This is a genomic window from Streptomyces sp. NPDC043812 (genome assembly GCF_056436245.1).
Genome location: NZ_JBWKCY010000037.1, coordinates 1 through 55,539, shown reverse-complemented (window position 1 = coordinate 55,539; position 55,539 = coordinate 1). Strand labels below are relative to the sequence as shown.

The 55,539-nt window shown below is 68.0% G+C and carries 51 protein-coding genes and 2 pseudogenes; 12 read left to right on the top strand and 41 right to left on the bottom strand.

Annotated features, from left to right (window positions below; translation table 11 throughout):
* Window positions 1-541: 541 nt before the first annotated feature.
* The 6 genes from AC067Z_RS35190 to AC067Z_RS35165 form a co-directional block, all read right to left on the bottom strand.
* Window positions 542-1,414, bottom strand: a complete 873-nt coding sequence (locus AC067Z_RS35190; RefSeq protein ID WP_478793705.1) for a GNAT family N-acetyltransferase — start codon at window positions 1,412-1,414, stop codon at window positions 542-544.
* Between the two features lie 83 nt (window positions 1,415-1,497).
* Window positions 1,498-2,832: an asparagine synthase-related protein gene (locus AC067Z_RS35185; RefSeq protein ID WP_478793704.1), complete on the bottom strand. Its 1,335-nt coding sequence runs from the start codon at window positions 2,830-2,832 to the stop codon at window positions 1,498-1,500.
* Entirely contained in the window at window positions 2,829-2,966 is a 138-nt protein-coding gene (locus AC067Z_RS35180) for a hypothetical protein (RefSeq protein ID WP_478793703.1), read from the bottom strand. Before AC067Z_RS35180 ends, AC067Z_RS35185 begins: the two co-directional genes overlap by 4 nt.
* A gap of 934 nt (window positions 2,967-3,900) precedes the next feature.
* Window positions 3,901-4,167 carry a hypothetical protein gene (locus tag AC067Z_RS35175; RefSeq protein WP_478793702.1) on the bottom strand — a complete coding sequence of 89 codons (267 nt, stop codon included), beginning with the start codon at window positions 4,165-4,167 and terminating at the stop codon, window positions 3,901-3,903.
* 345 nt (window positions 4,168-4,512) lie between these two features.
* Window positions 4,513-4,779 carry a hypothetical protein gene (locus AC067Z_RS35170; protein ID WP_478793701.1) on the bottom strand — a complete coding sequence of 89 codons (267 nt, stop codon included), beginning with the start codon at window positions 4,777-4,779 and terminating at the stop codon, window positions 4,513-4,515.
* A 473-nt stretch (window positions 4,780-5,252) separates the two neighbouring features.
* Window positions 5,253-5,927, bottom strand: coding sequence for a hypothetical protein (locus AC067Z_RS35165; protein ID WP_478793700.1), 675 nt, complete (start codon window positions 5,925-5,927; stop codon window positions 5,253-5,255).
* A gap of 229 nt (window positions 5,928-6,156) precedes the next feature.
* Between AC067Z_RS35165 and AC067Z_RS35160 the strand changes: the two genes are divergently transcribed.
* From AC067Z_RS35160 to AC067Z_RS35150, 3 genes are read left to right on the top strand one after another with little or no spacing between them, the layout of a single operon-like run.
* Window positions 6,157-6,864 (top strand): hypothetical protein, encoded by a 708-nt coding sequence (locus tag AC067Z_RS35160; RefSeq protein WP_478793699.1) that lies wholly within the window; start codon window positions 6,157-6,159, stop codon window positions 6,862-6,864.
* Window positions 6,857-8,830, top strand: coding sequence for a hypothetical protein (locus tag AC067Z_RS35155; RefSeq protein ID WP_478793698.1), 1,974 nt, complete (start codon window positions 6,857-6,859; stop codon window positions 8,828-8,830). Before AC067Z_RS35160 ends, AC067Z_RS35155 begins: the two co-directional genes overlap by 8 nt.
* A 27-nt stretch (window positions 8,831-8,857) precedes the next feature.
* The gene (locus tag AC067Z_RS35150) at window positions 8,858-10,933 is read left to right on the top strand and encodes a hypothetical protein (RefSeq protein ID WP_478793697.1); all 2,076 of its coding nucleotides are present in this window, start codon (window positions 8,858-8,860) and stop codon (window positions 10,931-10,933) included.
* 345 nt (window positions 10,934-11,278) lie between these two features.
* Here the strand turns inward: AC067Z_RS35150 and AC067Z_RS35145 are convergent, their stop codons facing one another.
* Entirely contained in the window at window positions 11,279-12,571 is a 1,293-nt protein-coding gene (locus AC067Z_RS35145) for a DNA polymerase III subunit beta family protein (RefSeq protein ID WP_478793696.1), read from the bottom strand.
* A 573-nt stretch (window positions 12,572-13,144) separates the two neighbouring features.
* Here AC067Z_RS35145 and AC067Z_RS35140 point away from each other — a divergent pair.
* Window positions 13,145-13,561, top strand: coding sequence for a zinc finger domain-containing protein (locus AC067Z_RS35140; RefSeq protein ID WP_478793695.1), 417 nt, complete (start codon window positions 13,145-13,147; stop codon window positions 13,559-13,561).
* Between the two features lie 35 nt (window positions 13,562-13,596).
* Here the strand turns inward: AC067Z_RS35140 and AC067Z_RS35135 are convergent, their stop codons facing one another.
* Window positions 13,597-13,974: a hypothetical protein gene (locus AC067Z_RS35135; RefSeq protein WP_366076775.1), complete on the bottom strand. Its 378-nt coding sequence runs from the start codon at window positions 13,972-13,974 to the stop codon at window positions 13,597-13,599.
* Window positions 13,975-14,646: 672 nt separating this feature from the next.
* Window positions 14,647-14,829, bottom strand: a complete 183-nt coding sequence (locus tag AC067Z_RS35130; RefSeq protein ID WP_366076776.1) for a hypothetical protein — start codon at window positions 14,827-14,829, stop codon at window positions 14,647-14,649.
* A 358-nt stretch (window positions 14,830-15,187) separates the two neighbouring features.
* Here AC067Z_RS35130 and AC067Z_RS35125 point away from each other — a divergent pair, with 358 nt between their 5' ends.
* Window positions 15,188-16,171, top strand: a complete 984-nt coding sequence (locus AC067Z_RS35125; protein ID WP_478793694.1) for a hypothetical protein — start codon at window positions 15,188-15,190, stop codon at window positions 16,169-16,171.
* A 187-nt stretch (window positions 16,172-16,358) separates the two neighbouring features.
* On the opposite strand, the gene AC067Z_RS35120 is transcribed toward AC067Z_RS35125, so the two are convergent.
* Window positions 16,359-16,904: an HNH endonuclease gene (locus AC067Z_RS35120; protein ID WP_478793693.1), complete on the bottom strand. Its 546-nt coding sequence runs from the start codon at window positions 16,902-16,904 to the stop codon at window positions 16,359-16,361.
* Between the two features lie 208 nt (window positions 16,905-17,112).
* Entirely contained in the window at window positions 17,113-18,519 is a 1,407-nt protein-coding gene (locus tag AC067Z_RS35115) for a hypothetical protein (RefSeq protein WP_478793692.1), read from the bottom strand.
* 702 nt (window positions 18,520-19,221) lie between these two features.
* Here AC067Z_RS35115 and AC067Z_RS35110 point away from each other — a divergent pair.
* Both AC067Z_RS35110 and AC067Z_RS35105 read left to right on the top strand, forming a co-directional pair.
* The gene (locus AC067Z_RS35110) at window positions 19,222-20,880 is read left to right on the top strand and encodes an ATP-binding protein (protein ID WP_478793691.1); all 1,659 of its coding nucleotides are present in this window, start codon (window positions 19,222-19,224) and stop codon (window positions 20,878-20,880) included.
* Window positions 20,881-20,933: 53 nt separating this feature from the next.
* A complete protein-coding gene (locus AC067Z_RS35105; protein ID WP_478793690.1) occupies window positions 20,934-21,722 on the top strand; it encodes an HNH endonuclease in 789 nt (262 codons plus the stop codon).
* A 109-nt stretch (window positions 21,723-21,831) separates the two neighbouring features.
* Here the strand turns inward: AC067Z_RS35105 and AC067Z_RS35100 are convergent, their stop codons facing one another.
* The 16 genes from AC067Z_RS35100 to AC067Z_RS35025 all read right to left on the bottom strand — a co-directional run bounded on the left by AC067Z_RS35100 (window position 21,832) and on the right by AC067Z_RS35025 (window position 39,011).
* Window positions 21,832-25,512, bottom strand: coding sequence for a LysM peptidoglycan-binding domain-containing protein (locus AC067Z_RS35100; protein WP_478793689.1), 3,681 nt, complete (start codon window positions 25,510-25,512; stop codon window positions 21,832-21,834).
* A 6-nt stretch (window positions 25,513-25,518) separates the two neighbouring features.
* Window positions 25,519-25,983 carry a TadE/TadG family type IV pilus assembly protein gene (locus tag AC067Z_RS35095; protein WP_478793688.1) on the bottom strand — a complete coding sequence of 155 codons (465 nt, stop codon included), beginning with the start codon at window positions 25,981-25,983 and terminating at the stop codon, window positions 25,519-25,521.
* Entirely contained in the window at window positions 25,980-26,438 is a 459-nt protein-coding gene (locus tag AC067Z_RS35090) for a TadE/TadG family type IV pilus assembly protein (RefSeq protein ID WP_478793687.1), read from the bottom strand. The genes AC067Z_RS35095 and AC067Z_RS35090 overlap by 4 nt, the downstream gene beginning before the upstream one ends.
* On the bottom strand, window positions 26,435-26,833 hold the full coding sequence (locus AC067Z_RS35085; RefSeq protein ID WP_478793686.1) for a TadE/TadG family type IV pilus assembly protein: 399 nt from the start codon (window positions 26,831-26,833) through the stop codon (window positions 26,435-26,437). Before AC067Z_RS35085 ends, AC067Z_RS35090 begins: the two co-directional genes overlap by 4 nt.
* A gap of 62 nt (window positions 26,834-26,895) precedes the next feature.
* On the bottom strand, window positions 26,896-27,084 hold the full coding sequence (locus AC067Z_RS35080; RefSeq protein ID WP_366076797.1) for a hypothetical protein: 189 nt from the start codon (window positions 27,082-27,084) through the stop codon (window positions 26,896-26,898).
* A gap of 19 nt (window positions 27,085-27,103) precedes the next feature.
* Window positions 27,104-28,000 carry a type II secretion system F family protein gene (locus AC067Z_RS35075; RefSeq protein ID WP_478793685.1) on the bottom strand — a complete coding sequence of 299 codons (897 nt, stop codon included), beginning with the start codon at window positions 27,998-28,000 and terminating at the stop codon, window positions 27,104-27,106.
* Window positions 27,997-28,917 (bottom strand): type II secretion system F family protein, encoded by a 921-nt coding sequence (locus AC067Z_RS35070; RefSeq protein WP_478793684.1) that lies wholly within the window; start codon window positions 28,915-28,917, stop codon window positions 27,997-27,999. Before AC067Z_RS35070 ends, AC067Z_RS35075 begins: the two co-directional genes overlap by 4 nt.
* Window positions 28,914-30,482, bottom strand: a complete 1,569-nt coding sequence (locus tag AC067Z_RS35065) for a CpaF family protein (RefSeq protein WP_478793683.1) — start codon at window positions 30,480-30,482, stop codon at window positions 28,914-28,916. The genes AC067Z_RS35070 and AC067Z_RS35065 overlap by 4 nt, the downstream gene beginning before the upstream one ends.
* Window positions 30,475-31,344: a hypothetical protein gene (locus AC067Z_RS35060; RefSeq protein WP_478793682.1), complete on the bottom strand. Its 870-nt coding sequence runs from the start codon at window positions 31,342-31,344 to the stop codon at window positions 30,475-30,477. The genes AC067Z_RS35065 and AC067Z_RS35060 overlap by 8 nt, the downstream gene beginning before the upstream one ends.
* A 2-nt stretch (window positions 31,345-31,346) precedes the next feature.
* Window positions 31,347-32,030 carry an SAF domain-containing protein gene (locus tag AC067Z_RS35055; protein ID WP_478793681.1) on the bottom strand — a complete coding sequence of 228 codons (684 nt, stop codon included), beginning with the start codon at window positions 32,028-32,030 and terminating at the stop codon, window positions 31,347-31,349.
* A 33-nt stretch (window positions 32,031-32,063) separates the two neighbouring features.
* Window positions 32,064-32,639 (bottom strand): ATP/GTP-binding protein, encoded by a 576-nt coding sequence (locus AC067Z_RS35050; RefSeq protein ID WP_478793680.1) that lies wholly within the window; start codon window positions 32,637-32,639, stop codon window positions 32,064-32,066.
* A 317-nt stretch (window positions 32,640-32,956) separates the two neighbouring features.
* Complete coding sequence (locus AC067Z_RS35045; RefSeq protein ID WP_478793679.1) at window positions 32,957-33,541, bottom strand: hypothetical protein; 585 nt, start codon at window positions 33,539-33,541, stop codon at window positions 32,957-32,959.
* A gap of 1,127 nt (window positions 33,542-34,668) precedes the next feature.
* Window positions 34,669-35,547, bottom strand: a complete 879-nt coding sequence (locus AC067Z_RS35040) for an SAM-dependent methyltransferase (protein ID WP_478793678.1) — start codon at window positions 35,545-35,547, stop codon at window positions 34,669-34,671.
* A complete protein-coding gene (locus tag AC067Z_RS35035; RefSeq protein WP_478793677.1) occupies window positions 35,544-35,888 on the bottom strand; it encodes an Os1348 family NHLP clan protein in 345 nt (114 codons plus the stop codon). The genes AC067Z_RS35040 and AC067Z_RS35035 overlap by 4 nt, the downstream gene beginning before the upstream one ends.
* 450 nt (window positions 35,889-36,338) lie before the next feature.
* Entirely contained in the window at window positions 36,339-37,976 is a 1,638-nt protein-coding gene (locus tag AC067Z_RS35030; protein ID WP_478793676.1) for a hemopexin repeat-containing protein, read from the bottom strand.
* Between the two features lie 321 nt (window positions 37,977-38,297).
* Entirely contained in the window at window positions 38,298-39,011 is a 714-nt protein-coding gene (locus AC067Z_RS35025) for an AfsR/SARP family transcriptional regulator (protein ID WP_478793675.1), read from the bottom strand.
* A gap of 623 nt (window positions 39,012-39,634) precedes the next feature.
* Between AC067Z_RS35025 and AC067Z_RS35020 the strand changes: the two genes are divergently transcribed.
* Complete coding sequence (locus AC067Z_RS35020; RefSeq protein ID WP_478793674.1) at window positions 39,635-39,781, top strand: hypothetical protein; 147 nt, start codon at window positions 39,635-39,637, stop codon at window positions 39,779-39,781.
* Window positions 39,782-40,370: 589 nt separating this feature from the next.
* On the opposite strand, the gene AC067Z_RS35015 is transcribed toward AC067Z_RS35020, so the two are convergent.
* The 7 genes from AC067Z_RS35015 to AC067Z_RS34985 all read right to left on the bottom strand — a co-directional run bounded on the left by AC067Z_RS35015 (window position 40,371) and on the right by AC067Z_RS34985 (window position 44,362).
* A complete protein-coding gene (locus AC067Z_RS35015; protein WP_478793673.1) occupies window positions 40,371-40,604 on the bottom strand; it encodes a hypothetical protein in 234 nt (77 codons plus the stop codon).
* A 106-nt stretch (window positions 40,605-40,710) separates the two neighbouring features.
* Window positions 40,711-40,926, bottom strand: coding sequence for a hypothetical protein (locus AC067Z_RS35010; RefSeq protein WP_478793672.1), 216 nt, complete (start codon window positions 40,924-40,926; stop codon window positions 40,711-40,713).
* Between the two features lie 18 nt (window positions 40,927-40,944).
* Entirely contained in the window at window positions 40,945-41,124 is a 180-nt protein-coding gene (locus AC067Z_RS35005) for a hypothetical protein (protein ID WP_478793671.1), read from the bottom strand.
* Between the two features lie 60 nt (window positions 41,125-41,184).
* Entirely contained in the window at window positions 41,185-41,361 is a 177-nt protein-coding gene (locus tag AC067Z_RS35000; protein ID WP_478793670.1) for a hypothetical protein, read from the bottom strand.
* A gap of 86 nt (window positions 41,362-41,447) precedes the next feature.
* On the bottom strand, window positions 41,448-41,648 hold the full coding sequence (locus AC067Z_RS34995) for a hypothetical protein (protein ID WP_478793669.1): 201 nt from the start codon (window positions 41,646-41,648) through the stop codon (window positions 41,448-41,450).
* Between the two features lie 64 nt (window positions 41,649-41,712).
* Window positions 41,713-41,904, bottom strand: a complete 192-nt coding sequence (locus AC067Z_RS34990; RefSeq protein ID WP_478793668.1) for a hypothetical protein — start codon at window positions 41,902-41,904, stop codon at window positions 41,713-41,715.
* Window positions 41,905-41,926: 22 nt separating this feature from the next.
* A complete protein-coding gene (locus tag AC067Z_RS34985) occupies window positions 41,927-44,362 on the bottom strand; it encodes a cyanobactin maturation protease PatG family protein (protein ID WP_478793667.1) in 2,436 nt (811 codons plus the stop codon).
* 204 nt (window positions 44,363-44,566) lie between these two features.
* Here AC067Z_RS34985 and AC067Z_RS34980 point away from each other — a divergent pair, with 204 nt between their 5' ends.
* The 3 genes and pseudogenes from AC067Z_RS34980 to AC067Z_RS34970 all read left to right on the top strand — a co-directional run.
* Entirely contained in the window at window positions 44,567-45,280 is a 714-nt protein-coding gene (locus AC067Z_RS34980) for an AfsR/SARP family transcriptional regulator (protein WP_478793666.1), read from the top strand.
* 61 nt (window positions 45,281-45,341) lie between these two features.
* On the top strand, window positions 45,342-46,271 hold the full coding sequence (locus tag AC067Z_RS34975) for a peptidoglycan-binding domain-containing protein (RefSeq protein WP_478793665.1): 930 nt from the start codon (window positions 45,342-45,344) through the stop codon (window positions 46,269-46,271).
* 90 nt (window positions 46,272-46,361) lie between these two features.
* A pseudogene (locus tag AC067Z_RS34970) lies at window positions 46,362-47,014 on the top strand (transposase); the annotation flags it as partial.
* Between the two features lie 122 nt (window positions 47,015-47,136).
* Here the strand turns inward: AC067Z_RS34970 and AC067Z_RS34965 are convergent.
* The 5 genes and pseudogenes from AC067Z_RS34965 to AC067Z_RS34945 all read right to left on the bottom strand — a co-directional run bounded on the left by AC067Z_RS34965 (window position 47,137) and on the right by AC067Z_RS34945 (window position 53,250).
* Window positions 47,137-48,401 (bottom strand): annotated as a pseudogene (locus AC067Z_RS34965) (IS701 family transposase).
* 64 nt (window positions 48,402-48,465) lie between these two features.
* Window positions 48,466-50,760 carry a tetratricopeptide repeat protein gene (locus AC067Z_RS34960; RefSeq protein ID WP_478793707.1) on the bottom strand — a complete coding sequence of 765 codons (2,295 nt, stop codon included), beginning with the start codon at window positions 50,758-50,760 and terminating at the stop codon, window positions 48,466-48,468.
* Between the two features lie 848 nt (window positions 50,761-51,608).
* Complete coding sequence (locus tag AC067Z_RS34955; RefSeq protein WP_478793664.1) at window positions 51,609-52,463, bottom strand: helix-turn-helix domain-containing protein; 855 nt, start codon at window positions 52,461-52,463, stop codon at window positions 51,609-51,611.
* Between the two features lie 27 nt (window positions 52,464-52,490).
* Window positions 52,491-53,018 carry a DUF6879 family protein gene (locus AC067Z_RS34950; protein WP_478793663.1) on the bottom strand — a complete coding sequence of 176 codons (528 nt, stop codon included), beginning with the start codon at window positions 53,016-53,018 and terminating at the stop codon, window positions 52,491-52,493.
* Complete coding sequence (locus AC067Z_RS34945; RefSeq protein WP_478793662.1) at window positions 52,990-53,250, bottom strand: hypothetical protein; 261 nt, start codon at window positions 53,248-53,250, stop codon at window positions 52,990-52,992. The genes AC067Z_RS34950 and AC067Z_RS34945 overlap by 29 nt, the downstream gene beginning before the upstream one ends.
* A gap of 163 nt (window positions 53,251-53,413) precedes the next feature.
* Between AC067Z_RS34945 and AC067Z_RS34940 the strand changes: the two genes are divergently transcribed.
* Window positions 53,414-53,593 (top strand): hypothetical protein, encoded by a 180-nt coding sequence (locus AC067Z_RS34940; RefSeq protein WP_478793661.1) that lies wholly within the window; start codon window positions 53,414-53,416, stop codon window positions 53,591-53,593.
* A gap of 265 nt (window positions 53,594-53,858) precedes the next feature.
* Here AC067Z_RS34940 and AC067Z_RS34935 read toward each other — a convergent pair whose 3' ends face one another.
* Together AC067Z_RS34935 and AC067Z_RS34930 are read right to left on the bottom strand one after the other, a co-directional pair.
* Entirely contained in the window at window positions 53,859-54,329 is a 471-nt protein-coding gene (locus AC067Z_RS34935; RefSeq protein WP_478793660.1) for a hypothetical protein, read from the bottom strand.
* An 817-nt stretch (window positions 54,330-55,146) separates the two neighbouring features.
* Window positions 55,147-55,527 (bottom strand): DUF6009 family protein, encoded by a 381-nt coding sequence (locus AC067Z_RS34930; protein WP_478793706.1) that lies wholly within the window; start codon window positions 55,525-55,527, stop codon window positions 55,147-55,149.
* Window positions 55,528-55,539 lie beyond the last annotated feature (12 nt).

The window sequence follows — 55,539 nt, the reverse complement described above, 5'->3', positions numbered from 1 at the left end:
GGGGGTGCGGGGGTGTTTCGTAGTGGTGGCGTGGCTAGAGTCTGGGTTCTGTCCCCATGTCCCCTGCCTGTTGGGCGGGGTGATGGGGTGTCGGGTGGTGTGGTGGGGCCCCTGTCGGGGCCGAGGGGGACGGGGTGGGGTGACGGTACCGGTACGGCGGTACGTGCCAGGGAGCCGCCGCCCCGTTCCGGGGCGCGGGTGCGGAGTGCTTGTCTGCTGCCCTGACGGGCAGGCCACTCCCCTATTTCCGGCACGCACCGGAATTCCCCCGCACAGACACGCCGGCCCCGAAATTCACACACGGCCTTACGGCCGAAAACCGGGACCCAGAAAAACCCGCCGAGGGGGCGCAGCGTCCACCCGAACAATTCCCCACACCACCACCTGACGCCCCCTCAACCAAACCTCAGACCTGACGGCACATCAGAGGAAATTCAAAGGGATCGGAGCGCCACAAGAAAGGCAAAGCGAAGGGGCGCAAGAAAGGGGGCAGGTAAAGGAAAAGGCCCCTTTCGGGGCCTTGGCTTTCAACTCCAGTGGGCTACACAGAGTGTGACAGGGTGTAGGAATACAGTCGGTCGATCTCGGTGAATCCGGATTTCTCGTAGAGAGAGTTGGCGGCGGAGCGGTCGCGTTCGTCTCCGGGTGGTGCGTCGTCGTCGACGTAGAGGATCACCTCTTTGGCACCGAGGCCGGTGAGCATGTCGAGGGCCGAGCCGAGCATGGCCTGACCGAGGCCTCGTCCCCTTGTCTCGGGCTCTACCTCGATCCACCACAGGACGCCGATCCCCTGGTAGGGGAGACCGACGACCGCCTCTGCGACGACACGGCCCTCCTCCCGCAGCTCCAGGCGGCGGGCTTCCTTGCCCCCGGTGTCCGGGCTCACATGAACGTGTGTCAGGTGGGGCAAGTCGTGGGCAGGCAGATCAGCCCGCATGTACCGCCACAGCCGCTCGCCGGTGAACCCTGCCCGTTCGAGGGCGTGGACGGTGGCGGTCCGGTGGTGGACCGGCAGGGCTTCCAGCCCCAGGGACAGGGCCGAGGCGAACTGGAACGCTTCCACACGGCGGGGAGCGAGCGCAGCGACGGCGTGACGGATCAGAATGTCGGCGGTCGCCTCGTCTTCCCGGCAGTGCAGCCACAGCAGTTGGCCGGTGTCGTCCTTGGGGCGGATCACGTACGAGACAACACCCACGACGGCCCCGGTCGTGTCGACGGCTACCTGTGCAGCCGGCCTTTTCAGATCGGCCCACCAGCCTGCGTCGATCGGGGACCGGCCCCGCAGAGCGTCGCTCAGCATCGCGCCGGTCGGCTCCGGCTGGCCGGGCAGCCGGTCCGCGCTCACCAAGCGCAGCACGTCGGATTCGTCGGCAGGGGTGTAGTGGCGCAGCGTCACGCCGAGTGCGGGGCTCACGGTTACGACCATGGCCGGGTGATTCCTTTCTGTCCAGCAGCCCGTAGGGCGGCGCGGGAGCCGCCCCACGGGCCTTTGATGGGTTAGATGACCGCTCCCCGATCGACGGCTCCCAGAAGCCACTGCTCGACGGCGGACAGGGCCAGGAGGAAGGCCGTGTCCTTCTCCCGGATCAGCGCAGCCCGGTCGATCAGGCCACACTCCACCGAAAGGAGCGGGGCACGGGCATCAAGCGCAGCCGCTTCACCTGCCAGGGCGGTGGTGAAGTAGGACTTCCGGCGGGGCAGTGCAGCAAGCGCATGCCGGGGCATGAGCGACAGCACCAGCCACTTGCACCGCCAGTAGGCCGTGGGCGCGTCGGGCCGGTAGCGGGCCGCGACGGGCACCGCGAACGCGGCGGAAAGGAACCCTTCCGTCAGGAACGGCGACGCCTCCGGTACCGGGCCCGCCGCACCGATCACCTCGTGCGGCCAGAACGCGTCAACCGCGTCAGCATGCGCCCACGAACGCCCCCTGACCGCGTGATCGCTGATCCTCCCCTCCACCCACGCCCGGCCCCACGCAGTGGCGTGCCGCCGGTACGGCTCCGCCAGAGCAGGACTGGCCGTGGGCGCTGTCCACTCCGGCCAGTTGACCGCCCAGTACGCACGTGCACTGACACCACCGGGCGCGCATCGGGCCAGAACAGCAGCCGCCTCCCCGGCCGTACCGGGCCCGGACCGGCCCACGTCCCGCAGATACCGCCACGCCGCCCGCGCGCCGTACCGCCGCGCGATCTCGGCCGTCGCGTAGCGCGGCACACCCAGCAGCTCGTCCGAACCCACTCCCGACAGGAGCACACCCACACCGAGACGCTCCGCCGCCTCCGAAAGCGCGGCGTTCACCTCGGGCAACGCGTCCAGCCTCGGCCCCGTGGGAGACCACACCGGCTCCGCGCGGTGGCGGCCGGGGTCGATCACTACCGACTCGACACGGCCTGAGAGCCCGAGATCCGACAGGAGCCGCTTCACGACCGGGACGCACGATCGGCCCTGGTCGTCCTTGTGGTCGCCGGTGAAGGCGATCACGCGGCGGCCTTCTGCCACCTCGCAGACGTGCAGGAGCGTGGCCAGGGAATCCAGCCCACCGGACAGCGCCACACCGATGGTGTCGGCATCCGCCGTCAGCGACCGGACAGACTCGGCGAACGCGGCCCGCAGACCCCCAGGATGGAGAGCGGGCACGATGGGGCGCATAGGGAGCCGCTCGACTCCGCGCCACAGACTGACCGGGTAGAACTCCCCCGTCAGCGCGGGCGGGGCCAAAAGCAGCCCCACCGCATGCAGATCGACCCCCGGGACGGGGCCGGACAGGTCCAGCGGGTTCGCCGCTGTCCGTCCGTCCCCGCCCCGGAAGCCCCTTACCAGGGGCGAGATCACCGCTGCCGGAGCGCCATCAGGTTGCGGACAAGGGCACGAGCAGCCGCCGCGAGGCCACGGCGCGGCTCGTCGTACAGGGCCCCCTTCGAACCCTTCGCGTACTGACCATCACCCGGATGCGACTTCGTGGACATGTACATCAACTCCTCTGTGAGTGTGGTGCTTCGGTTTCGCTGACCGACTGCCACCGCCGACCAACAAGACAACTATATCCCATGCGCATCATAGAAGCAAGGGGAAACGGCCCGCCGGACGAACAACTACCGCAAGCCACAACAGATTTGAGCAGCCAGAGGCGGGGCACGGCCGGGGCGGTGCCGCCGCCCCCAGGTGCGCAGCACCGAAAGGCAAAGGGGACCGGCAGCACGAAGCAACGGAGCGAGGCGCGCAGCGCCCCCGCCGACCGGCCGACCGGCCTCCGCAGCGCGTGAGAGCGCACAGCGCTCGGACCGGACCGCAGCCACCGGGCGCGCAGCCCGGCGAGGCGGGAAGCGAGGAACCGGAGCGCGGAGCGCTCCGGGACCGCGCAGCGGTCTGCCGCCCTCCGGGCGCGCAGCGCCCCGGCACCCGCACCGCGGGGAAAACAAAAGACCCCTACGCCCGGTCGGCGGCGCAGCGGGCCGGGAAGGATCAAAAAAGGGAGCCGCGTCCACTGAAGCCCACACCACCCACAGCGCAGCGGCACCACACACTCATCAACACCCCGCCCCGAAAGCAGGCGCAGCACCAAACGCACCCACACCACCAACCGCGGGGCCGGCCGTTGGCCGGCTGGGGGAAGCCCCCTGACGGGGGCATCGCGGGTGGCCGGGGACGGGCCCCTGACGGGTCCCGCGAGCGCCAGAAAGGGGCGCAGTGGGGGTCGGGCTGCCCCCTGCCGGGGGCGGGACAGCCCGGCTGGACCCTTGACAGCCACAGCCCGCTCTGACGCGGGCCGGCCGTCGGCCGGCTGGGAGCTGCCCCCTGACGGGAGCAGCTTGGTGGTCAGGCCCGGGCCCCTGCCGGGGCCCGGAAAGACGGGTGCGGGCGAGCCGGGCCCCTTAGGCCCCATCTCCTGCCGTCCCGCCTCTACCTCGGTACGCCCGGCCCCGAGACGGGGGTCTGACACGCGGTTCCGGTTGTTCGAGTCACTTCTGCTTCCACGCAGGGAACTGGCGGCGGCGCGGTGGAGTTCTCCGCCTGCGCCCCCATAAGCAGGATCAGCAGTGTGACGACGACCGCGCCAACGGTGATGGGGCCAGCCAAGTCCTTCCACTTGTACGCGGCGTACGCCGCAAGAACGCCGACCAGGAGCAGCACAATGCCCTGGAGGCTGAAAAACGCGCTGTCGTTCAACGCAGTGCCCTTCGGCCGGGGCCTGCTCGCCGGGCATGAGAGTCGGGGCGAGCAGGCCACAACATCGCCCCTCGCCGAACGGCAAGGAGCCCTGCACCTCCTCAGACGAGGTGCAGGGCTCGAAAAACAAAAGGACCCAGACCTCTCCATTGAAGGAGCATCTGAGCCGTCGGGGGTTCGCTAAAAGATGTCTACATGATCGAGAACGGCCTCGCTACCCCGCGAGCCGGTTTGTCTTCCCCCCTCGGCCCTGCCCCCTCCTGGACCTGCACACACGGCCGATCCGCTCCCGCCACGGCAAAGCAATTCGTCACTGACGTTACGGGTTCCGCAGAGCCCGAACAGTCACTTCCCCGGAGTGGTGAAGCGAGCTCCCGCACGGCTTCGCCGGCCCGAGTAGAAAGTCCGAGGGCTGCGCATTGCGATCAGCAGGCTCAAGTGGTCCACGGCGGCAGCGAGCTCCGCCAGTTCCTCGTGCTGCTCGCGGTATGTATCGGAGGGCGCGGCCTTGAACATGTCCGCGAGGCGGTCTATCTCGCTGATGACCTCCTCGAGGGGCCGTGGCTCGTTCTTGGCCGACTCGCTCTCCATCCTCGTGCGCGCTCGGCGCATCTCGTACGCACGCTGCCGACAGACCGACGAACAATACACAGGCAGTCGCCCTCTGCCCTTGTACTCCAGTTGCCCCGCACACCAGGCGCACGCTCTCTGCCGAGAGCTCGGTGGCGTCGCTCGCGCACTGTCCTCCCGATCCACACCAACAGTGTGTCGGTCACAGCCCCCAGACGGGTCCCGAGCGCACAGACATGCCACTGCAGGCGCCAAAGAAAACCCTGAAATGCGTATCTCAGGCCGACTTCAAGGGTGCCGGGCCGGGGCCCGTGGGGCCCCCTTGACAGCCCACCGCCCGCTTGGAGCGGGCCCGCCGTCGGCCGACAGGGACTGCCCCCTGCCGGGAGCTTCGCGGGTGACCGGGGACGGGCCCCTGACGGGGCCCGCGAGCGCCAGGAAACGGGCACAGCGAGGGCGGCTCGGGCTGTCCCCTGCAAGGGGCACGTGGAGCTGGCCCCGCCGGTGAGGAACTGCTACCGGGTAAAGAATCCATCGATCACGACCGTGCGGCAGGCGACGTCGGCGCGTCGCCACCCGGTTGAGGGATCGAGGTGCAAGACCGCTGTCATGGGGGCCCGGTCCTCGGCGCGAACCTTGGACTTGTCCCAGCTCGTCTGCTCCAGCGTTTCCAGAGCGGGCGTGAACTGGTACCGATGGCCGTCATAGAGCAGCAGGCCGTCAACCAGCGGCTGTCCGTCCGCCGCCGGGTGGAGGATGCAGGCGAGGGCGATAGGCCTGTCCTTCCACCAGAAGACGCGCCGGTCGGCCGGACTATCTGCTTGGGTCTCCTTGTTCATGGCGATGCCCGTCCCCCACGCCTGGACCAGAGTGCCGCGGACGCCCAGGACGCCCGCAAATTGGTCCAGGGCGACGGTGATCGCGCGCTGAATCTCCGGCTGAAGCACGTCGACGCGGGGGCCTAGATCGCGCAGTGTCCGCCGGACGGCACCGTCGTGCAGGGCAGCGGTCCTCTCCACCTGAACCCATGTGGCCTCTGGGCCCGCGCCCTGGGCTGCCAGCAAAGTGACCGAGTTCTGGTGGTGCTCCACCAGCGTCCGGAAGAAGCGCCGGACCTCTCTGCTCGCGCCGGGCAACTCGGTGCTCAGCCGCGCGCCCGCATCCCCGCTCCGACGCCTGAAAAGTGCCAAGGCCCCTCCCCCTCGCGCCCAGGCCCTCCACCCGAACCCGACCGCGGAATTCTGTCAGGCAGGGAAGCCGTCTGCCGGCGAATCACGCAGGACACATCGATGGCAGCCAGAGCCTCACGGCGCATCTCCCCCACCACACGCTCATACGATCGTGACACTGCGGGCCCGAGGCGGAATCACTTCGTACGCGGACGGTACAGGTACGGCTACCGGGCGATACCTTGGGGCGGTGGATCAAGGACTGCCCAATTCAGAGGCCGCTGAGCGGGTGACGAGCCGGGAGCAGGATGCCGTGCGGCTCCTGCTGCTCATCGACGGGGCATGCGACCCCGTGTCCGACGTCGAACGAGCTGACCCTGGGCTGAAAACTGCTGTGGGCGTTGTCCGCACTCAGGTGCGCTTGCAGAAACTGGACTTCTGGCTCCGCAACCCCGACTACCTCGCTGATGAACTGCTGACGAAGTACGAGGCGAGCGCCGAGGGCCGCCTGCTGGAGTTGGCCGGCCTGATTCTCGATTCTGAGGAACCAGAGGTGCGGTGCTATCCCATGCTGCGGCACCACTTCGGGGCATACGAACCATTGGACGACGCCCTGGCTGTGCTGCGTAGCGCTGGTCTGGTGGCTCGTCGCCGGCGTGGGACCGTCGACCGGGTACGGCAGCACGACTACTTCCTGCTGGAGGCGGGGCGGACCGTCGCACGTGAGGTGATTCAGCAAGCACCCGCCTTCCAGTACTACGTGGACCGGGTGGGGCTGGTGCTGGATCTGGCCGACGGACGTGGTGGCAGCCAACTTAAGAAGCAGCAGTACCTGCAGCGCGAGTACGCCGAGGCCGCCCGCGGTGATCGGATCGGTTCGGTGAGTGTGCGCGCACGGGCGCGGCTGGAGGAGCTGCGCAGGCAGGCAGGGGACGGGGAAGCGGGGGAGCATGGCTGACGAGACTGCGCTGGAGACGCGGATCGCCACGCGCGCGCGGGTGACAGTTGACGAGGTGCGGACGGTGTTCGAGTCCCAGGGAATCCCACTGGGCGCGCCTCCTGCCCGGCCGCGGCCTTTGCGGATTCACCGGCTGCGCGTGGCGGGGGTGCGGACCGGCGCCCTTGAACCCGGACCGTTCGACACCACGTTCAGGTTCGGCGATGGGCTGACGGCCCTGGTGGCGTCGAACTTGCGGGGGAAGTCGAGTGTGCTGGAACTGGTGACCTGGTGCCTGAGGGGTACTCCGCGGGAGAAGAGCGGTGCCATCCACTGGCTGCGCGAAGTGGACCTCGACGCCACGGTGGCGGGCCAGGCCATGGCCTTCCGCCTCGACCTGGACAACGAGGAAGTCACCTCGGCGGTCGCGATGACCGGGCCCGATCTGGCCGTGCTGGAGGCCCGTCGCTCCCCAGACCCAGCGCACCAAGTGCTGCCGCTGTTTCGTGCCGCGAGCTCGGAGAGCTACGCCGAGCAGGTGCAGGCGCTGATGATGCAGTGGATGGACCTGCATCCTCTGATCAGTGCCAATCAGGGGACGTCCGCCGTCGCGCACGGGTGGCCCGCGTACTTCGGGGCCCTGTACCTGCCGGCGGCCCGCTCTTCGGCGCTGCTCGGGGATGTCGTGATGGCCGGTCTGCCGGGCCGCCTCCTGCAGGTGTTCCTGGACTTGCCGGCTGCCGGTGTGCTGACCAAGGTCAAAACGCAGGCGGAACTGATGACCGCCGCCCGCAAACGCCGTCAGACCGCGGCGCAAGCGGCGCAGGATGAGCGTGCCACGCAGCGACGGCAGACCGAGGAGGACCTGGCGACAGCCCGGGCTCGCCTGGAGCAGCGGGCGGAAGATGCACCTGGTTCGGATCAAGAGTCGTTGGCTGATCTGGCCGCGACCACGATGCGACAGGCGACCGTGGTGGCGGACCGCCAGCAGTCGTGGGATGACCTGATGCGGGTGCACCGGCAGGCCAAGAGCCAGCGGCAGCGCGACGAGAAGCTGCTCAACGATGTCCGCGAAAGCGCTATCGCACGCCGGCTGTTCCACGGACTCGACCCGACAACGTGTCCGCGGTGCGATCAGGACATCGCTGCGGACCGGCGCCGGCTGGAGGTCGAGGCGCATAGCTGCGCCGTATGCGCACGCCCCGTCGAGGGCGATGACGAGGCGCCCGAAGACGTCCTGGCCGAGGCCGAGGAACGTGTGCACCTCAGCGCCCAGGCCGAGCGGTTGGCAAAGGACGCCTTGGAGCAGTCGGAAGGTGAGCTCGATCAACTGTCACGCGACCTGCGCACGGCGCAGGAAAGGCTGCGGCGGGCGGATGCGGCCACGCGGGTGCCGGAGTACGCCCAGGCTCGAGAGGAAGTGCTGCGCCTGGAAGGCGCGTTGAGCGTTCTTCCCGAACTGCCTGCCGCTCCCGACGATCCGGCCGAGAACCTGGCGATCAAGGTACTGCGTGCCGGCGTGAAGATCCTTGAGGAGGACCACGCGAAGGAAGCGGACAAGCTGTTCGCGGACCTCAACACAGCGATCTCCGACCTCGGGCGCAAATTCGGTTTCGCCGCACTGGAGTCGGTGAGTATCGACCGTGCGGCGCGCCTGAAGGTGACGTCGGACGGTGGGCATGAGCGCAGCTTCACCGACCAGGTGCCCGGTGAACGGCTGCGCCTGCGGATCGCTGTGATCGTGGCACTGCTGCGCGTGGGCGCGGCACACCAGGTTTCCACACACCCGGGCCTCCTGTTGATCGACAGCCCCAAGGCAGAGGAGATCCAGAACGTCGACATCCACCTCCTGCTGAAGGAACTCAACGACGTGGCGAGGGCGAACCAGCTGCAGGTACTTGTCACGACCGCAGACTTCGGCCTGGCCCACGATGTTCTGCCGCCTGACAAGATCAAGGAAGCGGCAGACGGCAAGCCCCTGTGGTGACACGCACATGAAGGAGGGAGACGGGACATGACGCAGCTCGCCGACCGCCTCAGCGACCTGGCCACCACCGGTACCCGAGCGATCACGTTCCAGCACATCGGGCTGCCCGCGGATGCGGTGCGCGACCAGGTTCCGGACGTTGCAGCCGGCCCGCTCGCCCCCCTCCTGGCCGAGGCAATCGTCCATGCCTACGACGCCGCAGACGGTGCATGGAAGCAGGCGTCAGCCGCGTTCCCCGCAGGGTTCGCCCACCAGAGCAGCGTCCTGGCCCTGACCTCGTCGCTTGAGACCCTCCTGGGCAGCGCCGCCACCACCAAGGCGCTCGCCAAGCCCTTGAACGGAGCTCTCCTCGACGGGCTCACCGAACAGGTCGAGCAAGGCCCACTCCTTGCCGCCGCCCGCCTGGAGGGCGCTGTCAGGCTCGCCGCCTCCGAAGCAGTCCGCCCCTACCAGATCTGGGACATCCTCGAGGAACTGCCCGCCGACGGGCCGGAAGACTTCCTTGAGCGACTCCCCCGCGTCCTGGGCGTGGCCCTGGACTGCTGGGCGCAGCAGGAAAAACGCGTCTCAACCGCAGTGCGGAAGCTGCTGCAGCACCTGTCCGTCGACGAGGCTGCCGACGTCGACGCCATGTTCGAGCTCGGCTGTGACCGCCTTCGGACCGCCCTGTCCTCGACCGACCTGCCCGAGGTGAGCCGCCTCATCAGCGAGGCCCGCTCGCTCTTCGCCGCGGCCGAAGCGGCAGAAGAAGCCCGCGATGACGCTGCCGCCTATCTGGCCGTCTGTGACTCCATCCTCGGCTTCACCGCGAACAACGCTGCCCAGGTGGCATCGGCCGCCGACCGGATCGAACATGCCCTGGAACGCCGCCGGGCCTGGCTGCACGGCACTCACCAGCCCTCATGGCTCCAACCACGCCAGGCAGCCGAGGTCGCCTGGTCCCAACTCCTCATCCAGCTGCGGACCGCTGCGGGACTGCTCGAGGCGGACGTATGGATGGACTCCTGGCAGGCCGTTGACGCGGTCGTCACCGCATACCGAGCTGCCCGCACCATCAAGCCACTCGGCACCACCCAGGAGACTCCAGGGCTGGCCGCGCTGGTCGAACCGGCCGTCGAGGACGGCTTCCTACGCAAAGAGGCCTTCCTCAGCGCCCTGCGGCACGCCGCAGCCCACCCTGAGGGCTCCCCACGCTCCGGCTTCGACACTGCTGCCGCAGCCGCTGTCCTCGCCCGGATCGGCGCCCGCGACTCCCGCAGCCCAGTCAGCAGCGACCCAGACGGCTCAGACGACGAAGACCCCGACGCCGAGGCTGGCAGAGAGCGCCTGTATCGCATCGCGCCGACCGTCGTGCGCCAACTCGGCATGAAGGACGCTCTCCACCTCGCCGCGAACCTCGACGACACCGGTCTCGCGGCCGTCGAAAGCCTCGCCTACGACAATGACGTCGCACGCCTCAACGCCGATGACCCCCTGATCATGCCGCTGCTCGACAACTTCCTGGCGCAGATGTCCGAGCATGAGGCGTTCACAGGGGCCGTCCGGCGGACGTTCAGCGTGTTGGTCACCCAGACTTTGCTGTTCCTCAAAAGCCGATCCGACCTGACCCGCACCAGCCTGCTTGGTCCCGGCAAGAAGGACGACCCTCCCTTCGACTACCGCCGTAAACCTGAGAAGGGGCATCGCGACGCGAACGAGGGCGATCTCCAGCGCGACTTCCACCAGTGGCTGCTGGCCGGTCCCCTGCACAGCGTCGTCCAGGTCGAACCCATCAACATCGGCATGGGCCGCGCCGATGTCATGGTCCACTTCGGGCCCCTGCGCTACCTCACCGAGATGAAACAGGACAGCGACGACAACAGCCACGCTCACATCGAGGCCAAGTACCTCACCCAGGAAGCCGAGTACACCAACGCCAACGCTCCCTTCGGCCAGATCCTCGTCCTCGACCTCACTCCCAAAACCACCAGCAGCGGCACTCTACGCATCGACGAACTCGCCTGGCTGGCCACCCACCGCCCCCGCGGCGCCACCACCAACCGGCTCGTCCTCGCCGGAATCGTCACCGGCAACCGCCTCACCCCCTCCGCCTACTCACGCTGACCGAGGCACCCTCACAAGAGCCCGGGCCGTCCACGCTCCTGGAGGTCACCGCCGGGCGGCCTCCACGCGGGTCGCAGAACCAGCAGCGTCAGTCACCTGTCTGCCCCCGCTACGAACGGCCTGGCCACGGCCGACGGCGGAATCGACGCGAGTGATGGTGATCAAACCGGCTCACCATTCCTTTCGATCAACGGCGCTGATGTCGTAGCTCTGGGTGGCTTCGGCAACCTCGCGTGCACACCGGTACAACGGGGCCTTGACCCGCACGATGGCACTGAGTTCGAGCTCGAACACACACCCACCGCAGGGGCGGGGCGGGATTGTTGTCCCGCCCCGCTGGCGTGGCTACTTGCTCAGGTCGAGCCGGATGGGCATCAGTAGGTGCCGGTAATCCTGACCGACCATGTCGGGCCCCTCGGTGAGCAGCACCGGCTTGCTCGTGAATCCGTCCTTCATCTCGCGGATGTGCAAGGTGATGGTGTCGCTGGTGAACGTGCCGAGCGCGTCCAGGAGGAAGGCGGGGTTGAGGGCGAGCAGGTTGCCGAGCAGGGTGTCGGCGCTTCCATGGGTGATCGTGGACGGGATGGTCATGCCCTTGGTGCGGGCCTGGTCGTCAGCGGTCCCGATGCGCGGGGCGAGGGTGAGGGTTCCGTCGACGTCCCACGCGAAGCTGACGGGCATGCCGTTCTCGCCCTTGGCCTTGATGAGGGCCTGGCACTTCTTCGCGGCCCGCACGACCGTGGCGCGCTCCACGCGGACGGACGTGTCGCACTCGGTCGGGAACAGGCTGTCGTACTTGGGCAGGCTGCCCTCCAGCGGGCGCATCGTGATGGTGGTGTCCCCCATCGACAGGGTGGCCCGGGCGACGACGTCCTTGCCGCTCTCGATGATGCCGATGCCCACCGGGCCGTCGTACGACTTCAAGCGCTTGGCCAAAGGGGCGAGAATCCCAGCCGGGATGAGCGTGGTCAGCGGCTTCTCCAGCGGCTTGACCGTGGCGCTGGTGGGGACTTCGGCGACCGCGAAACGGTAGCGGTCGGTGGCCGCCATCGCGAGCGTCTCGCCCTCCAGGGTCATCTGGACACCGGTGAGCGTCGGCAGGGTCTCGTCGCGGCCCGCCGTGGGCAGCACGCGGTTCAGCTGAGCGAGGAACGTCTGCGCATCCATGGTGGCCATGGCGGGCACGGCCTCCGGCGGGTGCGTGAACTCGTGGATGTCGAGCGCGGTGATCGGCACGGTGATGTGCTCGGTGGCCAGCAGGTCCCCGGCGAGCGAGACCGGCGTGCGGGCAGCGACCGTCTTGGTCTCGCCCGCCACCATCGCGGCGAGCGCCTTCTTCAGCTCCACGAAATCGAGCAGCGAATATCCCTTCGCGGCGGGCGTGCCCACGGGCACCGTGACCGACACGGCGGTCCAGAAATCGAAGGTGCTGAGGGTGAGCCGGTTGCGGCTCGTCTGGATAAGCACGCCGCGCTGTGCGAGCGGTTGAGCCTGAGTCGGTACGCCGAATTCGGCGATGCTCAGCGCCTCGGTGATCTGCGCGTGCATTCCGGCGAAGTGCGCGGTCGGCTTGACGGGCTTCTTTTCGTTCTTCGCGGCAGTCTTCTCGGCGGTGACCTGAGTCTCGGGGTGGGACATAGCTCTCCCTCGGGTTGGGGTGTGCCTTCGGTTCGTTGGCCGACTGCCACCGCCGACCAACAAGACAACTATACCATTCACGAGTCACTAAAGGGGGGTGTTTCGCGGCGGTTTCTGGGGTCAATCTCCGCTGGTCGCCTGGCATATGGGTGACGGGGGCGGGGCACTGCGCGGCGGGCGTCGGCGGTGCCCCGTGGCGCGTAGCGCCGAGGGCAAGGAGGCGGGCAGTGCGGAGCAAGGGAGCGGGGCGCGCAGCGCCCTCAGCGACCGGCTGACCGGCCTCCGCGGTGCGTGAGAGCGCGCAGCGCTCGGTCCGGGCCGCAGCGCAGCGGAGCGCCCGGCACGCAGCAAGGGGCGAGGGCCGCGAAGCGGGCCAGCCCCGGCCGCCGTGGTCCGCCGCGCGGCGCCCCGCCCCCGTCAACGAAAGTGCTGCGCACATGCGTCACTCGCGGCGGTGACAGGACGGGCGAGCATTGACCGAGGGGCGGGTAGGCTCCGGGCATCCGCGAAGCGGCCACCTCAGCGGCCGGCGGATTGTCTCGGCGCCCGCGGCCCGGACTTCATGCTGAGCACATGAACGACTGGGACGGTCCCGATCCGCCGGACTGGCAGCTGTACGTCGTCGGCCGACTGGGGCCCGGCGAAGGGCCGGTCAGTGGTGAGAGCTATGTGGTCTACGTACGGCCGTGCTGGCAGTGCGGAGCGCCGGTCGGCGAGCTGTGCCTGCCACTTGCGCGGGCGCGGCGGTTGCGAGGTGCCCACGCAGCGCGGTACGCGAACCTGACGTCGTACGACATGGAGCGCAACCGGGAGGCTCTCCAGCGGCCGTGCCCGCGATGCGCTGCGGCCGCGGGGGCGATGTGCCGGATGGTACCGATGGACGGGAGCCGGCCGCGGGAGCTGCGGCAGACCGTGCACACGGCCCGCGAGGGACGGCGCCATGGGCTGACGGGACGGGCTGCGCCGCCGTCTGACCTGCGGCGGTTATAGAAATTCGACCGTGAATGAGGCGGCGCAGCAGAGGTCTAGGGCTGGGGCTCGGCAGCTTCCTTGTACGAGACGTGGCCGATCGCGCGGTACGCCTTGTCCAGGCCCTGCTCGACGGCCTGGACGGCTTCGCTGGCTTTGGCGAGGCCGGCGCGGAAGTCCTGCAGCTTCTCCGCCAGCGATGCGCCCCTGAAGTCTGTTTCCAGGCGGTCGCCGGCGCGCAGCCGGTCGATGCCGCCCTCCAGGAGCTCGAGCAGCTGGGGCAGTTCGTGCGCGCTGCGTGTCAGGCCGCTGAGGATCCGGTACGCCTCCAGGGGGTACTCCAGCGGCACGTCGACCAGCCGCCGGGCCAGCTCGGTGTGTGCCTGGGCGGCGTCCATCGCGTACTGCTCAACGCGCTTGTCGTCTTCGATCACGAACAGGCCCTTCTTCGCCTCGGCGAGATGGTGCCGAGTCTGGCATCGGGCGAGGTGTTCCGGGCCGGAACGGCGTATCGCGCGGCAGCGATCGCGGGCTGCCTCGTTCGGCCCAGACTGCGGCCGTGTTCACGGTGTCCCGGCCCGCGACAGGGCAGCGTGGGGAGCGGAGTCCGCCCGGGAGTCCTTCGCACGTCGACCGGGCGGACCACTCTTCGCGGTCCTCAGAGAGCGCGCAAGACAGCAACCACCTTGCCGGGGTCGGGTCATTCCCAAACGAGGCGCAGGGCGCGGGACGGGGACTGTCGCCCGGCCCTCCTGGGAAGCCCCACTGGATGCTGTCGAGGACGATCCGGTGACGTCGTCGAAGCTCCGGGGCGCGCTGGCAAGCCGGCTGGTGAGCCCACCACGTCCACCCGCTCGCAGCGGATCACGGAACGCATGAGGTCAGCCGCGCGTCGGAGTCAACGGGCAGGCTGACCGGGACGATGTCCGCCTCGGGGGTGATGAGCAGGGCGTCGGGCGTGCGGGTCATGGGTGACTCCATCTCTCGCAGAGGTGGGTTCTCGGTGTTGGCCGACTGCCACCGCCGACCAACAAGAGCAAGGGGCAACTGTCATTCCTGGTAGGCCGGACCACCGCCACGCAGCGCAGGATCCCCGTCCAGCTGGTTCATCGCCGAGGCCGCCGACGCAGCCGAAGGAGCGTCGCGGTCAGCTCCGGCAGAGCCTTGACCACAGCAACCGTGTCAGTGCGATGGGCCCGGATCAACGCGACGACACAGACAGCCGCCGCGCACAGGATGCCGAAGCAGACCACGAGGAGCGGCAGCAAGAACAACGGGTCGATGGGCATGACGGGCCTCCAGTCGGTTGAGAGAAGTCCGTCCCCTCACGGGCGGACGGAAGGACGATGGAAGCCGAGCGCCCCAGGCCCGCAAGGGCGGCGGTGTGCGTCTGGCATCCGAGCTCAGTCAGCCATGCAGCCATTGCGTGCTTTCCGGATGCTTCGCGGGGTTCTAAGGTCCCGGGTTGTGGTCAGAGGTGAGCCCAGTGGGGCGGATCGGGAGTTGGTCGCACGCCTGTCGGCGCTAGGGCTGACGGTGTCGGGGGCACAGTTGGAGCGGTGGCGGGCAGCCGGGTTGCTTCCGGCGCACGAGCGGCGGTGGCTGGGGCGCGGGCGGGGCTCAGTGTCAGTGCTGCGGGAGCCGGTGGTGGACGTCGCGTCCGCACTCGCGCGGCACGCGCGTCAGGGGCGCGATCTGCGATGGGCGGTGATCGGCTGGTACGCGCAAGCCGGGCGCCAGCCGTTCCCCGGTGGCCAAGCAGTGCCGGAGCCGCCGTGGCCGGCCGTACGGGAGGCCCTGCTGTGGGCCATGGAACGTTCCAGGATGCAGCGGCTTATGACGCAGGCCCGTACGGGCGGCGAGCGGCAACAGGACGCGTTCTATGCGGACGCCGAGCGGGCGCTCGCGCACGGGCCGGCCGGAATGCCGGACCCGGACCAGGTACGCCGGCAGCTGCAAGACGGCGCCGACCTGGTACCGATGGTGCGCGGCCTGGACGCGGCGCGGCGGCGTGCGGGCACGCACCTCATGGCGGCCAGCGCGATGGGGGCGGACGAGATCGGCAGCCAGGTGCTCGTCGAAACCCTCCGCGTGCTGATGCCCGACCTGAGCACCGAGGCGCTCGCCGCGGCCGCCGAACAGGCCGAGACCGACGGCACGCTCGGCACATGGGCCATCGCTGGCGCGTACGATCCGCTCGCCCTCCTGGCCACCGCCGGCGAACAGGACATGGCCCGCGCCCGCCAGCGGGCGCAGCAGCTCGCCGGCATCGCAGGGCTGCTGTTCTTCCACGGGCTGCTCATGCCGGACACCCCCGCCCTCGCAGCCCTCCGGGCCGCGTTCACCGCCACCGGCCTGGCGCCGCTCCTCCAGCTGATGATGCCCCAGATGCTCAACCCCACCGGTGTGCCCCACGCCCTCGCCACCTGCCTTACCCCCGCCGGCGCCCAGCTCGCCGATCTCGTCGAGGCCCTCCTGCTTCAGCACGCCGAGCACGGGCTGCTCACCGGTCCCGGAAGCCAGCACCCCACCGCAGAGGCCTACATGGCCGCCTGGCTCGACGCACTCGACGACGCCCTCGCACGTACCAGGACCGCCAGCCCGGAGCACGGCGGGCCAGCGGGCGCCTGACGCCCGCCGCCGGTCCTGCGGCGTCGCAGGCGGGGAGCCACTGGCGACGTCGATGCGGCGCCCCGCACGTCCTGTGACCGCTGCGGCAGCGCGCCCAAGGCAGCCTCATAGACGGCTGCCTCGCCGCCTGACGATCAACCCCTGACCACAAGAGACGACGTCACGAGTTCAAGCTCAGTAGTTTGTGCTACAGATCGAATGTTGAGGTGTCTATTCCGCGACCGGCAAGGAGTTCCTTCACTTCGACGTTCAGATCCGGATACCCCTTCTCCTTGCCTTTCTTCACCCGCTTCTCTGCCGCCGCCCGTGCCCTTGGCACGCCATACGAGGCAGACGGATAGCCATATGACTTGTACCTGTCGTTGAACCAGGCAATGCGCTTCTCGTCGGTGATCTCGGCAAGAACCTCATCGATCTGGTCAAGAACATCCAGGACATCGGTATGCGCCGACAGGTACAGGTCCCGCAGGCTGCTGTCCTTGTACATGGCACCGTCCCGCGGGGTCCCTTTCCCGTCCCAACGGATACAGAGGTCCATGGACACAAGCCAGACGACGGGGTTCTTGTCACTCTTGGCCCGATTGCACTTGTGGCAGATCGGCAACAAGTTCGGAAGGTCGTCCAGGCCACCATCCGAGAACGGTATGACGTGATCCATTGTCTGGGACGGGTTGCTGCACCAGAAGCACTGACCGTCATTCGCGAAGAGCACGGCCAGCCATTCCCAGATCATGAAGCGTCGCCGCTTTCTCCCCACCCTTCAGTCCTTCCATGTTTCGTCATTCAATTTCCGTATCCTGCCCGAACGAAGCCGGCGGGCAAGCGGCCCGGCGTCGGGCTGTGCCCCTCGGCCGACCGCCCTGGATCGTCCTTCACTGAAGCTGGCGCGTCGTCGACGGCGACGCGGTAGCAAACCCGGTCGGGTGCTGCGCCGGTCCGGGTCAGTAGCGGGGGCCGTAGGGGCTCAAACCGCCGAGGAAGGGCTTGAGATCTTCAGCCCGTGGTTCCGGGATATCCGGGAGTCGGAGCCCTCGAGCCAGAGGGTTGCCTCGTGCCACATGCCGCATGGCCCACTCCACCCACTCCTCAGCCTGGGTCCTTGTGGAACCGGGTGGGAGGGACGCCACGTGTGCTCGGGCGGCCTCCAGATAGTCGCCCAGCCGGGTTGCGTGGCGCCAATCGGCATGCTGTGATTCCAGCTGCTTAACGCGGTATGCCTCGGCGTACCGGTCGCGGGCCTCTGCCATCGCAGCTTCCCAGCGCAGACGCTGTTGCCGAGCTGCTTCAAGGTCGGCCTGGCGTTTGCGCTCGGCGGCCTGTCCGCGCAGTCCGATCTCCTGCACAATCTCGGCGAGCTGGTCTTCCAAGCTGCGTCCGGAGCTATCGGCCCACTCGGACGCGCGGTGTGGCTGGCCACCGCTGAGGACGAGGCGCAGCCGCTCCGAGGGCGTGTAGTCGAAACGCGGAATCCGCGCCCATGAGTACTTCTTCGCTTCGGCGCGCTCCTTGTCCGTCGGGATGTGCTCGCTTCTGTCCTTCTCCTGAAGGACACGGAACTCCACCGTCTGCCCCTGGGCAGTGATCGTGAAGTGCGGCCGAGCGCTGAGCCGGCGGTAAGGAAGTGGTGCGGCGTCCACCACGCCGGGTCTGCAGGTGTGGCCATCCGCTTCCACGGTTGTAAGGAGGGCGTGGAGAAGGCGGAGTGTGCGTTGCTGGACGGGCTTGGTCAGGCCGAGCGGGTGGCGCACCTTCTGTATGGCCTGGACGACAGGGTGCGGACGGGTCAACCGTGCCGACACGACCACCTGTTCCAGCACGGCCAGACGCCAGGCTGGAATGTCCACGAGCTTGATCTCGACGCCTTCCCGGCACCGGTACCAATGCAGCTCCTTTGTCTTCGGGATCCGTTCGGACCTGCTCGCCAAGGAGGCACGTCTGTACCAGGCGTCTGTGTCTGGTCCGGACTTCACGATCCTGCCGCCGGCTGCTTCCAGTTCCTCCAGGAGCTGTTGGGTGAAGGTCTTGCGCGGCTGCGACGGCCCACATGGCGGCGAAGTCGTGGCCGGTCCCGAACTCGTCGGCGCGGGGACGCGAGGCAACCGGGGCATGGGCAGTTTTCTCGCCGGCGCATTCTGGTCTGGGTAGGTGCCGTGGGCCAAGTAGTAGCGCCCGGTGTCTGTCAGCACCGCGTTCCACTGACCGCCGCGTCTGGACACCTTAACCAGCCCGCGGTTCTGCAAGGCCTGGCAGCTGGTCTTGTGGGTATTGGAGTCCCAGATTCCGTCCGGACAGCCCTTACCGACCCACCGCAGCACTGCCAGCTGCCGTTCGTTGAGCTTGTGCCTCATGCCCTGCCTTCGACCGGTGAACAAGCGCCTGGCCTGGATGCTGTCAGAGGCGGGGCCTCTCGCATCGCCGTTTGCGGCGGGATTAGCCCTACGAGGTGGATCGGTTGCCGACTCCACGCGGCCGGAACTCGGACAATGCGGGCCGGGTGTCGTTGGCACCTGGAATGGGGCGGGCGGAGTGATCTGACAGGTGCAGTGGGAACGGCTGCGGCCGTGCCTGCCGGTCAGCAACGGTCGTTGTGGCCGGTGGCGGGGCCGCAGGTAATCAACGGAATTCTGCACCTGGTGCGGGCCGGAGTGCAGTGGCGTGATCTGCCCGAACGGTTCGGCCGTGGATCAAAGCGGTCGTCCGATCTCGGCGCTGCCGTGTTGGGAGCGCTGGTCGGTGCGGCCGCCCCAACATCTTCATGACCGTCGCCCCATTGTCGTTCTCAGAATGCGTCGACAACCGCTCCTGCTTGTGACCTACGCAGCTAAGCAGGACCTCTCTGCGGGCCCACGGGCCTCGTGATCTCGTCGTGGCTGACATGCACCAGGTGCTCGTGTGCGAGGTGGGCCACCCTGCGGCGTACGACGACGTACAGGTGCAGGGCGGGCACCGACCTGCCTGGCCATGCCCGCGCACTCCCATTCCGGCACAGTCCGTCGACTTGTTCCGGGCGACGGGTGGGTGCTTCAGTGAGCTGTTTCGAGGAGGGATGCGTGCGCTTCATTGTGCTGGGTGCGAAGGAACGGCCACGGAGCAGGCGCAGGCGTCGGGCTTGTCTCCTGGAGCCCGTTCCCTGGCCTGACGACGACTATCTGACGCTGTACCGGCTGTGGTTCGCCGACGGCTTCGGTTCGGTCGACGAACTGGGGCCGGTCAAGATTGGCTATGCCGACCTGGTGCGGGATGAGAGGCCGCTCGAGAAGGGGGAGTTCCGTCAGCTGACGGGGCTGGACCGGCGGCTGTACTGGTTCTCGGTGGGGCAGGACACCGCCTACTACGAGAACATCGTCAGGCTCGATCCCTCGGTGCGTATGGAGATCCTTGAGGGGTTGTGCGACATCGCCTTCGACCCCGCCGCTTTCGCAGAAGCCATGCTCTGGGACGTCACGCGGACATCGTTGCTGCGCAGCGTCGAGCCACAGACCGTCGAGGGTCAGTTTCGGCGTATCGCCCGGGGCGGGACCCGGCTGACGGCATATCACTTCAACTATGTCGCACCGACAGACACCGCACTCCAGGACACCACAACGCACGTAGGGCGGCTGTCTTTCTCGGTCACACCGCACTCTTGGCCCCCGACCAACATCCACGTGCTGATCGGCCGCAACGGCGTGGGTAAAACGACCCTGCTGGGCAATCTCGGCGAGGCGGTGGTGAACCAAGCTGCGGAGGCCAGCGACGTCGGTGAGATCGTCTGGGCCGGTGACGGAAGTGGATCGTTCACCAACGTCGTATCCGTCACGTTCAGCGCCTTCGACCCCGCTCAGGAAAGCGTTGAGGCAGAGGCAGGAGGCAACGGCGAGGATCGACACCCGCAGGTGAGGGGCTGGGATGGGGGCAAGGACGTTCCGGGCGACCAGACGCCGCCGGCTGACCCGGTCGAGACGCCCGTGTCGTACACGTATGTAGGCCTGGCCAAGGTCGATGTCTTCGGGCGTCCTACCAGGGAGCGCAAGTCGTACGACGACCTGAGCGCGGAGTTCAGCAAGAGCGTCGAGGAGGTTACTGCCGCCGGGCGGGTGGTCCGCTGGATAGCCGCGCTGGACGTGCTGAGCAGCGACCCGCACTTCTACGAGTCCCCCATCCATGCCTTCGCCCGGTCCATGCAGCGCCGCACGACCTTTCATGAGCGGGACGAGAAGAAGGCGCGGGAGATCTTCTCCGGCCTCAGTTCGGGGCACGCCATCGTGCTGCTGACCATCACGCGACTGGTGGAGACCGTTGCCGAGCAGTCCCTCGTACTCCTGGACGAGCCCGAGGCCCACCTGCATCCACCGCTGCTGGCGTCCTTTGTGCGGGCCCTGTCGGACTTGCTGACCGACCGCAACGGCGTCGCGTTGATCGGGACCCACTCCCCCGTGGTCTTGCAGGAGGTTCCTCGTTCGTGCGTGTGGAAGGTAAGCCGCTGGGACCGTCACCCGCCGCAGCGGCCCGATCTTGAGACCTACGGAGAAAACGTCGGGGTCCTCACCCACGAGATCTTCGGCCTGGAGGTCAGGGAGTCCGGATTCCATGCCGAGATCGCCAAAGCCGTTGACGAGCTGGGGTCTTACGAGCAGGTCCTTGACCGCTTCCGGGGGCAGCTAGGCGGGGAGGCGAAGGGACTGGTCCGGATCCTGCTGGCATACCGGGCCGCGGCCAGGTACCGCTGATGTGGCCCCTTGACCCGCCGGCGCTTTCGGCCAGGGACAGCTATGACGCGTGTGTGCGCGGCACCAGGAATCTGCAGCGGCGCAGTCTGCTGCAGGCTGCCAGTGACAGTGTCGAAGCCGCGGGCGAGCGTTTCCGGCAGGCGGCGCGGCACGGCAATCTGCACGAGCTGAACAGTGCGGAGTTCACTGTGCCGGGAATCTCAGCGAGCGATGCGGTGCGATGGGCCTATGAGAGCGGCATGGTCAAAACCCGGGACGGCCGAGCCGTCTACGACCAGATCATGGCCGCCCCCGCGGACGAGAGATGCCCTCTGTGCGGCCATGGCATGGTGCGCACCCTGGACCACTTCCTGCCCAAGAAGATGTTCCCCGCGCTGTGCGTTGATCCGCTGAACCTGGTACCGGCCTGTGCCGATTGCAACCACGCCAAAGGCGAAGGCCTGCCCTCGGGCGCCGAGACCACACCGCTGCACCCCTACCTGGACCGTATCGACCACGACCCCTGGCTCGATGCGAGGATCGTGGACAGCAGTCCCCTCTGGATCGACTTCTTCATCAGCCCACCGTCTGGATGGGAGCCGATCCTCATCGATCGGACCGCGCACCATTTCGAACTGTTCGGGCTGGCCAGACTCTTCGCTGTCCAGGCCAATCGCACCGTAAACAACATCCGCCAGCAGCTCACCATGATGCTGGACGCCGGCGGGAAGGACATGGTCCGCGCCTATCTGTCGGGCGAAGCAGCAACGCGCCTCGCTCACCGGCTCAACGGCTGGGAAGCAGTGACCTATCGGGCCCTGGCACGTGACGACATGTTCTGCAGCGGCGCCTTCACCTCATGACCAAGGGACAAGGGTGTCGCCGCCATCATCGGCGCGTGCGATCCGCCGTACGGGACGCAATCGGCAACGTGGGGACCGACGTCCCGAGAAGCTGGACTGACGACCCTTCTCAGCGGGCGCGGGTCACGGGGCGGGGCAGCAGGTTGCGGAGCAGTTCGGCGGTCTCGGCTTCCATATCGACGCCGCCGAGGAGCTGTTCGTTGATGCGGGCGAGGCGTGCGGCGGCGTCGCGCAGGGCGTCGATGTCGCCGGCAGCGTGGTGGGCGAGGAAGATCTGGCGGTGCAGCATTTCGCTCTCCTCGGCGGCGAGCAGGCCGCGCTTCGCTGCCCACAGGGCGCCGGGGATATCGTCGGCTTCCCTGCGGCGGGTGGACAGCTCGTACGCGACGTCCACGACCGCGGAGACCATCTCCTGGATGGCCGGCTCGGCCCAGGCGTAGCGCTGGGGGTCGATGCCGGTGAAGGGCCGGCCGCGGACCAGGGCGAGGGCGCGGCGCAGAGCGAGGTCGCCGTCTTCGTCGTGGCGGGCCAGGCCGGTGCGGGCGAAGCGCTGGAAGCGGGTCCAGTCGCAGATGACGGTGGGGCCGAGGCGGTACCGGCTGTCGCCGGTGTCCTGGACGCGCGGCAGGTGGGCGTTGCCGTCGGCGTCCTTGCCGAGCCATGAGCGGGTCCTGCTGATGACGGCGTTGCGCATTTGCTTGTTGACCAGGCGCCCGGGCCAGAGGGCGTCGTCGATGCCGTGGTGGTCAACGCCTGGGTTGAGGGCGAGGAAGGTGACCAGCTCGATGCCGGCGCTGCGGCGGCTGGAGTCGATCCGGCCGCTCGCGCCTTCGATGCTGAGGGGCCCGAGCAGCAGGACAGCCGGCCCTTCGTCGGCGGCTGCTTCAGCCACCGGCTCAGATAGCCCGGCGGCGGCTGTGTCTACTGCCACCGGTGTCGGCGGGGCGCTGTCGGCGGCGGGGGCGGTGTCGCCAGCGGGTGCTGGTGCGGGGATGGTGACGTGGACTGCTGGCGCGGCGGGCGTGGCGCATGGGCTGGTCAGGGCGAGTGCAACGTCCGCCGGTCCGGAGGCCGGTCCGGGGTCGTCGTCCTTCGTGCCGGTGGCTTTCGGGGCGGCAGGGACTGCCTCGCCCTCGTCGTCGGCGGCCAGGATCTCGGCGAGCGAAGGGCCAGCGGGGGCACCCTGCGGCCCGTCCTCGTCCTCATCCTGGCGCTTGACCAGGTCGGTCGAGAGGGCCGGGCCGGCGCCTTGTTCGGATCCGTCAGTACCGGGCAGCGGCTCGTCGTCCTCGGAGGCGGCATCCCGCTCGAGCTCGGCATACTCCGCAGGCAGTCCGTCCTCGTCGGCGACTTGATCGGCCTCTTCATCGGGCTCTGCTCCTGCGGCATCCGCGCCGCCGGCGGCGTCGTCGATGCGCCCGGGCCCGTCCTGCTCGTGCTCGTCGTCCTGGTCGTCCCCGGCGTGGGTCCAGTCGGGGGCCGGGACGTCGGCGTCGCTGGCCGCGACGATGAGCAGCTCGATGGCGTCAGCGAAGTGTTCATCGCTCAGGCCTTGCAGTTTGACGGCGAGGTTGGAGCCGGGCAGGGCGATGGTGTGATCCGGGCCCTGGCATTCGAGAGTCCACGCGGTGGCCGGCAGCTCGGCGGGGGCGCTGGCCGTGATCACCGCGCCTGCAGCGCGGGGTTCTTCCGTGAGCGAGTCGAAGAGCGCGGTGCGGTCGGTGCTGTCCGGCAGGGACTCCGCGAGCAGGATGTGCGGTGTCCAGGCGCCGGCGGCGTCGTCCGTGAGCCGTGCGGCGCGCAGACTGCCCGCGCCGACGGCGGCCAGGGCGCGGCGTTGGTCGTCCGTGTGGCCGGCCAGTTCGGCGGCCGCGTTGGCGATGTCGGCGATGCGCACGACCCGCTCGGGGGCGGCGGCATCCAGGCCCGGCGCAGTGTCGTTCAAGGCGGTGACTTCGAGGTGGCCGGGAAGCGGGGTGCTGGCCAGCTCGACCGCGATGGCCTGCAGGACGTGCCGGGCGAAGTCGTCGTCGCCGGCCAGGTTCAGGATGCCGACGTGCTCCAGGTCGACCAGGACCAGGTGGCCGGCGCCGTCCCAGCCGATCGAGACCAGCGCCGGGTACGGGGCATCGGCGTCCCTCAGCCGCTCTTCGTCGGCCAGGTCCGGGCTGGAGGCCGGGCAGACCCACAGGTCCTGGCGGCCGGCCGCCTGGGCGAAGGGCTTCATGGGCGCGGTGTCCTCGGCCAGGTGGAGCTCCACCTTCGCTTCGTGGAGTACGACCGCTTCGATGACGGGCAGTTCGCGGTCGGCAGCAGCGAGGTTGAGGGCGAGGGAGCGCAGAGCGGTACCGAGCAGGTCGAAGCCGGTGGGGTGCTGGGCAGCGCGCAGGCCCTGTTCGGTTGCGGCCGCGCGGCCGGCGGGCATGGGGATGCGGCGGCCGGGCCGGCGGCGGCGTTGCTGCAGGATCCGGCGGGTCGCCAGGGTGCCCACGAGCGCGGCCGCCAGGGCTCCGGCGCCGGCCCATACGGCAGCCGGTGCCAGGGCGGTGTCGCTGCTGGACTGTGCGGCGGGCGCCTGGGTGCGGTTGCTGTCCTCGCTGGGCGCGGGGGCGGCCGTGCTGGGGGCGGGCTGTGCGGTACGGGAGGGCGTGGGGGTCGCGGTCGGCGGGGTCGGCTTGCCAGCCTCCGCGTCCTTGTCGGCGTCCTTCTCCGGAGGCGCCGGCTTCTCGTCCTGCTTGTCCTTGGGACTCTCGGGGGTCTTCGGGTCGGCCGCGTTCTGGTCTGCGGGCGGCGCGTCCGTATCGACCTGGGGCAGGTCCAGCTCCTGGCCCGGGAAGATCAGGTTGGGGTTGTTGAAGCGGCCTCCGCCGGGGGTGGGTTCGCCCTTGTTGGCCTCGTAGATGGCCGGCCAGTCCTCCGGGTCTCCGTGCGCGTCGGCGATCGTCCAGAGGCTGTCGCCCTCGCGGACCGTGACGCTGTCCGGCCGCTCTGCTTCGTCCTCGCCGGCGGTGTAGTCGCTGTCGCTCTGGTCCTGGGCCTGGTCCTCGAGGTGCTGCTGCCGACCGTTCTGCTGCTCGGGGACTTTGGTCTGCGGACTGCTGATCGTCGCAGGGGCGGGGCTGGCGGCCGTGGCGACGGGGCGGGCGTCGGCGGGCAGCTTGATGACGGCGCCCTTGGGCAGGTACTGGTCGCCTGCCGCCACTTGCGGAATTTCGGGGTTCAGCGCGGCGATGTCCTTCCAGCGCTTGCCGTCGCCGAGGTACTCCTCCGCCAGGTCCCACGGCAGCTCGGTGGCGGAGGCGACGGTGTGCTGAGGCCAGTCGGCGTCGGCGGGTGCGGACCCCTTGGCGCTCGGCGTTGCGCTGGTACCGCTCTCCCCCGCGGTGTGCACGGTGGCGGCGATGGCCGGCGCCGTGGTGGCGGCTGACGCTGCGGTGGGGGCGAGGAGCACGATGCCGCCGATGAGGAAGCTGGCGAGCGACTGCAGGCTGCGCAGCCCCTTGATCCTGGGAGCGGAACGCCGGCGCAGCAGGGCGACGATCTCCACCAGGACGGAGAAGGTGAAGGCCGCCCAGCCGGTCCATCCGATGCAGGTGAGCACGACCAGGAACAGGCTGCCGTCGTCCTGCTCCAGGAGGTTGATGCCGCCGGCCAGTTCGGTCGGCTGGTGGCCCACCGTCAGCAGCAGGTACGGGACGCCGGCGACCAGGGCGGCCAGGATGGCGAGGCCGAGCAGGGCCCGCAGCAGCACGCCGATGGCGCGCAGCGGGGCGGGGGTGCGATGGGCCATGTCGGCTCAGCCTCCAGCGGCTTGGGTCTGCAGTTGTGCTTTCGCGGTGCCGGTCACGCTGATCGTTCCGGCACCGACGAACTGCGCGAAGTACGTGTCGTAGCTGTCGTTCACGGTGACGGTGAGACTCTGCCCGCCGTCGGTGATCTCCACGCTGCCCTGGACGTTAGCGGCGGCGAGGTAGTCCTGGGCAGCTCCGACGGCGGCGTCAGGGTCGATTGTGATGGCGGTGCCTTCGATCGCCTGGGCGGGGTCGAGCTGCTGGCCGGCGGTGCGGGCCGCCTCCTGCGCGACGGAGGTGGCCCGGTTGGCCGTGTTCAGTGCGCCTCCGCCGTCGACGAGCAGACCCATCACCATCAGGATCGCCAGCGACGACAGCGCGAAGAACAGCGACATGGAACCGCGGTCGCGGCGGTGTCCGGCCAAAGCCGCATGCCGCCGCGCCACGATGCGGTGAACGAGGGTGTTCACGAGCGGCCCCGGTAGGTGTCGATCGGGCTGGTCCACGACGCGGTGAGCGTCTTGGCGCCGGGCAGTCCCGGCAGCCCGATGTCGGACAGGTTCGCCGTGCACGCGATCGTCGCGGTCACGTTCGCCTCCACACCGATGTCGAGCGCGTAGCCGGAGGTGTCGACCACGACGCTGGAAGCCTGGCACGTGATGCCCTCGCCCTGCAGGCTGCGGTTGGCCGCGGCCTGCGCCTCGGCCTGGGCGCTGCCGGCGTCCCGTTCGAGCGAGGCGGCACGGGCTGCCGCGCGGGCCGCGGAGTCCACGGCACCGTCTGCGTCCGTCACCCGCCCGAACGCGATCATCAGCAGGAGCAGCCCGATCATCACCGGTGCGAGGATCGCCGTCTCCAGCGAGTAGGAGCCCCGGTCGCGGCGCATCCCCCGCGCGAGGCGCTGCAGGTAGGTTCGGGCCCTCATGGGTTGGTCCAGCGCTCGGTCGGAGCGTCGGCGTGCTGGACGACGTCCAGCGTCAGGCCGGGGACCAGGGTGGCGACGCTGCCGCGCACGGTGATGCGGATCTCCTCTGCGGTGCTGCCGGCCGACGACACGCTCGCCCCCTGAACGCTGCCGCCGAAGCGGGCGAGGAAGGTCTGGGCTTGAGCGACGCCGTCGCCTTCGCTGGCGCCGAACTGCCGCCCGGCCTCGACGCCCTGGCGGGCGGCGGACTGGGCGACCTTGCGTGCGTGGTAGTACAGGCCGACCTGGATGGCGGTGAAGATCAGCGCGAGGACGACGACGGCCAGGACCGCGAACTCCACGCTGCCGAAGCCACGGTCACCCCGCAGCTGGCGACGACGGATGAAGCGTCGCAAGCCCTTCAGCATTCGTGATCTCACGCCTGTGTCCTCCCCTCGCGGTCGTTGGCAGCGGCTGGTCAGCCGCCGTTGATGATGCCGATCTTCTCCATGAGCTTGGTGCGGATGGCGAGTACCAGCAGACCGGCGCCGACGAGCAGCGCGCCGGCGATGAGGGCCAGCTCGGTGGAGGTCTGTCCGGCGTCCTTGCCGGCCTTGAGCGCTTCGTAGCGGCCGCGGATCCACACGGTCAGGGTCTGGATGTCCATGGGTGATTCCCCCTTTGGTTCAGCTTCCGAGGATGGTGATCGTGATGGGGATCATCACGAAGACGAGCATGAGGATGACGCCGAAGGTGACCGGCAGGATCATCGCGGCGCTCGCCGCGTTGGCCTGAGCCTTGGCATCCGAGAGCAGCGCGATGCGCAGCTGGCGGGCCTGGGCCTGGAGGGTGGTGTAGACGGCCGCGCCGTCGCCGGCGAGGGCGAGGGTGTCGGCCGGGCGGGTCAGCTCGGGGATGTCGAGCTCTTCGCCGAGCTGCTTGAGCGCGTCCCACACGGTGACGCCGGCGAGGTCGGCCTGGTGGAAGACCTGCCGCATGCGCACGAAGATGAATCCGTCGCCGACCTCAGCGGTCTGGGTCAGGGCCTGCGCAGCGCCGGAGTTGGCGATGCGTGCGAGCGCGACGCGTTCCAGGTAGGACGCGGCGGCGTGCCGCACGATCAGGCGGGCCGCGGCCGCTTCCCGGGCGACTTCCTTGCCGGGCCAGAACCAGAACAGGCCGGCCAGGGCCAGGGAGACGAGCGTCGGAAGTGCGAACGGCAGTGGGCTGCCGGACAGGGCGAGCAGGGCCTGGAGCAGCTGCGGGAGCAGCAGTCCGTACAGGGCGAACAGGAACCTCTTGCCGAGGTGTTCGGCCGGGCTGATGCTCAGCAGGTTCAGGTCCTGGGTGGGCAGCGTGATGCGGCCGCCGAGCTCGCCCAGCAGGCGCGTACCAACGCGCTCGGGCAGCGTGCCGGTGGTCTTGGGTGCAGCCGACGGCAGGAGGGGCCCGCTGGTCTTCGCGACGTCCAAGCGATCCAGCACGGAGGCGAGGTCGCGCCGGGCGGGCATGGCGGCGCGGACGGCCAGGCCGATCAGGGCGCCGGCGGCGGCCGCGGGCACTACGGCCTCCAGCGGGATCATCGGATGCCTCCCGTCATGGTGAGAGTTGCGTTCGCGGGCAGCGGGTCGATGAGGCGGGGGTCGGGCTGAGTCCGCGCAATCTTGCGCAGCCAGCGGAGCGTGTACGCGAACAGGCCGCCGAGAACGGCCAACACGATCTGCCCGAGCGGTGACTGGTACCAGCCGCTCCAGGCGTCGTTGAGCATGCAGCCGACGACGACCACGCAGATGACCACGGAGACCATGCGGGAGGACTTGCGGACCTTTGCACGGTCGGCCTCGATGTCGCGGGCGTCGGCGGCCTGCTGATGGATCGTGACCGCCAGGGCCTCCAGCGCGTCCGACAGGCCGGGGCCCTTGTAGACGGCGTGGGACTGGAAAAGTAGAACGACGTGGTCGCTCACGCCGTCGGCGAGCTCGTCGGCGAACAGGGCAAAGGCGTCTTCGGCCTCCATGCCGGAGCGCAGCCGGTCGGCGAGGGCGCGCACGTTCGGCGCGATCGGTGTGGGGGCTGCCTTGGCGGAGGCGCGGATGGTCTGGGTCAGGCTGATGCCCGCCTGGTGAACGCCGGCGAGGTGGTTGAGCCACTGCCCGAGCGCTTCGAGGCGTTCGATGCGCTGGGTGGCGGCGGTGCCGGGGTTGAGGACGTAGGGCAGGCCGAGGACTGCGGCGCCGGCGAGGATGCCGTGGACGGGCCATCCGGTCCAGGCCCACACCACCAGCGTCACGATGCCTGCTGTGGTGACCAGGTGGCGCCAGCGGCGCTGCCACTTCTCCGGCAGCTCTGCCTTGGCGCGCTGGATCCGGCCGGTCATGCGCGCCGTCGGCTTCGTCGGGTCGGGGACGCGGCCGCGGATCTCCCGCACGGCTGCGATGATCGCCACGATGGCCAGGACGGCGCAGCAGGCCGCGACGAGGGCGAGCTGGGAGGTTGTCATCCGGTGGGCCTCACCGTCGTGAGGGGCCCCATCCAGGCGCCGAAGGGGTTGTCGACGAGCCACTCGCGGCGCAGCAGGCCGGTGAGCTCGAGGTCGTCGATGAAGGTGGGCATGTTCCTGTAGACGGCGCGGATCTCACCGGCATGCGGGGCGAAGAGCTCAGTGGTGACCGGGCGGCCGCCTTCACCGACGACGTCGTGGACCTCATAGACGTGGGAGACGAACCGGTGTTTCTGGCCGCCGATCGCGGTCTCGTCCAGGTAGGTCAGGTAGACGACCACGTCGATGGATGAGGCGATCAGGTGGTGGGCTGCCTCGGTCTGCATGCCGGCCTCGGTGCACAGCTGGACCAGGCGGCTGATGATGGCGTGCGGCCGCCGGACGTGCAGGGTGCACATCGAGCCGGAACCGCCGGCGGACATCGCCTGAAGCATCGGCACGATCTCGGTGGAGCGGACCTCGCCGACGATGACGCGGGTGGCGTTGTAGCGCAGCGCCGTGGCGAACATGTCGGAGATGGTGACCTCACCGGCTGCATTGCCGCCGCGGACCTCGCCGTTGGACTGCCGCGCCTCGAACGCGTACGTCACGGGGCCGGGCTTGGGGCCGGGCTCGTCCAGGTAGAGCTCGCGGTCGGACTCCAGGGTGACAAGCCGCTCCGAGGGCGGGATCTCGCGGCCGAGGGCACGCAGCAGCGACGTCTTGCCGGCGCCCATGTCGCCGACCACCAGGATGTTCATCTTGGCGTGGACGCAGGCGGTAAGGAACCGCTCGAGCATCGGATTGATGGAGCCCCACTGCACGAGTTCGGCGATGCCGTGCTGCCGGATGCGGTGCCGCCGAATCACCACGGAGGGGCGAGTGGTGAGCAGGGAGGCAGTGACTCGGGAGCCGTCGGGCATGCGGAAGCCGACCATGGGGGTGGCCTGGGTCAGGCTGCGTTCGCCGTGTCCGGACAGGCGGGCCATGCGGTTGACCCAGCTGATGAGCTCTTCGTGGTTGTCGGCGATCTTCTCGATCGTCTGACGGGGACGCTCGTGGTACTCCACGTGGGCACGCAGCCCGTCGACCATGACGTCTTCGACGCCGTCCTGGTCGAGAAGCGACTGCAGACGCCCGCCCCGGTACATGGAATCGAAGACGGCGGTGCCGATCGCCGCTTCCTGCTCGGCCGTGAGCGGGGTGTTGCCCTGGGCGTACTTGGTGGCCCAGTCCGCGACTGCGTTGCGCACCAGGCGTTTGGCCAGCGCCCTGCGGTCGGCCTCTTCCAGAAGCTTGTCGGGGTCCTCGGTGCTGAGCTGCTTCGAGACGAGGGCCTGCAGGTCCTCGATGACGTCCCAGCCGACCGGGATCTCGCCGGGCAGGCCGGCCAGCCGCGGGACGTCCGCGGCGCCGCTGCCGCCGGCCGGGATGGCAGCGGGTGCGGCCTGCGTCATGGCGGCGGTCGGTGGGGGCGGGGTCGGGCGGCGCTGGCCAATGCGTCCGGCAAGCAGGCCGGCGATGTCCTCGCGGCCCATCGGGGCCGGCTGCCCGTTCATACCAGGGCGATGCTGGGTGTCAGCCACGCGTTCCTCCCCTCTCGCTCAGGCGCTGCAGCACACCGGCCAGTTGCGAGTTGGCGGGCCTGGGCGGGTACTGCTGCTGGATGTGCCTCCGGGACGCTGCCGCTTCGAACTGCTCGGTGGCGGTTCGGGCATGGCGCAGCAGAGGGCTGCGGCCGTAGCCGCGGGGCGGCCGTCCGCCATTGGTGAAGTAGCCGGCAGTGCTGGGGTCGAGGGGCAGAGCGGCCAGAACGGGGCTCTTGAGCGCTTCAGCGACCTGGTGGGCGCGGTATGGGCCGTCCTCGATGAGCAGCAGCCCGAGCGCGTCGGATCCGGTGCCTCGTTCGGCCAGTTCGGTGCGCAGTGGGTCGATGACGTGCCTGGCCAGGGTCAGGGACTGCTCGGTGCCGCGGACAACGAGGAGGACCAGGTCCGCCTGGTGGAGCAGCGGCGCCGGGGTCAGCGTGGTGTGCAGTCGGCCGGATTCGAGTGCGAGGCGTCCGGCGTCGATGAAGACGTCGTATCCGGCCTCTTCGGCCAGGACGTGCATGACCTCCGACAGGGCCGGCCATGTGCGACCCAGCGCGGCAGTCTGGGCGGGATCGGTCAGCCCGGCCAGCAGCTTGCGGTGACCGGCCTCGTCCATCGGCCAGAGGTGACTGGCGAAGGCCTGGGCGAGGGCGTCCGGTCCGGTGCGCTCGGCAGCCGCCAGGTGATAGAGGCCGAAGCCGGCGCCGACTTCGCCCTGAAGGAATCCAGCCCTTACGGTGCCGCCGGCGGGGTCGCATTCGGCGAGCAGGCTGGGCCTCTTGGAGGCGAGGGTGAGCGCGAGGGCGGCGGTGGTGACGCCGCAGGACTTCGCGGAAACGAGTGCGGTAACCGGCATGGTCAGCTCCGCGGTTCGCGCACGAGGGCGATCCGGCCCTGTGCTGCGTGGGTGGCCAGCAATGGGCCGTCGGTTGTGGCGACGGCAAGGTTGACCACGACGTTGCCAGAGGCGTCCGGACGGGAGACGGTGACGACGACCGCATTGATGGTCGAGGGCGGCGCCTCGGCTTCCTTTGCCGTCTGCTGCTCGCCCTGGGCTGGCGTTGTCACAGCGAGAACCTTGTCACCAGGCGCGAGAGTGCCAGCGGGGGCCTGGCCATGCTTCACCTGCACGCCGACCTGCTGCTTGTCATCGCCCAAGCCGGTACCGCCGGCTAGCTGGGATGAGGTCAGCAGCCCGCCCTTGCGCAGGTCGACGGCAGGGCGCTTGCCAACCATGGACGCCTTCTGTGAGGCGGGCACCGGGGTGAGGGCGGCGTCGGATGAGACCTCGGCAATGGTCAGATCGGCCGTGGTCAGGGCCTGGCCAGCAGGGACGTCGCGGGCAACCGCGATGACCTTGGTGCGGTCGCTGGCCGATGTGACGGCCGCCGCCGCTCCCAGGCCGGCGAGGACGGCGAGGACGATGCACAGGGCGGCGACCGACCAGCGGCGCTCCCGCTTGACCGGGGCCGTGGTGGTGATGGGTACCTCGGGGCGTGCCGGAGCGGCCGGACGCGGCACCGGCGGCGCGGGGGTTTCCATGCGGTGATGTGCCTCTCGAGTGCTGAGCGGGAGCTAGTTGAGGACCTGGACCTCTGCGACGGTGATGTCCACGGCGCTGTCACGGACTTCGGTGAGCTGGCCGCCCTGGCCGCCGCCGGTGACCTGCCAGTCGATCGTCCAGGTGGAGGTCGCGGTCACGTGGAACTTGCCGGAGCCTGTGGTCGACGAAGGAACGTTGTAGACGTGGCCGCAGTCGGGGGACGGCTTCTTGCCGTACTCCGCCTTGTAGGGGGTGCCGGCCGTCGTGCAGGTGACCGTCTTCCCGTCGCCCATGTTCCACACGATCTTGCTGACCCTGGCTGTTGCGGTGACCGTGATGCCGCCCGCGGACGCACTGGCCGTGTTCGGGCCGTAGGTCTCCGGGCCCTTCTCGGTCCACATGTAGACCGGCATGCCGACAACGCCCTTGCCGCCCGGCTTCGGCGTGATGCCAATCTCGGCGCTGCGCAGCAGCATCTTGTCCACCGCTTCCTGGGCCAGGACGGCAGGGTCAACCGCGGGAGCCGTGGGTGGGGCTGCGGCCCACACCATCCGAACAACGGCGAACTCATTCAGGTTGCCGTCGTACGAGCACCGCTCCTCGTACACCGCGCCATCGCCGGGCTCGTGTCCGGCCCAGTCCAGGCTCCCGGCTGGCGGCTGCGGGTCGGCGAGTTTGTACGTGCAGACCAGCTGGCGGGCATCGTCTCCGCCGCCACCTCCTTCGCCCCCATTGTCTCTGCCTCCCCCGCCACCCGGCTTGCCGGACCCGTGCTTCCCCGGTAGGCCCACACCGGCGCAGGTCCACTTCCCACAAGGCCCAACGCCTGTGCCCGGTTTGGGAAGGTCGGCGGCGTGGGCCTGGCTGGGTGTGATCAGTGCGAGCGCCGCCAGAGTGACTGACCCGGACAGGACGCGCCCGCCGCTCAGCATGGCTTGTCCGTGGGCTCGTCCCGGATGACCTTCCAGCCGTCAGGCCAGCGCTCCACCGTGGAGACCACGACAAACTTCGTCAGTCGTTCCGAGGGCAGGGCTGCAGGCTTCTTCGTCTCGGCGTTGATGACCTCCCAGCGACTGATGTCCAAGCAACTCGACAGCGTCGCGTTGGGGACCTTGCGGTCGATGTCGAGCTTGGTGACCGTCGGGTTTTTCACGGAAACTTCACCGACGTGGATCAGCCCTCGGCCGTGGGTGCTTTTTGCGTCCGCCTCAGCTGAAGTCAAAGCTGCTGATGCGGCGTACCGCTTCAGGTTCGCCTTCTTGCCAGTGCCATCGGCGTAGAGCTTCTCCATCTCCTGCCAGTAAGCTTGGTAGGCGGCGATCGCGTCCTTCTTGGCACCCACGGTGGGGTCTGCCGACGTGGTCGGTGTCGACTCCGGGGCCGACGTGGTCGCGTCGGGGCTCTTGCCCTCGGGATCGGTGTCATCGCCGCTACTGCACGCTGTCGCGGTCATCAGCGCGCCAGCAGCACAGACGAGAGCGGTTGCGCGGATCCAATTCCGGATGCGCATGGGTCGTACGTACTGTTCCACTCTTCTCCCCGTAGCTGTTTGCGCGCTACCGCTCCGACGACGTCAATGCGGCTCGCACAGTTACCGTTTCGCATTTGCCTCGGGCAGTCCATCAGGCCCATACGTTACGCAAAGATCGCCCAACGGCACAGTCCGTTAGGGCAGTTCAGAGGCGCACCGCCTTACCTAAACCGGCATAATTGACATGCCACTGACCGCCCAGGTGAGATTCATCCCGCGGGCCCCGCAGGCGATAGCGGACAGAATCACCGCAGGGCATGGGATGCATGTCGCACCGTCGGGCCTTGACCCCGACTCCTTCAACCGGCCGCCCTGAAGCAAACCGATCGGCGGTGCGAGATCAGCGCCTTGCCGCACAGCCTGCATGCCCAGCCTGTTCCTGCTCGTAGTTGAGCTGCGCTACATCGATCACTGCTTCAGCAGCAGGAAGCCCTGCGTCCGGGGCCTGAGGGAGCCGCCACCCGTGCGTACTGCCGGGAGCGACGAAGAAGCGTCGACGAAGTCGCCCCTGGTGATCTGCGTCGCGTTTGAGCTTCCGCCGAGAAGCGGAAGTAGGACAGCTGGATGGCGTTGAAACTGGTGCCGGACCAGGGCCATCCCCGCGGTTGCGCGGATCAGGGCGGCTCGCACGGCTCGTACCCAGCATGCGAACCCGTAGGGACCGTTCCCACGGGTGCGGGGAGCAGCACCGATGGTCTCCGCGGCATAGGTGACGCTCGGGACCATCCCCGCGGGTGCGCGGAGCAGGGCATGGCAGTCGTCGGAGCCCTGGTGTCCCTGGGACCATCCCCGCGCCCGCGGGGATGGTCCCCAGTCCGTCACCCTCGACCTCAGCGCGTTCTCTTGCCCCCCGCACACGCGGGGATTGTTCGGCCCGCGGCCGGATGGATCGACCCCGCACGAAGGGGCATCTGGTTCATCGCCAGCGGTCACATCGCCGAACAGGCCAAACAGCTCGCCGCTGAGCATCTGGTATGAACAAGTGTAGACACCGCCGTTGACACGTTCGCCCGCGCCCAGCACCGCCCGCCTCGAAGGCCGGCGCCCGTCACCGGCCTGGCAGTACACGTCGCATAGGGGGACACGACTGGACTGCCGACAAGCGTCTAACCCCCGGTCGCGTGCGCGGCAGGAGCATGAGTGATGCTCCTCAGATGATCAAGTGACTCGATCTTGTCGACAAGGTCGGTGTCGGTCACCGGCCTTTTGCCGACCGGGGGGAGGTAGAGCGTCAGCCCCTGATGCAGGTCCTTGTGGTATCGGTCCATGTCGCCGAGCGTGAACCGAACGACCGAGGAGTCGAAGAGCGGGTGGGGGCTGCTGTAGACCGCGGTGACTTCGTGATCGGACGGATAGAATCGGAGCAGGTGTTCCTTGATCCGGAAGAACCGTTCCGGCCTGTTGGGTGCGCTGGAGTAGAGCACCGACTCCACCGCCCCCACCTGCCATAGCAGGCAAGGGACGTCGGTCTGTAGTGGGCGCTGCCGCACCAGTACGTCTGTGGCCTCATACATCTGCAGGCCGTTGATGGCTGGGTCAAAATCGAGATCGATAATCATCGTGTCGAGCGATGAAATCGCCGACATCACCCTGACATCAAGTCCCAGGAAAGGTGCGGCGTCGACAATCTGTCGAGTCGGATAGACGTAGACGAGTGGGTGTCCATAGGTCGCGAACGTCACCGGAGGGTGGTCGAGCGCAGCGGCGAGCACCATCGCGCTCATCGTGTCATAAGCGTTGAGTCGGTTCTCCTCCTCCTTGTAGCTGATCGGATGGAGGTCGGTGACTCGAGGGCACAGGCTCTGGAGATAGGTCATGCCCGCCGGCAGGGTGGGAACGGCCAGGATCTCCTGGGATCGGCGACAGACGGACTCCGTTTCTCTCGTAACGTGTTCAATCCCTTTGATACCCAGCCCGACGATGTAGATGTCCGGCTGTCGGTGACTGTCGTACGAAACCATGGACTTTTCCTCATCTGCCGTCATCTGAACAGGGTCAGCATCTCTTTGAGCGGCCCGATACGGTCACCGCTCATGGCTGTGATCTCATGGCCCCGGCGCTGCAGCTCTTCTCGGATCGCATCGTCCGGAAAAGGAGACATGGCAATGATGTTCTCGTTGATCAGGGCAAACCTGATCGTGCAGTACAGGGCGCCGGGGAAGAACTCATCCATTGCTGTGAGATCTCTCGACAGGAGAACCGCGTGTTCTTCGTCCGTCAGGTCGTACTCTGACAGCGTGCGTTCCGGATTTGATTCGACGGCGGAACGGAATTCTTCGTCGAGGAGCGCCCGGTCAAGGATCTCCGTGACGGCCGTTCGGGACATTTTCTTCTCCTTGGCTGATGGCCGCTTCTCAGAGGCTGAGAGGGCGCAGGCTTTCCCTTCGAACCCGAGCACGCTCACCGGCGCCGAACGAAGGTGGCCACGGCGACCGGCACTCCCCTGGGGCACCCCTTGCGTGGGGCCACCAGACCCACGGCGGAGTAACCCACGAGTTCGTCCCCGGCGATGGCGGCGTGGGTGTGGCTGCGCTCGACTTCATGGCGTCCCTGCCAGAATGGAGAGCTGATCCTCTGTCATCCCATCTTGATCACAGCCAGGCCGTGCGTGCCGGCCTGATGCCTCCGGCCAGGGGACGGGCAGCGCATGCTGTTGACGGGTCGGGCTTCCGCCCGAAGGTGAGTGCTCAACCGCACGGCACGTAGGGGGTTCTCACGCTGGTCCACGGTCCGCGTGCGAGACGTCCGGACGTCGCGAAGGGCCTTCGCTTGCCCCTTACGGCAGGCCGGGCCAATTGGGGTTGACCGGCTTCGGAGCGCTGGGCGTGTCTGTGGAGATCTCATAGCGCACGTACTCGGAACCGCGGAAGAAGTACGCATTGCCGTCGTTCCACGCCACCGCACCGGTGATGCCGTCCGCCCAGAGGCCGGGCCAGTAGGGACTGATGGGCAGCGGATATCCGGGAGCCACCTTGTCCTGGGCGATGTCGTAGCGCACGTACTGCGAGCCGCGGAAGAAGTAGGCATTGCCGCCCGGCCACACAACACCCGCATCAACGCCGTCCGCCCAGAGGCCGGGCCAGTAGGGACTGATGGGCAGCGGATACCCGGGAGCCACCTTGTCCTGGGCGATGTCGTAGCGCACGTACTGCGAGCCGCGGAAGAAGTAGGCATTGCCGTCCGGCCACACCACACCCGCATCAACGCGGTCCGGGAACAGACCGGGCCAACTCGTCTTGATGTGCTGCGGGAATCCGGGATCTACTTTGTCATTGCCGACATCGTACTGAAAGTACTTACCGGCGACGAACATGTACGCCTTGCCGTTGTTCCAGAAGATCGGAGCGGTGATTACTCGATCGGCATGCGTTTCCGCGAAGTACTCGTGGTTGTCCGCATTGCGTATCGCGTCAGCCGGCTTGGTCGCGGCCAGGTTCTGCGCCGCTGTCTGGCCGTATGCCAGGTCATCGGTGCCGGAGACAGCGTGGCTGAGCTCATGTACCAACACGCCGAACTTCGAGTCCAAGCCCGTCGCCTCGGCAGGCCAGAAGCTGGAGCAGAGCCATATTTTCCGGGTGTTCGGGTAGGTGTAGGCGTACCAGCTCGGCTGGCAGCCCGTTCCAGTGAGGTCATAAGTGACCGTCTGTCCCGCCATCACTGAACTGATGTCGGTGAAGTGCTGCTTGACCGTCGCGTAGCGGCCATTGTCATGGGCACCGAACCATTCGGTCGACAGGGCATTCGCCGCCCCCGGAGTCCACACCAGCTGCTGCATCGACGCCTCCGCGAAGACGCCAGCGTTCTCATGGGCGGTGAGAACCTCCTGCTGGCGACTCGCCGTTCCCCCGACGAGAACGGGCGCCATCGCCCTCAGCTTCGCGACCGCGAGAGTGGCACTCGCCGCCTGGGGCCCGCCGAGTTCACGCCGCACATTCTCTGCCACCGTCGGGCGGGGCTCCCCGTCGCCGATCACCTCGAACGTCGTGGTCACGGCGTCGAAATCGAAGCCTTCGTGTTCGTCGCGACGGCGGGATCGAGTCCCGTCCTGCTCCTGAATGATCGCGTCGGCGATCCTGGCGTCGAGTGTGACGATGTAGTTCCCCGGCGCGGTGATCCCGTACGCGGTGGTCAGATCCACGGTCTCAACCACTGTCTCCCCGGCTCGGATCAGCCGGTAGGCGCGCTCGTCAGGTTCGCCGCGTTTGACGAGTCGGCCGTCGTACGGGACGAGGACATCGCCGTAGCTGACCCGGAAATACGCGAGGACTTCGTCCTGGGTCTCCAGGGGCGTGTTCCACGCCAGCACCCGAATGTCCTGGCCGCTGACGTTGGCCATGGCGAAGTCAATGAGGATTGACTCACCGAGCCGGTACTGTGACTCAGATCGTAGGGAAACGCGGAAGTGCTCCTTCATGGGCGTGATCCTCCTCGAGGTCCTTCCTGACGGGTCACGGCTGATGGGTCACACGGCCAACCTTTCGCAATCAGCCTCCGCCGGCTCTCGCCGCCAGGGGCCGCCGACATGGCCATGGGATCGACCGTGTCCATCCAGCATGAGCCTCGTTCAGGGCCGTCTCGCCAATGTCCTACGAACCGTTCGCCACGCGTTTCGGGACCGTCGCTGGTCCATCGCTTCTCGCAAGTGCCGGCGCTCTGTCCACGGAGGGTTACCCGGGTGCGATATGACACGCCGTCCGGTTGCTTGGGCCGGGTCGCGCGGGACGGTCACCCTCCTCTAGGTCGGGAGCAGATCACGCAATAGCGCAGTCATCTGGGGCGAGGGAATGACATCGAGTTCCCGTCGGAGGAAGTCGCGGTACTCCTGGTAGCGCTTGAGTGCGCTGGCGACGTTGCCCTCTGCAAGGTGGACTTCGATGACGATGCGGTGCGCTGTCTCCCGGATGGGGTCGATGGCGATGACGGCGAGCGCGGTCTGGAGCGCGCGCAGGTAGTCCTGCGTCTCCTGGCACTGCTGAGCCAGGCTCTCGAGGGCATACACGCGCATCTGATTCCACCGCTCGCGTTCCAGCACCAGCCACTCCTCCGACCAGCCCGGCAGCAGCTCCCGGCTCAGGTCGTCAACAAGCCACTCGCAGGTGTTCGCCAACGGACGTGGCCCTGCTATGAGCTGACGGGCTGCCCCCCGTGCGGCGTGCAGATCGACACGGACCGAAGTCGACAGGCTCATGCACTGGCCCTCACAGGAAATCACGGTCACAGGACCTGCCCGCCGGCCTTGGCAGAGGGCGGAGCGAAGATTGGCCGCCGCGCGAAAGGGCGTGCAGTCGGGCCACAGCTGCTCAGCGACTATCGCACGGTGGGAACCCTTGTTCTGCAGCGCGAGGAACGCCAGCAGGCGCTGCGCGCCTAAGGGCAGGGTGATCCTGCTCCCGGCACAAACGAACTCGAAGGGCCTCAGCAGCTCGAGGCACACGCCATCGTTCGACACATTTCCACTGTGCAACCTGCATGATCCTTACGCACCTGCTGTACGCCTATGCCGTGTGTATAGGGCGTCTTCCTCGGCGTGTCCACTGCCCAGAGATGAGCGGGCAACGGATGCGTAACGCTCATCGAACGATTCCGAGGACGTCCGGGGGATGGACACGGAGGAGTCTCGGTATTGAACAACTGGTACAGGCACGTCTGGCAAGCGAAGGCGCTCGCATGTTCCCCGATCCGTTGTGCGCCGGGCGACTCCGATCTCTGCTTCGCGGGGGCCACCGTCACGAGCGTCGCCACGTTGATGCAGGAACCAACGGGGCGGGGCCCAATGCCACTGAACGGCGCATGTCACGAGCTTGCTCTTCGGGCAGATTGGCGCCTGAGGCAATCGCTGTGCAGCGCGTACGGCGTGCTCACCCTTCGGCGCGGCGACTCTCGTGGCCAGGCCCACACACTCCATCCCATCACCCCCAATGGGGGCAGGACGGCAGAGGGGGCACGACTCCCCCTACTGCACCCGCGGCCATCGACGCGCCAGCGCCAGCAGGCGAAAGGAGAACGATCATGACTGGCCCAGCACAGCGAAACATGTCTCGGCACGGACCCGCTGGACTCCAGATGCCCCGAATGGCTCCGCCGATCAACCGAACCAACACCCCAGGCACCCTTGCCGACACCCTGGGTGTCGAAGCAGCCAAGGCCTATGGACTCTGTGAGGAGAAGCCGCCCTGGTATTTCCAGAACCCCGTCCTCGACGTGATTCCGATCTTCTGAAACAGTCATTGCCACCCCTCCGACGGGCACCACGACTTCCTCGACTGTGCTGCCGTCGGCCTCGCCGGTACACGGCTGCCCTGCGCGGCAGCGCTGAACAGCCGCTCGCACATGCGGGCCCGCTGAGGCCGTCGGCTCAGGCAGTCGATATCGCCGCCACCGGGCCGACAGCGGAATGCACGCTGCCGGCCCGAGCGTTTGCCCTTGGCACACGAGAATGATGAGTCCGCTGTGAGACGGCCGGGAGCGGGAGTGTCGCCGCCAGTTGACCTGCGTTCCGAGGACCGACCTGGAGAGTTAGGCCGATCAACTCCAGCGGATCAGGGCCGCTTCCAGCACCTTTCACCGGCGGACGGCGGCCGAAAGAAAGGTCCTTGCGGCCGCCGTAGTACGTCTCGTTGGCCTGCCTCGATCAACGTCGCCATGGCTTGCCGACCGGCTCCGTTGCCGGTCACCGGTCGCGGAGCCGATCGGAGGGTCTCATCGGCCTGCCGGACTCCTGCGCGGCTGACCCGCGCGGGCCTCGGCGACAATCCGTTCGTCACCCGAACGCAGAGCACCAAAAGCGGCGCACCTGGCTGATCCGTCGTCATCGGCGGTGTCCACGCCGGGGAGAGGGTCGGCCAGCCGGCCCCCACGGAGTGTGGCCCAGCCACAGGCACGGGTCCTTGGGGTCGTGACCGGCCATGCCTCCCTCCTTGCCGTGGATCCTGATGGTCACCTTGCCGTCCTCGTCCACGATGTCCCGCAGGTGGATGAGGAACGGCTCGTAGAGGTCCTCATGCCGTCTGATCACTTTCTGCACGGGCAGGTTGAGTTCCATGACTGCCTCACGGGTGTGCCGGTCGGTGGTCCGGTGAAGGCCCTACGACCGCCGGTGAGGTCCCGGCGACCGTAGGGGTGCGGCTTCCCGGCCGGTAGGTGGTGGCTCAGCCGCCGATGATGCCGGTCAACGGTGCCAGCGGACCGAACCACTGGCCCCACCCGTCTCGGTTTGAGAAGTAGGGGAGGAAGGCGGCGTCGACACCGGTGGTTGCGGCGGCGAGCCTTGCAGTCGGCGCTGCGCGGTCGATGGGAGGTGCCAGACGGGGCATGGCTCGCGAAAGTCTCCGCTGGTCCGGGTCCCGGGCGTTCTCGATGTTCATGGTGATCCTCCTGGTGGGTCAGCCGAACCAATCCCAGACCTTCCAGACGAGCCACGGGGCGATACTGGGCTCCACTCCTGCCTCGCTGTCGGGTGTGTCCCCCGGCGGGTGGGCGTCGCGGGTGACGGGAGGTGCCTGCTGCGGCATGTGCAGGGAGGACCGGGGGTGTGCTTTGTCTGTCGTCGTCTCCGGATTCATTGATGCCGTCCTTTACTGTCCGTATCGCTGAGTGCGGTAGCCGCACGGCCGAGTGGGCTGTCACCCGCCGCCCCGGAAAAAGTCCTTCCAGCCGTCAAAGTCCGGAATGATCGGCGGCGGGAAGAGATCGTCGGGGTGGGTCAGCCAAGGAGGAAGGCTGCTGGGCTCGACGCCGATACCGTCGTGGTGGGCGCGGGCGCCAAGGCCTCGGTCGAGCGCAGGTGCCTGCGCGGGCATGTGCAGCGGGGGACGGCGTCCGGCGCCGCAGCCGCTTGTTCGCGGGAGCATCGTCGTTGTTCCTTCCGGTGTTGCGGATGCTGGTCCTACATGAACCAGCCGATGATGTCGTCAATCACTTGGCCGACGTGCGAGCCGAACTCCGAGGCGCTCGCAGCGGTGACGCCGTCGACGTCATCGTTGGAGCCTCGCCGCGTGGCGGCGGAGCGGTCGACGGGGTGGGTCTGTGGCGGCATGGTCAGGGAAGCCAGGTGGGTCCGGCTGGCTGACTGCATCTCGTTGATCATGAGGGCTCCTTGGACTGGTCATTTCGCTGTGCAGGCGGTGACGACTGCTGTCCGGTGGGAAGTGTCATCCTTTGGAGAGCGCCTGATAGCACATCTCCCTCGCCATGGCCGGCAGCCGGGCGCAGCGCGAGAGGGCGGAGGCGGCCTCCAGGCCGCCGTTGCTCCGGTCCGTTGCGGGGCCGGCCGCGGGCTCGCGGTGGACGGGCCGCGCCTGGACCGGTGGCGTCGTCGTCGGAATGGTGTGTGGACAGTTCATTGCGGGACCTCTCTCCCGTGATTCACATGGTGCCGAGGAAGGTGCGCGGCGGCGCCAGGATGACGGGGACCACGCGACTGACGTCGACCGTGAACAAGAAGGTGACGCGGGACCGCCGTTCGTCCTCGGGGTCGAAGAAGACGATGCTGACGAGCTGGCAGTCGGAGTCCATACGGCAGTACGGGCTCTTGGTGACGGTGATGCTGTCGAGGGCGTAGAAGCGGTCCTCCGGGCCCGGGACGTGCTTGGCGGACAGGAGGCCTTCGCTGATCTCCTTGCCGAAAATGAAGGCGTTGGTGGCCGCGAAGTTGAGGGCCCGGTCCGGGGAGCTCTGTCCCAGGTTGCGGAACTGGTAGTAGATCTTGTCGAGGAGGGCGCGGATCGTCTTCTGGACGGTGTCGGAGGAGATTTCCACGTTCCGCTTCTCCGTGTCCGCGTCGACCTTTTCGGTGATCGACTTGACCAGTTCGGCCTCGTTCCACGTGTAGACGCCGCGGGCGTCCACTTCCAAGACGGGGACGGTTTCTCCGGAGTACAGCTGGGTGGTCCGGCCGGTCAGCACGCCAGGAATCGACACGCGCGAGACGTAGTCCGGCTCGCTCACACCCTTGACCTGGCCGACGATTGCATCCCGCAACAGCCGGTACACACGGTTGACGGGTGGGGTGGCGAGTCTGGCGAGCATCTCCGCGAGGGCCGCCGGCCTCTGCACCGCCTCCTTCAGTTTCTCTATGTCCCACTGCGGATCGAATATCGGCGGGTCACCCAAGTCCATGCCTGCCGGTGATTCAGCCTCCAGCGCGTAGATGGGCGTGCTGTCCATGAGGAGAACCCATGTCAACTTGTCGCACGCCGCGGGGCTCTGTGTCAGGTAGGTGCGGAGCTGGTCAGGGTTGTACGGGTCCGCCGGGTACTCCCTCGGCACGTTGTCCTCGCCCATGACGATGTTGGGGTCCATCAGCTGGCGGAAGCTGTCCCTGTTCGCCTCGGTCCGGAAGTCGTAACCGATGGTGCCGAGGGCGTACACCAGGGGACGGCTGCCGTTTTCCGCACAGGTGCAGCCCGTCGACGGGCTGCCGCCGCAGCCGCATCCCGTGGAAGGACGGAGGCCCTGCTCTGTGCCGCGGGCGGTGGCGGGCGCTGCCCCGGGGGAGACGGCATCCGCCGGAGTGGGCGGTGGGGAACTGGGGGGAACGGGCTGAGGCTCGGTGGAGACCGCCGCCGTATGAGGCGGGGCGGCCGCCATCTGCGGCCGGGTGGCCGCCGACTGCGGCAAGGGGGCCGCCGACTGCGGGAGGGGGGTAGCTGAGGAGGGGGCAGTGTCCTCGCTCCTCCCCGTCTCACTCGCAGCCCCGACTCCGTCGCCGTGAGCGGCTGTCGTGCGGTCGGCTGTCTCCCCGCATGCAGGGTGCACCTCGTTGCTTGCCATGGAACTGGCTCCCTCACTCGATTCCAAGCTGGTTGTGGCCTGTAGCGATGGCCGGCCGGCCGCGTGAAGCCCGCCCGCGGTCGGCGCGGTATGGTCCTCTGGTGTGGGGTCCCGCCGCGCGACGAGGTCCAAGGCCCGTGCCGCGTCCAGGTGACCGGCCAGGTGGCGGCGGCATTCAGGAGCGTCCGCGGGTGAGCAGGGGGCCACTGACGCTGCCTTGAGGACAGCTCTTCCCGCGGCCAGCGGATCAGCCGGATTGCCGTCCCGAAGCTGTGCGGCGACGAGCAGAGCGGCGACGCCGGTCACCAGAGGCGTGGCGAAACTGCTTCCGGTCAGTGATGCGCGCCCTCCGTCGGGTGCGGCACCGACGATGTCCTGGCCGGGTGCCAGTACGGCGTTTGCGTGGTAACTGCCGCCCCAGTTGTTCGTATCCAGGGGTTCGCCGTCCGGGCCCGTCGCGCCGACGGCAAGGACGGACGGGACGGCGGCCGGGACCTGCAGGCAGTCGCAGCCGTCGTTGCCCACGGCTGCCACGACTAGCACGCCGTTGGCCTCGCACAGCTGGAGCGCCCGCTCCAACAAGCTGTCCGCCCTGCCGTCGGGCGAGCGCTCGCCCCCGCTGACGTTGATGATGTGGGCGCCTTCCTGGACAGCGCGCTCGATTGCCCGTGCCAGATCCAGCTGGGATACCCGGCCCCTTTTGTTGCCGTCCCGGAACACGGGAAGGATCAGCCCCCGGCACTTCGGGGCGATACCGGGCACGGCGCTGTCCGGTCGGCCGAACAGCAGGCTCGTCACATGCGTGCCGTGCAGGGACATCGGCCCCCTGCCGGCCGGCTCCTCAACGAGTGTGTCCACCCTCCTCAGATCCGCTCCGGCGAAACAAGAGTGGGACAGGTCCACGGGCCCGTCGAGCACCGCAATGCAGACGTCCGGGTCGCCAGCCGTCTCGTGCGATTGCAGACCCGAAAGAACCGAACGGCCGTCCACGAATACCCCCTGGGATGTCGTAGCTCGCGGCTGTTTCATTGGCTGATCCACCACGCTTCCCGCCTCACGTCCCTTGGGCATTGTCTGGAACGCTCGGATTGCGTTCCTCAGGCGTTGCCAGAGCGTTCTTCGCACTCGGACGCTGCGGGAAGGCGGGTGTCACCTGCGGAAATCATCACGACATGTGCTGCGGAGAACTTCGCTGCACATGCGCCCGACCCCTGCTGACTGCACAGTGATGGAGTGTCCGGAAGCCGTGTACGCCTTCAGTTGCTGAGGGCATTCGAACTCTCCGATGACGGCAGTCGCCTCTGCCTCCCCTTGGGCTCCCAGCGCCTGTTGGCGTTTCTGGCCCTGCGGAAGGACGGTGCGCAGCGTGGCTGGGCGGCAGAGCAATTGTGGCCCGACTGCACACCCTGCAGAGCGGCAGGGAATCTGCGGTCCGCGTTGTTCCACGCCAGGCGGGCCGGTTCCACCCCGGTGATCGACTGCGTCGGCCACACATTGCAGTTGTCGCCCGCGGTAGGGACCGACCTGCAGTTCGTATCGAGGGCGGCAGGCGAGGTGACCGCGGGGTTGAACCTGCCGTCCGAACTGTCGGTCAGGCTCATCGACGCCCTGTGCCGGGAGCTCCTGCCCGACTGGTCGGAGGACTGGCTCGTCCTCGAACGCGAACGCTGGGAGCAGGTACGGCTGCACGCCCTGGAGACCCTGGCGCAGCAACTCCAGTCAGCACATCGCTACATGCCCGCACTGCAGACGGCACTGTCGGCGGTGGCTATCGACCCCGTCCGGGAGACGGCCCAGCGGATCATCATGGAAGTGCACATCGCAGAAGGCAATACGGCCAGCGCACTCAAGCGCTATCAGGATTACAAGGCATTCCTCGAACGTGAACTCAACATCTCGCCGTCACAGCAGATGGCACAGCTCGTGGAAGACCTGATGCCGCGGTGACCTCTGCCCTCAGCCCCCGCGGGTGAGGCCAGGCCCACCGATCAGGGGAAAGGAACACCTCATGCACCCGAGTGTGGCCACCGCCTTCCTGCCGTTCAGCGAACCGCTGGAAGGCCGTCTGAACTTCATGTACCTGGACATCAAGAGTCTGGTGTCCACCGGGGTGGGGAACCTGCTCGATGCCGACGACCCGAACAGCTTCGGGAGCAACCCGGTGCCGCTGCCCGACACCTTCACGCTCGGCTGGTTCGACAGGAATTCCTTCGCGCAGGCCGACAATGAGGAGATCTCGGCGGAGTACACCACGGTCAAGTTCAGCGGCACCTCTGTCAGCTCCATCCCCGAGAAGGAGGCGATCACCCGGCTGCGGATCACCAATCAGGACATCAACAACCTCTGCAAGAGCAAGTTGGCGAGCTTCGAGGCCTCGCTCAAGACGCGCGTTCCGTTCGCCGGTCTGGATGACTGGCCGGCAGACGGCCAACTCGGGCTGTTCAGCATGACCTGGGCCATGGGCCCGTTCTTCAGCTTCCCAAAGTTCCAGAACGCCGCGAGAATCGGCGATTGGCTGACGATGGCGCGCGAATGCAAGATGACGGAGGCAGGAAACCCGGGCGTGATACCGCGCAATGTCCGCAACGCACTTCTCTTCACCCTCGCAGGATGGATGGCCGCTCCCCCGCCCGGCAATTTCAGTCAGCTCCTCTACGACCCCAGCCAGAAGCTGGACGCCAACATGCGTTCCGGGACCTTCCCCGTCCCCCTCAACCTGGTGATCGGCCTGCAGACGGCGTTGGAGACCCTCAGCCACAACCCCAACGGCCTCGACGGCATCATCGGCCCCGGCACCAGGAGCGCCCTGAAGGCCTTTCAGCTCGCCCACGGGCTGCCCCCTACTGCCACGGTGCAAAGCATCGAGGACGTCCCGCAGGCGACCATCGACGCGCTGGCAGCCGGGCTAGACGACGCAGGCGTCGGCCGCTTCCCCTGATGCCTCGTCTGCGGCGGGGTGTTGCGCTTCAACCGCTTGTGGTAAGCGGACCGTTGGGGCAGGTACGGGAACATGTCGGTCAGGTGCTTGGACTACGCCGCCAAGAAGGCCCGCATCTGAACACCTCTACGCGATCGCCGACGGCGAGGTGATACCCGAGGACGGCGAACCCGAAGTCGTCCCATGCCTGGACGAGTTCGGCCCGCTCAACCTCTAGCCCCACCCCGGGCGGCAGTGGGCCGAGCGCGGCGGACGACACAAGGATCCCGACCGGGAGCCGAGGCCCCGCAGGCTGGCGACCTACACCCGTCCGCACGGCGTCAGGCACCTGTTCGCCGCCTGCGACCTCGGCAAGGACAAGGTCTACGGCCACATCAAGCCGAAGAAGAACCGGACGAGGTTCCTGGAGTTCTGCCGCTACCTGTGCAGCCTCTACCCACCGGAGATCCGCAGCGATCGTGCTCGACAACTTCTCCCCGCACCTGACCACGAAGAGGGACAGCCGGGTCGGCGACTGGGCCGCGGCCAACAACGTCGAGTTCGCCTACACGCCTACGAACAGCTGGTGGCTGAACCGCATTGAGGCCCAGTTCACCGCCCTGCGCTACTTCACCCTTGACGGCACCGACCACGCCAACCACAAGGAGCAGGGCAGCATGATCCGCCGCTACATCATCTGGCGAAACCGACACGCCGACGATCAACGACTACGAGCGGTGGTCGACAGGGTCAACGTTGCCTGATGCGGCACTAGTAGGGCTTGGTCAGGTCGGTATGGATGCGGGTATGTCGCGGTGGCAGGTGGGGCAGGCGCCGGCCCAGGTGGCAAGGAGCGACTGAAGCTCGCGGACGACTTGGTAGAGACTCAGGCCGATGCCGCTTCTTTGGGGGCGTAGGTCAGCCTCCGTAGGGTGCAGAAGGCGTGGGCGAGAGAGGCGAGGGTGACGTGGTGGTGCCAGCCGTTGAAGGTGCGGCCCTTGAAGTGGGCAAGCCCCAGGGCCTGCTTCATCTCCCGGTAGTCGTTCTCGATGCGCCAGCGGAGCTTGGCCAGGCGGACCAGGGTGGTCAGCGGGGTGTCGGCGGGCAGGTCGGACAGCCAGAACTGCACCGGCTCAGCTCCTTGGCGGGCCACTCGGCAAGCACCCAGCACTCGGCAAGTTCAACGCCCTCGGTGGCATCGCGGATCTCGCGTCCGGCGGGGCGGATCCGCAGGGCGACGAACCGCGAGTACATGCGCTTCAGGCCGGTGCGGCCCCTGCCCGGGCGTGAGCCCTCGCGCCAGGACACCGGCTTGGCCGAGCCGCGCCCCGCCTCGGTGACCAGCGCTTTCACGCTGCGGGCCGGGTCGGGATACCTGGTCACTGGTCGCCGTCCGATGCCGCCGTAAGGCGGGGTGACCGGGCGGGCTGAGGTCGGATGAGCGGTGGGTGTGGTGGAGATGCCGACTACGTAGTGCAGGCCGCGTTCGCTCAAGCCCAGACGGAACGCCACCGAATCGCCGTAGCCGGCGTCGGCCAGGACCAAAGGGACCTCGACGCCCCAGGACCGGGTCTCGTCGATCATGTCCAGGGCAAGCTGCCACTTCTCCACATGTCCCAGGTCGGAGGGGATGCCGCACCGCCCGCGCCGGGCCACTTTGAGCGGGTCGGCCTGCGGCGTGGCCGGATCCCAGGACTTGGGCAGGAACAGCCGCCAGTTCACCGGCGCCGAGGCATGGTCGCGGGCCAGGTTCAGCGAGACCCCGACCTGGCAGTTGGTGACCTTGCCTGCGGTGCCGGTGTACTGCCGCGACACGCACGCTGAGGCCTCGCCGTCCTTCAGGAAGCCGGTGTCGTCGACGATCAACGCGCTCGGCTTGATGGCCTCCTGCATCCGCCATGCCAGCCGGGCCCGCACATGGGCCGGGTCCCACGGACTGGAGGTGACGAAGTGCGCCAGGGCCTGCCGGTTGCCATCCTCGCCCAGCCGAGCCGCCATCGGCTCCACCGACTTGCGCCGCCCGTCCAGCAGCAGTCCGCGTACGTACGCCTGCCCCCAACGGTGCTGGTCCGCGCGCGTGAACGCCTCGAACATCTCCGCTGTGAACGCCTCCAGGTCCTCACGGACCTGGCCCATCTCCCCAGGTGTCACACACCATCAACGCGCCTACCAGTACAAAGGCACGCCGCTCGCGAGTACACCTGACCAAGCCCTACTAGATGTTCCTGCGGCGCAACCGACGTGACCAGAGTCGAATCCTGCGCAAAGGGCTGCGGAGAGTGGTTGTAACCCGCTCGAAAGCGCGGCGGCTGGTCACGGTGTCCGGGTGGTTAGGGCCGAGAACTCGTAAGCGGTCAGCGAGATTCTGCCGGTACAGGCTTCCCGCCTCACCATACGCACCCAGGCCCAACAGAGCCTCCGCAAGGCGGTGGCGGCTGGTCAGGACATGGGGGTGGTCGGGGCCGAGGGCCCGGGTGCGGTCAGCCAGGTTCTGCCGGTGCAGACGCTCGGCCTCGCCATACTCCCCCAGGCTTCCGAGAGCAATGGCAAGTCCGCTGCGACTGCTGAGGGTGTCGGGGTGGTCGGGGCCGAGGACCCGGGTGCGGTCAGCCAGGTTCTGCCGGTGCAGGTCTGCGGCCTCGCGGTTCTTGTCGTTGACGTGCAGAGCGAATGCAAGGCTGTGGCGGCTGGTCAGGACATGGGGGTGGTCGGGGCCGAGGACCCGGGTGCGGTCAGCCAGGTTCTGCTGGTGCAGATACTCGGCATCGCGGTAGCCGCCATGCAACGCGTTGGTGAGGTTGTGGCGGCTGGTCAGGACATGGGGGTGGTCGGGGCCGAGGACCCGGGTGCGGTCAGCCAGGTTCTGTTGATGCAGGTCTGCGGCCGCGTGAAGTTCACCGAGGTCCTGCAGAACGTGAGCGAGGTCATTGCGGCTGGTCATGGTGTCGGGATGGTCCGGGCCCAGCCGATCGGTTTCTGCGCGCAGTAGGCGCTGGCGCAGAACGCGCTCAGCGGTATACGCACCGGCGTCATCCAGAACGTGGGCGAGGTCGGTGAAGGTGTCACGGACGTCGGTGAACGCGCGGGCGGTCCGGCGGTCGAGGAGGAGGGGAAGGTGGGGGGCAAGCAGGGCGGCAGCGGACCAGCCGGGGCGCCCAGCCCTGACCACTTCGTCAACGGCTGCCGTCAGGCGCCCAACCAGTGCATGGTGCCAAGGTGCGAGGTCGGCGATGTCAGCGGAGTGGATGGTTACGTCGCGGACGAGGGGATGCAACACGAGTTGGGTAACACCTGCATCATTTCCTCCATCCGCCCCGGTGCTCGGTAGAGGGGCGTCGAGGAGGCCATAGCGGTACAAGCCGGCGAGGGCGGCTTCTAATGCGACCGCACTCACTTGCTCACCGGTGACTTCGGCGAGCAAGTGAGGGCTTATCAGGGTCAAGGGGACCGGGGCCGGAGCAAGTTGGGCAAGCAGACGCAGCACGATGCGAGCCAGTGGCACGCCGTCGCGTGCAAGCTGGTCCAGCGAGAGGTTCCAGGTATGGCGTACCACTTGTCGGGCCGTCTCGGGGTTATCCGCGTTCGGGTGGGGAGCGCCCAGCAAGTCAGGGAATTCCGTCCGTAGAGCCTGCTGGTAGGCGATGAAGGTGCGGTAGCGGCTTGTGGGCGTGGCGAGATAGGTGCCGACCGCCCGCAGCGCCAGGGGCAGCCCGCCGAGCCGCTCCGCCAGCTCCTGCGCTTGGTCGACGGAGCCGGCATCGGGCGCCAAGTCGCGCAGGACCTGCCCGGCCGGTACAGCCGGAAGCGGGGCAAGCCGCAGCAGATACGCGCACGAGCCCCAGGTGACCGCGCTCGTGTCCCGGGTAGTGATCAGCAGGAGTCCACCGCCGGACGGACGGATCCAGCCGCGGTAAGACGCCACCGTCTCACCCTCGGGCCCGATCGCCTCGGGTTCGTCGGCGTTGTCCATTACAAGCAGCCAGCGCCGGGTGCCTTCCAGATGCTGCCAAACCACATCAGGCAGGCTCGCCTGCCCCGCCCGGGTCGCCTGCAACTCCTCCTGGCTAAGCCCGCAGGCCAACGCTACTTGCGTCATCTGCTGGGCCAGCTCTGCGGAGGTACGCCAGCGAATCCAGAAGACGCGGTAGCTCGCCGCCTCGACGACGGCAGCGAGTTGCGCGGCGACGGTGGTCTTACCGACCCCGCCAGCCGCGCAGACCACCGCGAACCGCGCCTGCGGACGCTTCAACAATTGCTCTAGCTGCTGTAGCTCGGACCCACGGCCTCGGACTTGCCCGGCGTGCGGAGGACGCAGCGATCCATGATGGAGCTCAGCCAGCCGCCCCATCGTCGGTACTGACGTCGTCGTGTTTCCGTCGAAACGCCGCCCCCACCAGGCCAGCCCGGCACAGGTCACCCCCAGCGCCACGAACACGGGCCAGATCACCCACGGGCTGGCTGCCCAGGCGGGCACGGTCGCACTCGCGTAATTGGTTATCGGCCCAAGCATCACGGTCAACGCCGCAGCCGTCCCGGTGACCGCAGCGCCCGCCCACGCCTCACGCCTACGCTGCATCGCCCCCCCCGGCTGTCGCCTCGTGCCTGTCCATCATGACCATTCAGACGTGCCGACACACGGAACGCCAGACCAGACATGCGGCTCGTCTCCAGGGGTTCCTGATCAAGGGGCGTCGGTGTTCCGCAGGCATGTGCCCGTGCCGGCCGGGAGCAGGCCGCCCTACCAGCATCCAGTTACCGGTGTGACTCCAGTTGTGAGCAGCGTGGTACGGGGGTGAGGGTGGAGCAGGCGGTAGATCGTCATCTGGAAGGTGCGAGCGCCCTCGATGACCGAACTCCTCTCAAAGCTTCGGCGAGCAGCCAGCCAAAGAAGGCTGGGGCAACCTCCAAATGGGTGGCACGGTTCGAGACTGGTGATCCCGATGTCTGGACGAGTTCTGCCGGTCGCGCAGCGACCGTGCTGTACCAGGCTCGCGCCATCTCATCAACGTGACTCATGTGCCAGAACCACTGCTTTACCCGCTGACCTGCAGGAAGAGGCTGACAAGCCTAGATACCCGGACCTGTTCGAGGCGTCCTGCTCCCCGCACCCGCGGGGATGGCCGCCCTCAGCACCGGCGCCGCTGACCAGAAGGCCGTGGCCTTGCTGACTGGTGCGGCGGCGGTCGGGCAGGTGATGCTCAACCAGGCCGGCAGCTCGCAGAGGCGGCCGCCCTCGTCCTCTCGGCAGCTGGCATTGCGCGTTGCTCGGCCGGGTGGCCGACGCGGTACTGGGGTAGCGCACACACCGCAGCGCCCCTCGCTGTGGCAGTCAGGTAGAAGCGCTGCCGGACGTCGTGCTCAGCTCAGGGCGTCGATCGCCTTCACGATCAGAGCCCGAGCGCTGGCACCGTACACGGCCATGGATCTCAGCTCCTCGAACGCCTTCAGGTAGAGGGCGATCTCGGCAGGCTGTGTGATCCGGACCTGTGCCGACACGAGCTCTACGGAGACCAACGTGTCGTCGTACATGTGGAACGTTTCGCATGGCCATTGCTGCCGCCCTGGGGTCGTCATGGGGATGACACCCAGGGAGACGGCAGGCAGAGCGCCGACGGTGAGGAGGTAGCCGAGTTGGCCAGCCATGATGTCAGGGTCTGCGATCTGGTGGTAGAGCACGGCTTCCTCGACCAGCAGGACGAACCGATGCCCTGGTTCGTGGATGATGCGAGACCGTTCGACGCGGGCCTGCGCCGCCTTGGTGATGTCCTCTGCCGGCAGCTCGCGGAAATCGGTGACCGTCCTCAGCACGGCTACTGCATAGCCTTCGGTCTGGAGCATGCCCGGCACGAGTGTGGACGAGTACACCCTGAACAGGCTGGTCTCGCGGAAGAACTGCAACAGACTGTCCTGTAGTTGCTTCAGCCCGTTCCGAACCTGATGGCGCCATTCGCGGTACATCGTCTCAGCGTTGAGCGACTGGACGATCAGGTCGCCTGCTTCATCCTCGACCTGGCAGGCAACGCACCACAGGCGGATGTCCTTGGCCGACGGGGCTGTGCGGGCGTTTTCAATGCGGGACGTCTTGGCGTGATGCCAGTGGCAACGGTCGGCCAGCTCGGTGACCGTCAGGCCCGCGCTCCTTCGCAGATCACGCAGTCGCCGCGCGATGACTTCCCGCGCGGCTTGTGCAGACGAGGACGGAGAGATGGGCATGAGCTGGCCTGTCCGGTGCTTTCTGTGTCAGTGGATCTGGTACTGGTCGTGCGGTGTTGCACGGTCCCACACGGCGCCGAACGCCTCGGTGCACAGTTTGGCCGCGGCGGGGTCATCGGTGACCTCGCCCCCGCCGGACGAGCCGTCGCCTGCGAAGTGGTTCCAGTGGACCCACTGTTCGTCGAACAGCCAGAAGTCGTTGCCAGGCAGCGCGATCGCAGATGCCTGCCGCCGGGGCAACCAACGCACCTGCTCGCCTGCGGCAACGTTGGTGAACGTGCCGTCGTAGAGGAACCGGGTGTACTCACTGACCGGCTCGGACACGATGCGGGCTCGACACACGACGACGCCGCGGCTAACGGTCTCTTCGATGAGGTCGAGCCAGGGTCGCCACCACGACGTCCGCTCGCTGGCGTTGTGCCGGAAGCCAGCCCGCCAGTCAGCGAACGGGCCCTTCTCGTAGTCGACTGCGTACGTGTCCCGCATCTCCAGGTGGACCGCGGAGCGGGCGCAAGCACCGATCAGGTCATCGAACGTCGGCTCGGTCAAGCGCATCGCATGCCTCCCTGATCATGTCGACCATCCTTGCGGGGATGCGGATCACCGCCTCGCTATCCGGGATGCCGACCGCGTGCCCGCGGGCTTCGAACGCGGCGCATTCGGCTTCGAGTTCCGGGCTCGGCTTCCATCCCTGCAGGACGAGTTCCTTCTTCTCCTGATCGACCCAGATGGTGGGGCTCTCGCGGTCGCCTGTGTTGGGGTCGATCCCGATGAACAGTAACGACATGTCGGCCTCCTGCGACGAGGTGTGCAGATCTGTGCAACACCGTCACCGCTTGGCGGAGGTCGGTCAAGGGCGTGTTACAGCCATTGCCCGGCACGAAGTAGTTGTGCGCACAGATCTGCACATCACTGGAGTGCACGCACGGAGCTTCTATAACTTCCGAGCCATGGACGCACACGCCGACAAGGGACGGCCCGCCTGGTGCCACTGGCACAAGGGCCCGTCCGACACTGCGATTCAGGTCCGTCTGCTTGAGCGCCAGTCCGGGCCGCCGCTGCCGCTGTACGCGTGCGAGCCGTGCCGCCAGCAGCGCGACCTGTCGCCCGCGATCGGGATGGTCGCGTGAGCGCCGGGGAGCGGCTGTGGTCACCCGTCCTCGACACTGTGAAGCCGGTACGCATCGACGCACCCTGCTTCGCCAAGAAGCCCGATCTGGCTGCGTAGGTCATCTCCAAGAACAGTTGTTTGCGGCTTCCAGGAACGCTTCACGATCGGCGACGTCCGGAATGTCGGCGAGAAATAGGAACACCCGACACGGGAGCGTACGAGTGCTGCCGGCGTATGGGACCGGCACGATCGGCAGCCAGGACGCTGGCCGTGGTCCCCCTCGGTCAGCGGTTGTTGGGGCTCAGCAGCGTGGCGGCCGCAGCGACGAAGGCCACGGACGCTTCCTTGGCCGCATGCCGCCGGGCGTCCAGCTCGGTGCGGCCGGTGGCCTTGCGCAGTGCGTATGTGGCATCTGCGGCCTGCTGGGCGGGGCCGGCCAGTTCGGGGACCAGGACCTGAAGGCGGATGTGGGGCGCGGTGATCTCCGCCCGAGTGTCGTGGGACCTCGTCTGGGCCTCCAGCTGATGCTCGGTGCCTGTCTCGGTCAGGGCCAGACGCTCCCGGTGGAACATCGCCGAGCGGTGCGCGTCCAGGGCGGCCGCGAAGTCGGTGACGGCGCCGAGCTGGTCCTGGCGGTGGCTGTCCGCACGCTGCTCAGCGCGTGCAGCGCGTGCCGAACGGTGCTGGAGGAGTCCGGCGGTCAGGGCACCGGCGAGGGTGCCGAGTACGGCAACGATCGAAGGCCATATGGACATCAGGTGTTGGGTCCTTTCGGGTAGTCGGTTTCGGTGGTCAGGGCGGCGGACAGCAAGGTATGCGGCGGCGACTTCGGTGGCCGGGTTACGCGCCCATGATCACCTGCTCCGAGCCGACCAGCACACGGGATGGCCGGAAGCAAGTACCGGCACGCTTCCAGAACTCAGCAACACGTTTCTTGTCGCTAGCGGACCGTTCCCAGCGGTGACCAACAAACGTTGCTAGCTCCCGGCGACAAAACCACCCGATCGCTGGCTCAACTGCACCGAGTCGCCTGGCCACGGCGGCGACCACTTCCGCTGCTACAGCCAGACGCGGTGGGACGAACACGGGCAACGACCCGCAGTGGTGACCAGGCCCTACTGATTCCACCCTGGCCGAACTCCTGGCAGAGCCGCGGCCGGGCGATGGGCGCCTCGATGAGCCCGGTACGCGCACCATGGGTACTCCCAACGCCACACAGGGCGCAGCGACAGCCCGAACGGCAAGTACGGTTGGCCGTCGAGTATTCGACGCCGCTGGCCAACATCGCTCATTCCTGCGCCAGATCGGCGTGAAGCTGCTCGCCGCACCCGCGGGGATGGTCCCGACGTGCGCCCGCACCCGGGGGAAATGCTGGCCCGGCCGGCGTAGTGCTACGCAACGGAGGAGCCCTGGGACCCACGAGGATAATCCACAGCTCTCGGGAGTTCATCGTGCTCTTTCCCGCGGGCCAGGTCCCGTTCGTCGCCCGCAGAGAGCCAGCGCCATGTCCTCCGGCGGGCTTTTCACCGGGTACGCGTATACCGCCGGTTCCGAGCACACCTCAGCCTTACGTCAGGAGGGCACTATCTCGTTGCTGCGCTTCCCTTGGGAACGAGGGGTCTTCTCCCCCACCCGGCGGGGGCGGATGGTCCGGGGGTCTACCGCTTCGCCCGGGGCGCCTTCCTTGTAAAGGCCTTCGGGCTCGTTGGGCCGGTCATGGGGCAACAGGAAGAAGGTGCGGCGCTGGAAGAGGCCACTGTCCGGGTTGGCCTCGGCGTCCTTGTCGAGCTCCACGTAACCGACCATGCGTCCGTCACGGGCGTAGCGGGGCTTTCCGCTGCGGCGGGCGCTCTTGTCGAGCGCCTGGCGTACGTAGTCGAGGTCGTCGAGGTCTTCCAGCCACACCACGTTCGCTTCGTGTGCGAGCTGGCTTTCGTGCAGCAGCGAGCTCATGGACGCAGCTCC

Bases quoted from the DNA above. Each gene is read 5' to 3' on its own strand.
- AC067Z_RS34985 (WP_478793667.1), bottom strand. From the start codon at position 44,362: ATGAAACAGCCGCGAGCTACGACATCCCAGGGGGTATTCGTGGACGGC.
- AC067Z_RS35055 (WP_478793681.1), bottom strand. From the start codon at position 32,030: ATGGAAACCCCCGCGCCGCCGGTGCCGCGTCCGGCCGCTCCGGCACGC.
- AC067Z_RS34935 (WP_478793660.1), bottom strand. From the start codon at position 54,329: ATGTCCATATGGCCTTCGATCGTTGCCGTACTCGGCACCCTCGCCGGT.
- AC067Z_RS35180 (WP_478793703.1), bottom strand. From the start codon at position 2,966: ATGTCCACGAAGTCGCATCCGGGTGATGGTCAGTACGCGAAGGGTTCG.
- AC067Z_RS35060 (WP_478793682.1), bottom strand. From the start codon at position 31,344: ATGCCGGTTACCGCACTCGTTTCCGCGAAGTCCTGCGGCGTCACCACC.
- AC067Z_RS35075 (WP_478793685.1), bottom strand. From the start codon at position 28,000: ATGATCCCGCTGGAGGCCGTAGTGCCCGCGGCCGCCGCCGGCGCCCTG.
- AC067Z_RS35140 (WP_478793695.1), top strand. From the start codon at position 13,145: ATGAACGACTGGGACGGTCCCGATCCGCCGGACTGGCAGCTGTACGTC.
- AC067Z_RS35120 (WP_478793693.1), bottom strand. From the start codon at position 16,904: ATGATCTGGGAATGGCTGGCCGTGCTCTTCGCGAATGACGGTCAGTGC.
- AC067Z_RS35130 (WP_366076776.1), bottom strand. From the start codon at position 14,829: ATGCCCATCGACCCGTTGTTCTTGCTGCCGCTCCTCGTGGTCTGCTTC.
- AC067Z_RS35070 (WP_478793684.1), bottom strand. From the start codon at position 28,917: ATGACAACCTCCCAGCTCGCCCTCGTCGCGGCCTGCTGCGCCGTCCTG.
- AC067Z_RS34990 (WP_478793668.1), bottom strand. From the start codon at position 41,904: ATGAACTGTCCACACACCATTCCGACGACGACGCCACCGGTCCAGGCG.
- AC067Z_RS34945 (WP_478793662.1), bottom strand. From the start codon at position 53,250: ATGTCGTTACTGTTCATCGGGATCGACCCCAACACAGGCGACCGCGAG.
- AC067Z_RS34955 (WP_478793664.1), bottom strand. From the start codon at position 52,463: ATGCCCATCTCTCCGTCCTCGTCTGCACAAGCCGCGCGGGAAGTCATC.
- AC067Z_RS34960 (WP_478793707.1), bottom strand. From the start codon at position 50,760: ATGCTTGGGCCGATAACCAATTACGCGAGTGCGACCGTGCCCGCCTGG.
- AC067Z_RS35115 (WP_478793692.1), bottom strand. From the start codon at position 18,519: ATGAGGCACAAGCTCAACGAACGGCAGCTGGCAGTGCTGCGGTGGGTC.
- AC067Z_RS35000 (WP_478793670.1), bottom strand. From the start codon at position 41,361: ATGCCCGCGCAGGCACCTGCGCTCGACCGAGGCCTTGGCGCCCGCGCC.
- AC067Z_RS35100 (WP_478793689.1), bottom strand. From the start codon at position 25,512: ATGGCCCATCGCACCCCCGCCCCGCTGCGCGCCATCGGCGTGCTGCTG.
- AC067Z_RS35170 (WP_478793701.1), bottom strand. From the start codon at position 4,779: ATGCGCCGAGCGCGCACGAGGATGGAGAGCGAGTCGGCCAAGAACGAG.
- AC067Z_RS35035 (WP_478793677.1), bottom strand. From the start codon at position 35,888: ATGTCCCGAACGGCCGTCACGGAGATCCTTGACCGGGCGCTCCTCGAC.
- AC067Z_RS34940 (WP_478793661.1), top strand. From the start codon at position 53,414: ATGGACGCACACGCCGACAAGGGACGGCCCGCCTGGTGCCACTGGCAC.
- AC067Z_RS34930 (WP_478793706.1), bottom strand. From the start codon at position 55,527: ATGAGCTCGCTGCTGCACGAAAGCCAGCTCGCACACGAAGCGAACGTG.
- AC067Z_RS34975 (WP_478793665.1), top strand. From the start codon at position 45,342: ATGCACCCGAGTGTGGCCACCGCCTTCCTGCCGTTCAGCGAACCGCTG.
- AC067Z_RS35015 (WP_478793673.1), bottom strand. From the start codon at position 40,604: ATGGAACTCAACCTGCCCGTGCAGAAAGTGATCAGACGGCATGAGGAC.
- AC067Z_RS35045 (WP_478793679.1), bottom strand. From the start codon at position 33,541: ATGCGCATCCGGAATTGGATCCGCGCAACCGCTCTCGTCTGTGCTGCT.
- AC067Z_RS35090 (WP_478793687.1), bottom strand. From the start codon at position 26,438: ATGAGGGCCCGAACCTACCTGCAGCGCCTCGCGCGGGGGATGCGCCGC.
- AC067Z_RS35010 (WP_478793672.1), bottom strand. From the start codon at position 40,926: ATGAACATCGAGAACGCCCGGGACCCGGACCAGCGGAGACTTTCGCGA.
- AC067Z_RS35150 (WP_478793697.1), top strand. From the start codon at position 8,858: ATGACGCAGCTCGCCGACCGCCTCAGCGACCTGGCCACCACCGGTACC.
- AC067Z_RS34950 (WP_478793663.1), bottom strand. From the start codon at position 53,018: ATGCGCTTGACCGAGCCGACGTTCGATGACCTGATCGGTGCTTGCGCC.
- AC067Z_RS35020 (WP_478793674.1), top strand. From the start codon at position 39,635: ATGGCTCCGCCGATCAACCGAACCAACACCCCAGGCACCCTTGCCGAC.
- AC067Z_RS35030 (WP_478793676.1), bottom strand. From the start codon at position 37,976: ATGAAGGAGCACTTCCGCGTTTCCCTACGATCTGAGTCACAGTACCGG.
- AC067Z_RS35040 (WP_478793678.1), bottom strand. From the start codon at position 35,547: ATGACGGCAGATGAGGAAAAGTCCATGGTTTCGTACGACAGTCACCGA.
- AC067Z_RS35005 (WP_478793671.1), bottom strand. From the start codon at position 41,124: ATGAATCCGGAGACGACGACAGACAAAGCACACCCCCGGTCCTCCCTG.
- AC067Z_RS34995 (WP_478793669.1), bottom strand. From the start codon at position 41,648: ATGATCAACGAGATGCAGTCAGCCAGCCGGACCCACCTGGCTTCCCTG.
- AC067Z_RS35080 (WP_366076797.1), bottom strand. From the start codon at position 27,084: ATGGACATCCAGACCCTGACCGTGTGGATCCGCGGCCGCTACGAAGCG.
- AC067Z_RS35155 (WP_478793698.1), top strand. From the start codon at position 6,857: ATGGCTGACGAGACTGCGCTGGAGACGCGGATCGCCACGCGCGCGCGG.
- AC067Z_RS35145 (WP_478793696.1), bottom strand. From the start codon at position 12,571: ATGTCCCACCCCGAGACTCAGGTCACCGCCGAGAAGACTGCCGCGAAG.